Below are 57,671 nucleotides of genomic sequence, written 5' to 3'. Positions count from 1 at the left end.
TGCAGATATTGGGCGCTGCGCAGGCCGGATGACAGAATGAAATGCCCATCAAGCAGGGCGTCGCTAGCCCGGAATTCTGTCAATATTTCGTTCTCTTTCAAAGCTTTTCATCCGTCTTATGTGGCTATAACATCCAAAATGGGTTCAATGTCGATGCATTGAAAGTCCAAAAAGTTCAAAAATATGCGTAGAGTAGCTTGAGGCTTGCGACAACCCTGCTTATAAGCCGCGACCAACGGCCTGTTTCAGGGACGACAACCCAATGCCCTAAGGGGCATGTTTACCAGAAGTTCTGGAGACGGTAATGTCAGAAAAAGGCCGAAAAACGGGGCTTAAATTAAGGTTGAGCAAGTAATGATTCATAATGTGAAAGCATGGATTCTCGCATTGGGGCTGATTCTCACGCCCGCTGCGGTCAGTGCGCAAGACGCGTTGCCGGCAGCGCCAGGCGCGGAAGCGGCTCCTGTTGCGGCAACGGTTGATCCGGCAGCAACGACGGAAGCAGCGGCTGAAGCGGCGCCCGCGTCAGGCCTGGATCCAGCGCTGTACACACCGATGAAACCGACCGAAGGGGTCGGCATGCCGGTGCAGGGCGGAATCGATTTTCAGGACCAGGTCAGCGAAACCGGTATCCAGGCCAAATGGATCAATAACGCTATCCTGCTGCCAATCATGACCGTCATTTGCCTGTTCGTTCTGGCTTTGCTGTTCATCGTGATGGTCCGCTTTCGGCGCGGTGCCAATCCGGAACCGTCCAAGACCACCCACAACACCTTCATTGAAATTGTCTGGACGGTCATTCCCGTTCTGATCCTGCTGGTCATTGCGGTGCCGTCCATCAGCCTGCTGGCCAAGCAATTTGAGCCAGCGCCGGAAGACGCTTTGACCGTGAAAGTCACCGGATACCAATGGTATTGGGGTTATAGCTATCCCGACAATGGCGATTTTGAAGTCATTTCCAACATGCTGCCCGAAGATGAGGCGGATGCGCGCGGCGAGCCGTTTCAGCTCGCCGTCGACAACCGGATGGTTATTCCGGTCGGCAAGCCGGTCAAGATGCTGATCACCGGCGCGGACGTGATTCACAGCTTTGCTATCCCGGCCGCCTGGTTCAAGCTCGATGCGGTTCCGGGACGGATCAACGAGAAGGTGCTGCAGATCGACAAGGTTGGCGTCTATTACGGCCAATGTTCCGAGCTGTGCGGTGCCCGCCATGGCTTCATGCCAATCGCGGTCGAGGTCCTGCCGGAAGACAAGTTTAATGATTGGGTGCGCGCCAATGGCGGTACCGTCAAAGGCGACGAAGCAGAGGCGGAAGCCGAAGCGGAAACAGCCGACGCTGCGGGTGACGCAGAATCAACGGATACAACAGAAGCCGCTGCTGACGCAGCCGCCGCTGTGAATTAAGGGAAAGCAAGCGATGACAACTATTGCAGCAGATGGCCAGATTTTGGACGATCACGCGCATGATGCGGATCACAAGCCGGCCTTTTTCCAGCGCTGGTTCATGTCGACCAACCATAAGGATATCGGGACCCTCTATCTGATCTTTGCGATTGTCGCAGGGATTATCGGTGGTGCCATTTCCGGCCTGATGCGGCTCGAACTGGCGGCTCCCGGCATTCAATATCTGACCACCTGGGTTGGGGCAGGGGCTTCTGCAGACGAAGCGCTCCATCTGTGGAATGTCTTGATCACCGCCCACGGCCTGATCATGGTCTTCTTCATGGTCATGCCGGCCATGATTGGCGGCTTTGGTAACTGGTTCGTGCCGTTGATGATCGGCGCGCCGGATATGGCCTTCCCGCGGATGAACAATGTCAGCTTCTGGCTGCTTATTCCTGCCTTCCTGTTGCTGCTCGGATCAGCCTTTGTCCCTGGTGGTACAGGCGATGGTGCCGGTACCGGTTGGACGGTCTATGCGCCACTATCCACGACCGGCTCGGTTGGACCAGCAGTCGATATGGCGATCCTGTCGCTCCATCTGGCCGGTGCAAGCTCGATCCTCGGTGCGGTGAACTTTATCACTACGATCTTCAACATGCGCGCACCGGGCATGACGCTGCACAAAATGCCGCTGTTTGTCTGGTCCGTTCTGGTCACTGCATTCCTGCTGTTGCTTGCGCTTCCTGTGCTGGCGGCGGCGATCACGATGCTGCTGACCGACCGGAACTTCGGCACGACCTTCTTCGACGCCTCTGGCGGCGGTGATCCGGTGCTCTATCAGCATCTGTTCTGGTTCTTCGGTCACCCCGAGGTCTACATCATGATCCTGCCCGGTTTCGGCATGATCAGTCACATCATCTCGACCTTCTCGCGCAAGCCGATTTTCGGCTATCTCGGCATGGCTTATGCGATGGTAGCGATTGGCGTGGTCGGCTTCGTGGTCTGGGCCCACCATATGTTCACCACCGGCATGTCGGTTAACGTGAAAATGTACTTTACCGCAGCGACCATGGTGATTGCGGTCCCGACCGGGATCAAGATCTTCTCGTGGATTGCGACCATGTGGGGCGGGTCGATGACCTTCAAAACCCCGATGGTCTGGGCGCTGGGCTTCATCTTCATGTTCACCGTTGGTGGCGTGACCGGTGTTGTGCTGGCCAATGGCGGTATCGATGACAATCTCCACGACACCTATTATGTGGTGGCGCATTTCCACTATGTGCTGTCGCTCGGAGCGGTCTTCTCGATCTTTGCCGGCTTCTATTACTGGTTCCCGAAAATGTCGGGTCGCCATTATAATGAGCTGCTCGGCCAGTTGCATTTCTGGATTTTCTTCATCGGCGTGAACATCCTGTTCTTCCCGATGCATTTCCTGGGCAACCAGAGCATGCCGCGCCGCTATCCCGACTATCCGGAGCAATTTACCTATTGGAACGAGATTGCGTCGCTTGGCTATGTCGTGATGGGCGTTGGTGTCCTGATCTTCTTCGTCAATATCGGCTGGTCCCTGCTGGCCGGTCGCAAGGCGGAAGCCAATTATTGGGGCGAAGGCGCCACGACGCTGGAATGGACCTTGTCCAGCCCGCCGCCGTTCCACCAGTTCGAAACATTGCCACAGATCAAGTAAACCGGATCCATGGCTTGAGGGACAACAGGGTGTCGTTTGCCAGGCAGGCGACACCCGCCCGCAACCGAGACAGTTGAAACAGACATGACGACGGCATCGACATCTTCCCATAATCTGGCCAGCGCAGCGGATCTGTTCGCGCTGACCAAGCCGCGCGTGATGACCCTCGTCATCTTTACCGCGATATGTGGCCTGCTGGCTGCACCGGGGTCGATTCACCCGGTTATCGGTTTTACCGCCATATTGGCGATCAGCCTCGGCGCCGGCGCTTCGGCGGCGCTCAACCAGTGGTATGAGCATGATATTGACGCGGTCATGAAGCGGACCCGCAACCGGCCGTTGCCGGCGGGACGGATGGACCGCGAAACGGCTCTGCATTTCGGCATTGGCCTGTCGTTCTTCTCGGTGCTGCTGATGGGCGTCGCGGTGAACTGGATCAGCGCCGCCATTCTCGCCTTCGCAATCTTCTTTTACGGCGTGGTCTACACGATCTGGCTGAAGCGCAGCACGCCGCAGAACATCGTCATCGGCGGTGCGGCCGGTGCCTTCCCGCCCATGATCGGCTGGGCTGCGGTCACTGGTGATGTCAGCGTGATGGCGATCCTGTTGTTCGCGATCATCTTTTTCTGGACACCGCCGCATTTCTGGGCCCTCGCCTTGTTCGTCAACAGCGACTATTCCAAAGCCGGCGTGCCGATGATGCCGGTCGTGGCGGGTCGCCAATCGACGCGGCGGCAGATTTTCCTCTACAGCCTCGTCCTCGCAGCGACCGCCATTGCCCCTTATTATCTGGGCCTGACCGGCGCTATTTATGGCGTATCGTCTGTTCTGCTGAACCTGGTCTTCTGCGGACTGGCGCTGCGGGTCTCGACCAGCAAGACCAGCGAGCCGAGTTTGATGAAGGCTGAAAAAGACCTGTTCAAATTCTCGATCCTCTATCTCTTCGTTCTGTTTGCCGCGCTTGTTGCGGACCGGCTGATCCTCGGATGAGCGACATGAACCCATCGGACTCCGGCATGACACCAGAAGAGCAGAAAGCCTATCAGGCGCGGCAAAAGCAGCGCGCGACGATCATGGGCGGATTGCTGTTCCTGCTGGTGATCTTGTTCTACCTGATCACCTTTGTTAAAATTGACGCATCGATATCATGACAACGGCAGCCAACCAGAACCTGACGAGCAAAAACAAGCGCAGCGCGATGCTGGCTGGTGCGATGGGGCTGGCGATGCTCGGCATGGGCTATGCCGCCGTGCCGCTTTATGAAATTTTCTGCCGGGTGACCGGTTATGGCGGGACCACCCAGCGGGTGGGCGAAGCCCAGGCCGCGACGGTTCAGGCGACCACCCGGGTCATGTCGGTCCGGTTCGATTCCAACGTGAATTCGGCCCTGCCGTGGACGTTCAAGCCCGAGCAGGCGGTCGACCGGGTCAGTGTTGGCGCGCGGGACATGGCGATCTATCTGGCGACCAATGACAGCGATCAGCCGGTGGTTGGCACCGCGACTTTCAATGTGACGCCCGTTCAGGCCGGCAAATATTTCAACAAGGTTCAATGCTTCTGTTTTACCGAACAGTTGCTCAAGCCCGGTCAGACCATGCGGATGCCGGTGCTCTATTATGTCGATCCGGCGATCCTCGATGATCCGGAAACCCGCGACATCGAAGAAATCACACTAAGCTATACATTTTATCGGTCAAAAGATGGCGAGGCGCTAGACCCCGCCAAAACGGATAGCTAAGAGAATAAAAAAGAGGCTAAGGGAAAACATCATGGCTGGAGCCAAAAACCACGATTATCATATTCTACCACCAGATATCTGGCCCTTTTTTGGTTCGATGTCGGCGCTGGTCATGGCTTTTGGCGGCATCATGTGGATGCACCCGGATGTGTTCGGAACCTTTGGATCGCTGGTCTTTGCGATCGGCGTGTCGCTTGTCGCGCTGACCTTTTTCACCTGGTGGTCCAATGTGGTCAAGGAAGCCCATGCGGGTGACCATACGCCGGTTGTGCAATTGCATCTCCGCTATGGCATGATCCTGTTCATTGCCTCTGAGGTCATGTTCTTTGTCGGCTGGTTCTGGGCGTGGTTTGACTATTCTCTGTTCCCGCAGCCGATTGATTTTGCCGACGGTATCGCAACCAACATGATTGGACAGGAAGGCGCCGAAGCCCTGATGCAATGGCCGCCCAAGGGTATTGAGGTCCTCAATGCCTTTGAACTGCCACTGCTCAACACGCTTATTCTGCTGTGTTCCGGTACCACCGCAACCTGGGCCCACCATTCCCTGATCCATGGCGACCGCAAGGGGCTGATCCTGGGGCTGTGGCTGACCATCATTCTTGGTGCCGTGTTCAGCGCGATCCAGGCCTATGAATATAGCATTGCACCGTTCCCGTTTGCCGGGCTGAACTATAGCAGCGCCTTCTACATGGCGACCGGCTTCCACGGTTTCCACGTCCTGGTGGGCACGATCTTCCTGATCGTATGTCTCGCCCGCGCCTATAAGGGGCACTTCACACCCAAGCATCATTTCGGTTTCGAAGCGGCCGCCTGGTACTGGCATTTTGTCGATGTCGTGTGGTTGTTCCTGTTCCTGGCAGTCTATGTCTGGGGCGGCTGGGGCGCGCCGGTTCATTAGGGCGCTCACTTGACCAATAGCCAAGATAAAAAAGGGCAGCCGGAGGTTCTTCCTGCTGCCCTTTTTGGTCTCTGCCCGCAATGCGGCCAGAAAACCCTGTTCCGTTCCGTGACCGCCTTTGCCGATGACTGCCGCTCCTGCGGTCTGCGCTTTGCCCAGTATAATGTCGGCGATGGCCCGGCTGCGTTCCTGACGCTGATCGTTGGTGGTATCGTGCTGGCACTGGCGCTGATTGTCGAATTGCAATTCTACCCGCCAATGTGGGTGCATGTGCTGTTGTGGTTCCCGCTCACCATATTGGCAGTGATCGGATCCTTGCGGGTATCCAAGGCGGTTCTGCTGATCCTGGAGCATCGCAATCAGGCGCGCGAAGGCGTCATCGACCCGGACGGAGATCAGCCATGATCCGTTTGCCGGTCTTCGTCACTATCGTCGTGCTGGCCGCGGTCGCGACAATGATTGGTCTTGGCGTCTGGCAGATTCAGCGGGCCGATTGGAAACAGGGTCTGCTGGAGACCTATGCCGCCGCTGTTGATCAGCCCGCAGTCACTTTTCCGCTCGCGCCAACGGAGAGCGACCCGCCCTATTTCCGGCAATCATCGCTCAACTGCGTGGCCGTCCGCGACTGGCGTGCGGTCAGCGGGCGCAGCATGAGCGGCCAGGCGGGCTGGGCGCATATTGCCCATTGCGATACCGGCGATGGTTCGGAAGCCTATGTGGTTGCGGGCTGGTCTCGAGCACCGGACAATCCGGATTGGCAGGGCGGTGTTATGGACGGCATTATTGCACCGGATAGTCAGCATCTGGTGCGTCTGGTGGCAAGCAGTCCGGTTGCAGGCCTGGAGCAAAGTCAGCCGCCGTCAGTCGACGATATTCCAAACAATCATATGGCTTATGCCGTTCAGTGGTTTCTGTTTGCCGGGATCGCACTGATTATCTATTTTATTGCTCTGCGCCAGCGCAACGCCAAGGCTGATAAAGCTTAAACCTTGCCCTCGCGTCTCTCGGTCGTTAACCCGCTGGCCATCATGGAATATATCTCGACACGCGGCGCTGCGCCGAAACTGAATTTCGAACAGGTTACGCTGGCCGGACTGGCCGGAGACGGCGGGCTTTATGTGCCCACCGCATGGCCCAAATTCTCCGCTGATGAGATCGCCGATATGGCCGGCCGCCCTTATGCGGAGATTGCGACGCGGGTGATGCTGCCATTCATCGGCGACGTGCTGAGCGAGGAAGAAGTGCGGGCGCTCTGCGACGAGGCTTATGGCCGGTTCGCGCATGCCGCCGTGACGCCGCTGGCGCAACTGGACGGGCAGCACTGGTTGCTCGAATTGTTTCATGGCCCGACGCTGGCGTTCAAGGATGTCGCGCTGCAAATGCTCGGGCTGCTGTTCGAGACGTTTCTGGCGCGGCAGGACAAACATCTGACGGTGGTCGGCGCGACGTCGGGCGATACCGGTTCGGCGGCGATTGATGCGCTGGCTGGCCGTGACAAGGTTGATATTTTCATGCTCCATCCGGATGGCCGGATATCGGACGTTCAGCGACGGCAGATGACTACTGTGCTGGCCCCCAATGTTCACAATATCGCGATGGACGGCAGCTTTGATGACGCACAGGCGATGGTCAAACGGATGTTCGCCGACAAGACGCTGACCGACCGTTTCACTATTTCGGCGGTCAACTCGATCAACTGGGCCCGGTTAATGGCGCAGATTGTCTATTATTTCTTTGCCGCCTCGCAAATGGGAGCGCCGCATCGCAAGATTGCCTTCTCGGTTCCGACCGGCAATTTTGGTGATGTCTTTGCAGGTTATGTAGCGGCGCAAATGGGGCTGCCGATCGAGCGCCTGGTGGTCGCGACCAACGTCAACGACATTCTCCACCGCGCGTTAAGCGCTGGCGATTATTCGACCGGCACGGTGATGCCGACCGCCGCTCCGTCAATGGATATTCAGGTCAGCAGCAATTTTGAACGTCTGCTGTTCGACCTCGAAGGCCGGGATGGAGCCAAGACCGCAGCGCGGATGACGGCGTTTGAGAAATCCGGGGTGATGGCGCTGGACCCTGCGATGCGCGAGCAGGCTGCTGCGATCTTCACTAGCCAGCGGGTCGATCCGGACAATATGGCGCTGGCGATGCGCTTTGCGTACGAGGAAGCTGGTCAGGTCATCGATCCGCACACCGCGATCGGGCTATCGGCGGCGCAGGCTGCGGATATTGATCCGTCGGTGCCCATCGTCACGCTGGCCACCGCGCATCCGGCAAAGTTCCGCGACGCGGTCGAACGCGCGACCGGTGCGCGGCCCAGTTTGCCGCGCCGGATTGGCGACCTGTTTGATCGGGAAGAAGCCTGTGACAAGCTGCCCAATGATTATGACAGCGTGAAAGCGTTCATCACCGGCAAAGCGACGCCATCTCATGGCTGACTCCCGTTTTGACTATCATCTGATGGTGAGCGATCCGCGCGACGATTACGCGCTGGTCGACAGCGGCGCGGGCCGGAAGCTCGAACGCTATGGCCCCTATCACTTCATTCGTCCTGAGCCCCAGGCGATGTGGGAACCGCATAGCGACAATTGGGATGCCGATGGCGAATTTATCCCGGCCTCGGACGATGATGGCGGCGGGCGCTGGCATTTCAATCGACCGGTTCCGAAGGAAGGCTGGCCGCAATCCTGGGAAGAAGTGACCTTCACCGCGCAATGCACGCCGTTCCGTCACCTCGCCTATTTCCCGGATATGGACCCGGTGTGGCGCTGGATCCGCGGACAATTGCAACCGCTGGAGAGCAGTCAGGCGCTAAATCTATTCGGTTATACCGGTGTGGGCACCTTGGCATTGTCGGCGGCCGGCGCGCATATGGTGCATGTTGATGCATCGAAAAAATCGGTGACCGCTGCGCGCGATAATGCAGCCCTGTCCGGCATGGCCGAACGCCCGGTGCGCTGGATCATCGACGATGCGGCCAAATTTGCTGCCCGCGAAGTCCGCCGCGAACGTCGCTATGATGCCATCCTGCTCGACCCGCCAAAATATGGCCGGGGCCCGGATGGCGAAATCTGGCGGCTCGAGGAAGATCTGGCGCCGCTGGTGGACAATTGCGGACAGCTGCTCGACAGCAATAGCCGGTGCCTGTTTCTGACCGTCTACGCGGTGCGCATGTCGGCGCTCGCGCTCGGCTCGCTGTTGCAGGAAAAACTGGCGCATCTGGGTGGGCATATCGAGGTCGGTGAACTGGCCGTGAGAGAGGAACAGCGCGGGCTGCTGCTGCCCACGGCAATCTATGCGCGCTGGTCCAACCCGGAGACGGCATAGCTTGCTATTGGCAGGCCAAAAGGCGAAGATACTCTATGACAGATACACTATTGCTCGAAGTGAATGACCTGGAGGTCAATGTTCTGACCGGGATATACTCGGAAGAAACCCATTTGCCCCAGCCGCTGCGCATTTCGATCGCGGCGGAGCTCAAGGTGCAGGACCGCTATGAAGCGGACACCCCCCTGGAAAGCTCTAAAAACTATATGGACCTCAAACATGCCGCAACCGATGCGTTGCCGGAAGGCGTGCATTTCAAGCTGATTGAAGCGGTGGCCGATCATATTATCGAAACGCTGTTTCTACAGGACAAGAGTGTCTTGCGGGTGAAAGTTAAGATCGTCAAATTGCTGATATCCGAAAAGGGTGAAAAGATCGGCATCACGCTCACGCGATCACGTAAATGATTGGAAAAAAGACAAGCTGGCGCTGGTGACCGGCGGTTGTCGCCGTCTCGGTGCTTCTATTGCGGCAGACTTGGCCGCTGCAGGCTATGCACTGGCGCTGCACGGCCATAGTGATGCCGATCCGGACCCGATGCTGGACGAGGCGCTGAATCAGCATGAGAGTGCCTGGGCCGGCTTTGTCTCTGATTTCGGGCAAGAGGGTGCGGCTGAAACCCTGTTTGCCGATGTAAAGGCCGGCTTCGGCAAGGCGCCCGACCTGCTGGTGAACAACGCCTCGCTTTTTGCTTATGACGACCGATCCAGCCTCGACGCGGCATCACTGGAAAAGCATTTTCGGATCAACATGGCTGTGCCAACGATCCTGACGACCTTGCTGGCGCGCGAAAGCGCCGTCTCTCCGCGTGTTTCCGATCGCCGGGCCGTGGTCAATATCGTGGATCAGCGGGTGCGCAATCCCAATGGGGATCAACTCAGCTATACCCTGTCCAAACAGGCCCTCGCGGAATCGATCCGGACGCTGGCCAATGCCTGTGCCGATCGGCTGCGCGTCAATGGTGTGGCGCCTGGCCTGACTTTGCCGACGGCCGATTATGATGACGCGCAGATGCAGCAACTGGCCACCCAAATGCCGCTTGATCGCTTGTCGTCTCCCGAAGACATCACCGCGGCGGTCCGGTATCTGGCCGCGGCGGATAGCGTAACCGGCCAAACCCTGTTCGTTGACGGCGGCGCGCACCTGAAGAGCTTTGATCGCGATTTCGTCTTCATGAAATAGCGACAAGTCGCGATTTGCCGGTCAACTCGTCGACATTTGCCTTGTTTCATAGCGATTCCCCATGACCTTTCTGGTCAGGGGGAAGTCTACCCGAAGTCGGGGGCAGACCAGTTGTGAAAGGAATAGCATGCGTAATATTTCAAAATATATTCTCGTTTCTGCCGCCCCGATTGTGCTTGTCGCCTGTGCGGAGCAGGGCACCGATAGCTTCGCTGAGGCTGATAGAGGCGAAGATGTGACGGCCGAGCTGACCGCAGCAGAAGCGGTCGAGCCGGAAGATATTGTCGGGGTCGCCGAAGAACAGGATGATCTCTCGACCCTGGTGACGGCGATGACCCTCGCGGGTCTCGGAGAGACCTTGTCGGACGACGGACCCTATACCGTTTTTGCTCCGACCAATGATGCCTTTAACAAGGTGGATCCCGACCAGTTGCGTGAGATGATGACGCCGGAAAACAAGGATGATCTGAAAAATGTCCTGAGTTACCATGTGATTGTCGGCAAGATGACGGCGGCAGATGTGATGCAGGCAATTGAAGATGATGGCGGGTCGACCAGTCTGAAAACGGTACAAGGCAACGAATTGAAAGCGTCCCTTGAGGGCGAGAAACTGGTGCTGGAAGATGCTGCCGGCGGCAAGTCGACCATCACGCTGGCGGATGTGAGCGCAACCAATGGTGTGATTCACGCGATCGACCGGGTTGCCATGCCCGGATAGGCGAAGATCCCGCCGTCGCGGATTTTCGCCGGATTGAACCAGGTCGCCGCTCAATCCTATCCTGGGTCGATATGTCCGAAAGGACAGGTTTGAACGCTGTGGCCCGATCACCATACCGTGCGGGTCCGAGGGTCCTTTCGCACGATGCGCGAGGAAGAGAGGCACTGACACATTTGAAAGGCTTATCATGCGTATTTCCCCTAAAATTCTTTTGACCGCTGCCGCCGCTGTTGCGCTGTCGGCTTGTTCCTCCGAAGCGCCGGTAGAGGCGGCTGACGAAGGCGCAACCGACGCCATGGCTGATGCCAGCGCAACCGCAGAAGCACCGGCAACGATTGTTGGTGTTGCCGCCGGTAACCCAGACTTTTCGACCTTGGTGACTGCGGTTACCGCCGCTGAACTGGGAGAAACCCTGTCCGGCGAAGGTCCATTCACCGTATTCGCACCGACCAACGCTGCGTTTGAAAAAGTCGATGCGGCGACCCTCGAAGCGTTGCTGACGCCAGAAATGAAAGACGATCTGACCGGTCTGCTGACCTATCATGTTGTCGCCGGTGAACTGAACGCGGAAGCGGTTGTCAAAGCCATTACTGATGGCGGCGGCACCGCAACCCTGACCACGGTGCAGGGCGCTGAGCTGAAAGCAACGCTCGACGGCGAGTCCGTAATTCTTGAAGATGCCGCTGGTGGAAAATCCACGGTCGTCATCACCGATGTCGAGGCATCCAACGGTGTGATCCACGCGATCGACACGGTTATCATGCCAGGCTGATCTCATCCCCCGAACTAGGATGATACGGAAAGGCCTCGCCATTGGCGGGGCCTTTTTTGTTGCGCTGGAATCCGCTATTGCGGGCGTAAGCAAAAAGGAGCCTTGGCGTGCCCAATTACTGGTTGATGAAGTCGGAACCCGATGAATATGGCTGGGATGATCTCGTTGCCGAGAAAGAAGGCATCTGGGATGGCGTTAAAAACGCGCAGGCCAGCAACAATATGAAAGCGATGAAAAAGGGCGATCAGGTCTTTTTCTATCATTCGCGACAAGGCCTCGAAATTGTCGGAATCATGGAAGTTTCCGAAGAACAGAGTCCCGACGTCACCACCGATCCCGATCGCTGGGTGGTGGTCAAGGTGAAGCCCGTGCGGAAACTGGCCAATCCGGTATCGCTCAAAGCGATGAAGCAGGATCCCAGACTACAGGATCTCGCGATCATCCGCCAAACCCGTCTGTCCGTGGCTCCAGTCACCGAAAGCGAATGGGAGGCAATTCTGGAGATGAGCGCCTAGCGCGTCTGTTATATCGCTATTCGGGCAATGCGATCAGATGGGCTATCATGCGCGTGCCTTCGAAAACCGCGGTATCTTCAACATTGACGCCATCTTCAACAAAGACAAAATCGAAGATCTTGTCCTCATCAACATCGCCGTGCAGCATGACCAGAAATTTGTCACCGGCACCGGCAGGGTGATGGATCTGGATCGTGACATCCTCATTCTGGCCGGGATTGAGATAAGCAAATCCCGATACGATATCGCCGTCCGGACGGCCGTCGATCACCGGATGCAGGACCAGCCAGCCTGCTTTTTCGATCGTCACTTCCGGAAAGGTGACGGCCGTCGTATTTGCGCGAAAGCTTGATATGCTCGTACCGTCGACACGGACCGACGAAACAGCCGATTCCTTATCCTCGCGGGACAGGCCTTCAACTTGGATGGCGTTGGCAGTGCCATTGCCCATGGTGATCTGCGATCTTGCCGGCGTTTCCTGCGCGAATGCCGTTCCAGACAGAAGGGTCAATGATATTGCAAGCGACAGCGTGTATTTAATGGCCATGACCGGAAACTCTCCACATTTGTCTCTGCGCAGAACCATCTGGCCGAGAATCTTATATTTCAGCCAGTTATAATTGTTTCGGCACACAACACAATGGCCGCCAGCCAGGCTGCTGGCGTGCGGTTTTCGGATAACAAAACCAGGGAGTCCATTTCGTACAATGCAGAAGCCGGACGATCGGCTATCTCGGTTGTTGAAGCGGTATTCGCGACCCACCGTTTCGATGCCCCGTTCGACCCCTCAGGTCAGCGGGGCTTTTCTTTTGCTTCGCAGGCGGCAAAGCGGACATAGCAATTGCCAGCGCGTCACATGCCTATTACGGTTGTGGCCGACCAGGTCCGCTTTCGGTCCGAGATGACCGATCATCGGAGGCCGCAACAAGAACCGGTGACGCGGACCGCGACCTTGAGGAGTATCATCGCTATGTTTTTTACGCGCCGCCAGTTTGGATCTGCAATGCTCGGCACCGCTTTTGTCGGTCTGGCAACCCGAGCGAATGCCAAGCTCCCGTTCACCGGAAAGAACGAAGTTACGGGATATGGCGACCTTTTGCCTGATCCGGCTCGTCTGCTCGATTTGCCGGAGGGCTTTTCCTACAAGATTATCTCGCGCCTCGGCAATATGATGAGCGACGGCATGGTGGTGCCCAATTCTGCCGACGGCATGGGGTGCATCGATCTCGGCGATGGCAAGCTTGCCCTGATCCGCAATCATGAACTGGATCATCGGCAATTGCGCGAAGGCCCGTTTCGCAGCCAGGTTGACGCGGATTTCAAAGCCTATGACCGGCTGAGCGAAAAGTCGAAAATGCCGATTCCTGGCGGCACGACCACCTTGGTATACGACATGAACCAGGGTGTTGTCGTCGAGGAATATCTCAGTCTTGTTGGCACCGTGCGCAATTGCTCGGGCGGGATCACCCCCTGGGGTAGCTGGCTGACCTGCGAGGAAAGCGCGTTGGAAGCAGGCGAAGGCGTGGACAAGAATCACGGCTATATTTTCGAAGTGCCCGCCGATCACAAGGGACTGGTCGATCCGGTTCCGCTGAAGGCCATGGGCTGCTTCGTCCACGAAGCGGTCTGCATCGACCCGCGGACCGGCATTGCCTATATGACTGAAGATCGCGGAGACAGTCTGTTCTATCGTTTCATACCCGATGTCAGGGGCAAGCTCGCCGAAGGGGGTACGTTGCAAGCGCTGGCCCTGAAAGAGATTTCCGATACGCGCAACTGGGAGGGCAAGCAGATCGATCTCGAAGACCGGCATCGGGCGCGCTGGATCACGCTCGACAATCCCGAAAGAAGCGCTGGCGAACTGCGCGAACGCGGGGCAAAACTGGGGGCGACCCTGTTTGCCCGGGGAGAAGGGATTTTCTGGGACGACAAGGAAGAGCAGCTATTCTTTACCTCGACCAGCGGCGGTGCCAAGAAATTGGGACAGATTTTCCGTTACAAACCGAGCCGGTACGAAGGCCGTAGCGGCAAGCAGGGCGAGCTGGCGCTGTTCCTCGAAAGTCAGGACCCGGCGACCTATAATCTCGGCGACAATATCTGTGTCATGCCATCCGGACATCTCATGGTATCGGAAGATCAATATACCGACATTACCAATAATCATCTGCGCGGGGTTACGCCGGACGGTAAAACCTACCGGTTCGGCCGGACGCGGATCCAGACCGAATTTGCCGGGGCCTGTTTCTCGCCCGACGGATCGACCATGTTCGTGAATCTCTATGCGCCGACCACGACCTTCGCGATTACTGGTCCCTGGGACAAGGTCATCAGCGTTTAGCCCGCCAGCAGCATGCCTTGTCTAACGCTTGCGCAAGCCGCTTACCGTGCCGCCGGCGGCGGTCAGAAACTCGATATCCGTCTTCAGATGGAGCAGGCGCAAGCCTTTGCGGTTCATTGCTTCCGCAAGGGCAGGCGCGAAGGCCGCGGTTGTCTCGACCGTAGCGCTCCATCCGCCATAGGCCTTGCCCAGCGCAGCAAAGTCGGGATTGACCAGCGAGGTGGCTGACAGACGTTCGGGATATTCGCGTTCCTGGTGCAACCGGATGGTGCCAAAGCTGCCATTGTCGATGACCAGCATCAGCAGATCGGCATCATATTGGATTGCCGTTGCCAGTTCCTGACCATTCATCATGAAATCACCATCACCGGCCAGCGCGACCACGGTTCGACCACGGTAGCGCAAAGCGGCGGCGACCGCGGCGGGCACGCCATAGCCCATGGCGCCGGATGTCGGAGCCAATTGGCTCGGGAAGTCCCCGTAGCACCAGTGACGATGCCACCAGCCTGAGAAGTTGCCGGCGCCGTTGCAGATTATCGCATCGGCGGGGAGTTGTTCCTGCATGGTGGCCACGCACAGTCCGAGGTCCAGCACCGCTTTGGTTGGCGTGGGTTTGGCCCAGGCCTGATAGTCCGCATGCGCGGCCTTGCCGGCGTCGAAGCTCAGCAGGTCATCATCCCATAGCGCTGCCTGCTCGGCAAATTCATGCATTTCCGCGCAGATCGGCAGATCAATGCGATAGACATGATTGAGTTCATCCGGATCGGGATGAACATGGACCAATATCTGGTCGGGATGGTCTGGCGTGATCAGTGAATAGCCATCGGTCGTCGCCTCACCCAGTCGCGCGCCGACGGCGAGCACAAGATCGGCTGCCTTGATCCGCTCGACCAGTTTGGGATTGGGGCCATAGCCAAGATTGCCGGCATAGACCGGGCTGGTATTGGGAAAATTATCCTGCCGCCGAAAGGCACAGGCCACCGGTAGGCCGATGCGTTCGGCATATTGCGCGAAATTGTCGCGGGCGCTGGCGCACCAGCCGGCACCGCCGACAATCGCGATCGGATCCGTCGCATCGCGCAGCATGTCGGTCAGGGTTGTCATCGCGTCCGGGCAGAGCGGCTGAACCGGCGCGACGACCTTGGGCCGGTCAAGCGCCTCCACTTCATCGCGCAACATGTCTTCCGGCAAAGCGAGGACCACCGGTCCGGGACGCCCGGAGCAGGCCGTGTCAAAGGCGCGGGCGATATATTCGGGGATACGGGCGGCATTGTCGATGCGCGCCGCCCATTTCGCCAGCGGGGTGAACATGGCGGTCAGGTCGACTTCCTGAAAGCCTTCCCGGTCGCGGTCATCGCGCGCGACATCGCCGACAAACAGGATCATGGGGGTGCTGTCCTGGCGCGCGGTGTGGACCCCGATACTGGCATTGGTTGCGCCGGGACCGCGCGTCACGAAAGCGATTCCGGGCGACCCTTTCATCTTGCCATCAGCCTCCGCCATGAAGGCGGCGCTGCCGTCCTGGCGCGTGGCCACGGTCTCGATTGATCCGCAATCATGCAAGGCGTCGAGGACCGATAGAAAGCTCTCACCAGGGACGGTGAAGATGCGGTCGGTGCCCTGAATGACCAGTTGATCGACCAGAATCTGCGCGCCGGTGCGTGTGCTCATAATGCGTTCCTTTGTTCGGGGGACTTCAACAGGGGGCCTCAGCTTTGATGGATAGCCTTGGTTACCATATAGGCTTTCAGTCCGTCGGGCCCGTCTTCGGACCCGTGACCGGATTCCTTGACGCCGCCAAACGGGGCATCGCCCGGGCTCACGGTGAGATTGTTGATCGCCACCATACCGGCCTCGATTTTGTCGCCGACAATATTGGCGGTGCGCAGGCTCTCGGTGAAGGCATAGGCCGCAAGTCCGAGGGGCAGACGGTTGGCCTGTTCAATCGCTTCGTCCAGGGTTTCGAACGACCGCATCACCGCGACCGGACCAAAGGGTTCGCTGTTCATGATGCTGGCGTCCAGCGGAACGTCGGTGAGCAATGTGGGTTGAAAGAAAAAGCCCTTGTCGTCCAGGGTTTCACCACCGAGGCGCACGTCGGCGCCCTTCGCTTTGGCGTCGGAAACCATGGCGCTGATCGCTTCCGGGCGCCGCGGATTGGCGAGCGGGCCCATATCGACATTGTCGGCAAAGCCGTCGCCGACGCGGACCTTTTCAGCGCGCGCGGCAAAGGCGGCGGCGAATTTGTCATAAATGCCGGACTGCACATAGAAGCGGGTCGGGGAGACGCAGACCTGACCGGCGTTGCGATATTTCTGCGTGACCACCAGGTCGAGCGCCTTGTCCATGTCGCAATCGTCAAAGACCAGCACCGGCGCGTGGCCGCCCAGTTCCATGGTCGTCCGTTTCATGCCGTCGGCGGCGAGCTTCATCAGATGTTTGCCAACCGGCACCGAGCCGGTGAAGCTGATCTTGCGAATGACATCCGACGCGATCAAATGGCTCGAGACCTGTCCCGGATCGCCATAGACCAGCTGTACCACGCCGCTGGGCATGCCGGCGTCCAACAGGCAGCGGACCATCTCGATCGGGCTTGCCGGGGTTTCCTCGGCCGGCTTGAGAATGATCGAGCAACCAGCCGCTAGCGCCGGCGCGAGCTTGCGGGCGGCGGTGAAAACCGGGAAGTTCCAGGGGCTGAAGGCGGCGACCGGACCGACGGGCTGATATTTGACGAAGCTGTTCTGGCCGGTCGGACGCACCAGCACGCGGCCGTAACAGCGTTTGGCTTCTTCGGCCATGGTCTCGAACATGGTCGCCGAGCCGCTGACTTCACCCACCGCCTGGGCCAGGGGCTTGCCCTGTTCTGCGGTCATCATCCGGCCGATTTCAGGCGCCCGTTCCCGCATCAGCGTGGCAGCCTTGCGCAGGATTGTGGCGCGCTCTGCTACCGGCGTGTCGCGCCAGACCGGAAAGGCACGATCCGCCGCATCCAGCGCCTGGTCGAGATCGGCGACGCTGGCTTTCGGCAGCTCGGATATGGTCTCGCCGGTCGATGGATTGACGACATGATGCACATCACGATCGCCGCGATCAATCCATTGACCATCGATATGCAATTGCAGCTGGGCGGGATAAGATTCGGACATGGTTGCTCCTGTAACCGGTTGAGTCTGCACTAGACACTCTGCTGTTTTCCCGCAATGACTGTCAGCCGGTCGAGGAGGAAATTTTGATGGAATTGGTAGCCGATGGTTTGCGTTTCCCTGAAGGGCCAGTGGCGATGCCGGATGGCAGCGTCATATTGGTGGAGATAGAAGCCGGGCAACTGACCCGGATCGCGCCTGATGGCACCAAGGATGTCATAGCGAGACCGGGCGGCGGACCCAATGGAGCCGCGCTCGGCCCGGATGGTAAAATCTATGTCTGCAATAATGGCGGCTTTGAATATGAGGAAAAAGGCGGTTTTCTGACCCCGGCGGGGATTGCCAAAAACTATTCCGGCGGGCGGATTGAACGGATTGACCCGGAAACTGGTGCGGTCGAGACGCTCTACAAGTCGGGCGATTTTGACTGTATCCTGCGTGGTCCCAATGACATTGTCTTTGATCAGCATGGCGGCTTCTGGTTCACCGACCATGGCAAAACGGATTATGAAAACCGCTGTCATGATATTGTTGGTATCTTCTATGCCAAGGCGGATGGCAGTCACATGGAAGAGGTGATTTTCCCGTCGCAAAACCCCAATGGCGTGGGCCTTTCGCCCGATGGCAAGACTCTCTATGCGGCAGAGACCTTCACCTGCCGGCTGATGAAATTCAACATTACCGAACCCGGTAAAGTGGCTGCTGATGCGGGGCCAGGCGGACCGGGTATCCCGGTCTATCGCCCGGCAGGTTACAAGTTTTTCGACAGTCTTGCGGTGGAAGAAAGTGGCAATATCTGTGTCGCGACGATTGGCGAATGCGGGATCAGCGTGATCTCTCCTGCCGGGGAACTGGTCGAGTTTGTCCAGACCGATGATATATTCACCACCAATATCTGCTTTGGCGGCGCGGACATGCAGGATGCCTGGCTGTGTCTGTCGGCCTCGGGGCGTCTCGTGAAAACCCGCTGGAAACGGCCCGGACTCAAACTGGAATATCTGAACCTATGACCGCACAATCTTCTGTCACCACCGTCATCTGGGATTTTGGCGGGGTGATCACCTCGTCGCCCTTTGATGCGTTTAACCGGCTCGAAGCCGACAATGGCGTTCCGCATAACAGCGTCCGCAAGATCAATTCGGCCAACCCGCACAGCAATGCCTGGGCGCAGTTCGAACGGTCGGAGATTGACGCAGCAGGCTTTGACAAGCTGTTCGCGGAGGAAGCGCAGGCGATCGGCGTCAATCTGCGCGGCGCCGATGTGCTGGCCTGTCTCGCCGGTGATATTCGGCCGGAAATGGTGGCGATGCTGGATGCGCTCAAAGTGGATGGCTACAAGATTGGCTGTATTACCAATAATGTACCATCCGGAAAGGGCGCGGGCATGGCCATGGATGACGAGAAGGCCGCAGCCGTCGCAGCAATCATGGCGCGGTTTGATCATGTCATTGAAAGCAGCAAGATCGGTATCCGCAAGCCAGATCCGCGAATTTACGAGATGATGTGCACGGCGCTCGACGTTCGTCCGCAGGAATGCATCTATCTGGATGACTTGGGAATCAACTGCAAACCGGCAGCGGTGCTGGGCATGCACGCGATCAAGGTTACCGGCGCGGATCAAGCCCTGAAAGACTTGCGCGCTGCCTTGTCAGCCTAGCGGACCAACTGGCTGGCCGATAATTATATGGCTTGAAAAAAGGCCATAACATTCTGAAATATTTGGAAAAGCAGCCTTCTCCGGCGATGCTTGCTTGCGCTCGATGGATTCATATGACTATGAAATGACACTATTGTTACAGTTTTGTTGCAGAAAGCGTCACAAAAGTGTAATAAAGAGCCAGGTTGAGGAGATGAAATGTGAGAAAAGCAACAAAAATCATGGTTGCGGCTGGCCTGGCTTTGCTCGCATCACCCGCACTGGCGCAGGCCCAGGATGGCGAAATCGGCTATGAGCGTGGCGCGCTGGCCTATGATGCTCTGATGTTGGGCGAAAACCAGCTGGCGATCGAACGCCTGGAAGCCAAAATGCAAAAAACGGCGCATGATCCGGCGGTCATGATCAATCTTGGCCAGGCTTATGCCCGGACCGGGCGCGCCGGCGATGCCGCAAAGATGTTTTCGGCAGCGATGAACAGCAATCGCAGTTTTGACCTGGTGCTCGCGGATGGCCAAGTGATCAATTCCCGCCGTGCCGCCGCGATCGCACTGACCAATCTCAATGGGCGTTTGGCTTCACGTTAACCGGTTCCCATCACAAATTTGTAAAAGGGCAGTCGTTAACCGGCTGCCCTTTTGCGTTGGGTTGCGGGAATAGTTTTTCGAATTTCTATTGCGGAATTTGTGCGCCGCATCGTGAAAAACCCTGCGTTCCAGCGGCCTTTCTGAACATTGCAACATTGGTGAAATAATTCTGTCTCCGAACCGTCACTGAAACGGCATCGGCGGGTCATGTGTCGCGCCTAGTCCGGCCCCCGAAGGCGATGGGGGGAAAGTGATTCGTTTCCACATCATCTGATCCGAAGTTTCAAATCAGTTTTCGCGGAGACCAATCCATGTTGAAGAAGCAAACCCGTTCCGTACTTTTTGCCGGCGTCGCCGCCGTCGCCGTTTCCGCTTGCGGTGCGGATGATGTCGCATCACCGGGCGAGGGCAACATCATTGTCCTGCCGACGCCAACCCCGAGCCCTACGCCGACACCCACTCCTACTCCGACACCCACTCCTACACCTACCGGACCGGCCGCTGACTGCCCCACGGGCACATCCAATGTCGGCACGATCACGACCGGCAACAGCGAGGAAGTGCGCAACTGCCAGATTTCCGGCGTTATTCAGGGCAATCTGGTCGTGCCTCAGCGGTCCGGCACGATTTACTCGCTGTCCGGTGCGGTTGAAGTCGGAACCGATGGTGGCACAACCGGTATCCTGACGATCGAACCCGGTGTCGTCCTGTTCGGTTCTTCCGGCGGTGATTTCCTGCTGGTCAATCGCGGTTCCCAGATTTTTGCAGAAGGCACCGCCTCAGCCCCGATCATCATGACATCGCGCCAGAATATCCTCGGAACGACCGGACCTGACAGCATCGGACAGTGGGGCGGCGTGGTCATTCTGGGTCGCGCGCCGATTTCCGATTGCGCCACCGGCGGTGCATCCAATCCGGGGGGAACCCGTACGGATTGCGAGGCGATTGTCGAAGGGCCGTCCAACGCCGTTTACGGTGGTACATCACCGGCGGATTCCAGCGGCCGGATGTCCTATGTCCAGGTGCGCTATCCCGGCTTTGAAGTCTCCCCGGGCAACGAGCTGAACGGCATCACCATGGCGGGTGTTGGCAGCGGCACATTCTTCCAGAATATTCAGGTGCACAACAGCTCTGACGATGGTGTCGAGTGGTTTGGTGGCCGGGTCAACGGCAAGAATCTGGTGATGACCGGTATCGACGATGACTCGGTCGATTCCGATTCCGGCTTCCAGGGCAGTAACCAGTTCGTGCTGGCCATCCAGCGCGCCAATGGCGGCGACCATGTGATGGAAGCGGATTCCAATGGCGATGAGGATGCCGAACCGCGTCAGCGCCACCGTCTGGCCAATGTGACATTTGTTTCCAACGGTGCCGATCACGTCATCTTGCTGCGCGGCGGCGGCGATTATGAGTTCTACAATAGCGTGTTCAACAGTCCGGCCGCCTGTATCGATATCGATAGCGCCACCACGATCCAGGCTGCGGGCGCGGCGGCGGATGAGAACGGGCCTCCGGTCTTTGAGTCCCTGTTCATGAGCTGCGGCACGGCCTTTGTCGATGATGGCAACGTGACGGCGGCGCAGATCCAGACGATCTTCAATGCCGGGATCAACAACACCGAAGCGGGAACCTCATCGCTCGCCAACAGCGCGGCGGTTTTCCCGTTCATCAATGGCGCCAACGAAGCTGCGGTTGCTGCCTTCACCGTCAGTGCGGTCGACAGCTTCTTTGAGGATGTCAGCTATATCGGGGCCGTTCAGGATGCCAATGACACGCGCTTCCAGGGCTGGACTTGCGGTCTTTACGCCGATGATTGCGCCACCGCTCCGACCATTGGCTGAATAGCGAACACACAATGTGGGATGGCGGCCGGTACTGGCCGTCATCCCATTTTTTCAGACTGTATAAGGAAAATTTCCGATGACGAAGCGGGTATCACTGGCCACTAGTCTCTTACTCAGCACCGCGCTGTTTTCACCAGCCGTCCTGGCGCAAACGACGACCACCCAACCAGTGCCGCCCGCTGATCAGAGCGAAGAGGCCGAACCGGAAGAGGATGTCGATATTTCGGCGCCGGGCGGCGATTTCAGCGGCGAGATCATCGTCCGCGGCAAATTTATTCCCAACCCGATCCGGGCCACGTCGGAAGTGGTTTCGGTGCTTGGCGAGGAAGAAATCGCGCGCGCAGCGGACGGGGATATTGCCGGTTCCCTGCAGCGCGTCACCGGTTTGAGTGTCGTTGGTGGGCGCTTCGTGTTCGTTCGGGGTCTGGGTGAGCGCTACTCCCTCGCGCTGCTCAACGGCCTCCCCCTGCCATCACCCGAGCCGTTGCGCCGGGTCGTTCCGCTCGACTTGTTCCCGACCAGTGTGATTGCATCAACGGTTGTTCAGAAAAGCTATTCGGTCAACTATCCCGGCGAATTTGGCGGTGGCGTGATCAATCTGACGACCAAGGCGACACCTGAAGAGCCGTTTCTCAAGTTCAGCTTTGGCATTAGCGGTGATAGCGAAACCACCGGTGAGCTGGGCTATACCTATGACGGGTCGGACACCGATATTATTGGCTATGACGATGGGACGCGCAATATCCCGAACGGTCTGGCCAACGCGATCGATCAGAATGTCCCCATTTCGGTGGGCACCAATTTTTCCAGTCTGGACTTGCAGAATTTTGCCGCGAGCCTGAACAACGCGCAAACATCGCTGATCCAGCGCAACAATGATATCCCGGCCAATTTCTCGGCCGAAGTCACCGGTGGCACAACGCTGGATATCGGCGATGCCTTTGTCGGGGTGATCGCCACTGCCGGTTTCGAAAATAGCTGGCGGACCCGCGGCGGTGTGCAGCAAACGTCGCAGGGCATTGTCAATATTGACGGTGAGGCGGGCTTGCGTCCGGACCAGGATTTCAACTTTCTGACAACCGAAAACCGGATCATCGTCAATGGTCTGCTGGCGCTGTCGGCGGAAATTGACGAGCACAAGCTGCGCTTCACCAATCTCTATATCCATGACACGGTGAAAGATGCGTCGATCAAGCAAGGCATTGACGCGATCAACGTCGATGAGGAAACTCTGCTTAATCAAGGCCGGACCAGCTGGTTCGAACGGCAACTTTTCACCACCCAGTTTGTCGGAGAGTTCAAATTTGACGCGCTGTCGCTTGATGTACGCGGCAGCTATGCCAATTCCAGACGCGATGCGCCCTATCAGCGGACGTCGAGCTATGCCTTTGACCGGTTGATTGCCAATGATTTTGTCAATGATCTGACATCACCGGGTGAGTCGGCCCGCATCCGGTTCAGCGACCTGAACGATCATGTCTACGGTGCCGGGATTGACCTGGGCTATGAAACCAATATCGGCGTGCCGATCAATTTCACCGCCGGTTACAGCTATTATCTCAACAATCGCGATGCCCAGCGCCGCGATTTCCGTTTCATCCCGGCCAATGGATTGCCCAATCCGTTCGATCAGCAACGGATTGATTTTCTGCTGTCCGATTTCAACATATTCACCCAGGAGATCCAGCTCCGCGAGGTTGCCGCCCAGACATCGGTTCCGGCTTATACCGCGGAACTGGAGATCCATGGTGGATATGGGCAGTTTGATGCCAAGCTGACCGATGGCTTGCGGCTGAATGTTGGTGTCCGCTACGAAGACGCCCAGCAGGAAGTCCTGCCAATCACCCTGACCGGTGGTCAAACATCGGTCGCCACCGGCCTCGACAATGATTACTGGTTGCCGGCCGGCACGCTGACCTGGAATTTTGCCGACGACATGCAATTCCGTCTGGCGGCGTCCAAAACGGTCGCCCGTCCGCAATTCCGGGAATTGGCGCCCCAACAATTTCTCGATCTCGAAACCGACCGGACCTTCATTGGCAATCCGCTGCTGCAGGACAGCGAGCTGATAAACGTCGAAGGCCGGTTCGAATATTATATTGGCCGGGGGGAACGGATTACGCTGGCCGGCTTTTACAAGGACATCGACAATCCGATCGAGAATGTCGCGTTTGTCCAGGGCGGTGGGACCTTGTTTACCGGTTTCTCCAACGCACCCCGGGCGCAGCTATATGGCGCGGAAGTCGAGCTGGTGAAATATTTCCCGTTCCACAATTTTGGCGGGCGCTTTTTTGAAGACCGGCGGCTTATGCTGGCTGCGAACTACACATATACCAAGTCGGAAATCAAAGTGGCTGCGGGAGATCAAGCCATCAATCCGGTTACCTTGCAGCCCACAACGGCATCCAACCTGTTTGACGATGGTGATCGGCTCACCGGCCAATCCACCCATGTCGCCAATTTGCAGTTCGGCATGGAAAAAGAGGAAGGGCTTTCGCAGCAAACCTTGCTGGTCACTTATAATAGTCCGCGAGTCACCGCGCGCGGACCGCAGGACCAGCCCGATCTGATCGAACGGACCGGTTGGCAGCTCGATTTCGTCATGCGCGAAGCCCTGGTGATCGCGGGACAGGAATTTGAACTGAAGTTCGAGGCCCGCAACCTTCTGGGTACCGATTATCGCGAGTCTCAGACGTTGAATAGCACGCAGATTATCAACAATGGCTATGATGTCGGCACGCGTTTGTCGTTGAGCGTTGGCATCAATTTCTAGGAGACACAGGCTGCTCTTGGAAAACAACCCGGCAGGCCTGTAATTTTTATGTCATCTATGAGTCGCAGATTGGTCACCAAAGCGTTATAGCCTCGACCATAAGCAGTTTGCGGGGAATAGTGACCAGTTTATCTTCAAACCGATTATTGGCGAAAACGCGTCATTTGCCAGCGCCGGGGCTGTATATGCTATGCGCCGCTCTGTTGGCTGTTTTGCTGCTGGTTCAGGTGATCCGGCTGGTCTGGCTGGCGGTGACGCCGCTCGGTCCGGTTGGGGACTGGCAAGCCCGGAATGTCGACAGTTTGTCTGCGGAATCCCGGCTTTCGCTGTTCAGCAGCTTTGATCCCTTTTATCGCGCCGGTCCGGCAAACACGGCCAATGTCGTCACATCCTTGCAACTGACCCTCTATGGCATCCGGATGAACGAAGGATCGGGTCTGGGGTCTGCTATCCTGGCCGGGCCTGACGGGGTGCAGGACAGTTTTGCCGTGGGCGAAGAGATTCAGCCTGGCGTGACACTGGATACTGTCAATTTTGATCATGTCATCATCGATCGTGGCGGGACTCGCGAAAGCTTGTACCTCGATCAATCCATACCCGCAGAAACCGTTGGCAGTGATCTCGCGCCATCGGCACCGGATGCCATTTCATCGGTTCAACAGAATCCCGGGCTTGCCAATCCGCCGTCGATGGCAGATGCAGTGGGTTTTGCACCACGGGAGGTGAATGGCAAGGTGACGGGGATTGTTCTATCGCCACGAGGCGAGAGCGGCATGCTGGAAGCGGCCGGATTCAGAGATGGAGATATTATTGTGTCGGTTGATGGCAGCGACGTGACTTCCACAACCGATATAAACCGCCTGAGAGGGAAGATCGTGCCCGGTGCCCAGGTCTCGGTCGAGGTTGAACGCGGTGCCAATCGGGTTCCCATAGTGATTAACACGGGAGCGCAATGATGAAGGCGATGATTGCTAAATTCGCCGTGAGTCTGGCGGCCATTGGGTCGGCTTCGGTTGCTCCGCTCCATGCGCAGCACAGCTTGAACGTGCGCGATGCCGATATCCGCGCCTTTGTCCAGGACGCTGCACGGGTGACCGGACGGACGTTCATTGTCGATAGCCGGGTGCAGGGCAAAGTATCGGTCGTGACTGACCGGCCGCTGTCCCGATCGGAATATTTCGAGATTTTTCTGTCGACGCTGCGCGCCAATAATCTGGTCGCGATTCCGACAACCGGGGGTGCTTACCGGATTCAGCCTGCGGATGGAGCCGCAACGCAACCAACCCGTATCGGCACGCGCCAGTCACCCGCCAATCAATTTGTCACCGAGGTGGTGCGGCTCAAATCCATCGAAGCATCAGCAGCGCTTGAAACCTTGCGTCCGCTGATCAGCAAACAGGGCGCCATCACCGCCAACCGCAATGCCAACAGCCTGGTGATCGTGGACTATGCCGACAATATCCGTCGGGTCCGGCAACTGGTCGGCCAGATTGACAAAGACAGCGCCGCCTCGACGATCGTGAACCTGAAAAATGCGGGCGCGCGGGAAATTGCGGTCTCATTGCAGACCCTGGCCCAGCAGGGTGGCGATGGGGTTCTGGCTCCGGTGACGGTGGTGCCGATCGACAGCAGCAACAGCATCGCCTTGCGCGGCGACCCCGGCGCGGTGGCGAAATTTGCGCAAATGGCAAAGGATTTGGATCAGAGTGCAGCCTCCGGTACGGAAATCCGTGTGCATCAGCTGGACTATGCCAATTCCGAACAATTGCTCCCGGTGATCGAGCGGTTGGTTGGTCAAGCGGGCAGTGGCGCCACATCTGTCGCGCCGGCCAGCAACGGCAATGGTGATGACAATGGCAGCGCTCCTGCGCCGATTCCGGCAGTAGCCACGGTTGGAGAAAGCACTGGCACCGGCATCGCCCGGCGTGGACCAGCCGTGGTGACCCGCTATGAAGGCACCAATGCCATTATCGTGGCGGCTAATCCCGATGTGCAGCGGATGATCGGCGAACTGATCCGTCAGCTCGACACCCGTCAGGAACAAGTGTCGGTCGAAGCGATTATCGTTGAGATTTCGGATTCCCTGGCACGCGAATTGGGCGTGCAATTCCTGATCGGCGGTGAGAACACGCCGTTTGCGGTTACCAATTTTTCCAACGCTTCTCCGAATATTGTCGACATTGCCGGCGGTTTGCTGGCCGATGAGTTTGATACCACGACGACGACGACCACCGACACCGCGACGACGACCACCACCAATAGTGTGGTCGGGGACCAGCTGCTGGAAAATGCGGCGGATGCCGTGCTGGGCGCGCGCGGTTCGTTTACCGGCTTCGCGACGACCCTCGGCGGCAATACTATTCTTGGAGCGATTGTGAACGCGGTGCAGCGGGATTCGGATTCGAATCTGCTATCGACGCCGTCGCTGACCGTGAACAACAACCTCAAGGGCAGCATATTATTCGGTCAGGAAATCCCGGTCTCTACCGGCGAGGCATTGTCGAACAATTTCGACAATGCCTTCCGGACGATCCAGCGGCAGAATGTTGGTATCGAGCTGGAAGTCACGCCGCAGATCAATGCCAATGACGAAGTTCGGCTCGAACTGCGCCAGGAAGTCAGTTCGATCGCCGGACCGGTGTCCGATGATTTCAATGAGTTGATCATCAACAAGCGCGAGATCAAAACGACGGTTACCGTGGGCGATGGCGAAATCGTCGCGCTGGGCGGTCTGCTCGATGACAACGAACGCCGCACGATAGAGAAAATCCCCTTTCTCGGTGATATTCCCCTGATCGGCGAATTGTTCAAATCGCGCGGAAAGTCCCGGGTAAAAACCAATTTGATGGTCTTTATCCGGCCGAAAATTCTCCGTGACCGCAACGACGCCCGGGCCTTCTCGGCGCGCCGCTACGGCTATATTCGGGCCCGTCAACAGCGGCGTGATCCGGATCTGGAACCCTCGCTCGACGCATTGGTGCGCGATTATCTCGGTACGACCCCGCCAGCTTTAGAAGCGCGGCCGGGCGACCAGATTATCTATGCGCCGGGAGCGACCGCACCCACGCAAGAGAGTGGCCCGGTCGAGCCCGTGCCGGTTCCGGCCAGCGATCCGCAGACGGAGCAGAACGACTGATGAAAATCGCGAAGGAGACAGATAAAGCAGTTTCCGGCGATATCGAACAGTCGGCGGAACCGGATGGGATGACGCGGGAGCCGTTGCTGGACATTCCCTACGCTTTTGCCCGCGATCATGGGGTCTTGTTGATGCGAACCGACGGCGAACGGCTGGCTGTTGCTGTACGGGAGGGCGCAGATCCGCAGGCGTTGCTCGAAATTCGCCGCTATCTCGCAATGCCGTTTGACGTTGATCTGGTGACGCCGGACGATTTCGATCGGATGGTTTCAGAACATTATGCGATGGACGGCAGCGCCGCCGCGATGGCTGGCGACATGAGCCTGAGCAACGACGCGCTCGATGATATTGCCGGCGATATCCCAAGCGCCGAAGATCTGCTCGACAGTGCTGATGACGCGCCGACAATCCGGTTGATTAACGGTATCATTGCCGAAGCCGCGCGGCAGGGTGCCTCCGATATTCATATCGAACCCTATGAAACCGGGCTCGTGGTTCGCATGCGCGTGGATGGCGTGCTGCAGGAAAAACTGCGCATGCCGCCCCATGTCGCCTCGGTCATCGTCAACCGGATCAAGGTCATGGCGCGGCTCGATATTGCCGAACGCCGGATTCCGCAGGATGGCCGGATCAGCCTGACATTGGGTGGAAAACTGCTCGATGTGCGCGTTTCCACCTTGCCCAATCGGGCGAACGAACGCGTTGTGATGCGGATATTGGACAAGGAAAGCGCTGCGATTTCACTCGATTTGCTCGGCATGTCGAAATCCACGCACGCGATCTTGTCCGATGCACTTGCTGAACCCAATGGCATCATATTGGTAACCGGCCCCACCGGCTCGGGTAAAACAACGACCCTTTATGCTGGCCTCAAACAGCTTAATGATGGCAGCCGCAATATCCTGACGGTCGAAGATCCGGTCGAATATGCCATAGACGGTATTGGTCAGACTCAGGTGAACGCCAAGGTCGGACTGACCTTCGCCGCCGGTTTGCGCGCGATTTTGCGCCAGGATCCTGACGTCGTGATGGTCGGCGAGATTCGCGATCGCGAAACCGCGGAAATCGCGGTGCAGGCGTCGCTGACCGGGCATCTTGTCTTGTCGACGGTCCATACCAATGACGCGGTCGGCGCGATCACACGGATGCGGGATATGAAGGTGGAGCCGTTTCTGCTGGCCTCAACCCTGCGCGCCGTCGTCGCCCAGCGGCTGGTTCGCAAGCTCTGTCCCCATTGCCGCGTGCCGATCCAGGCTGACGGCAGTCTGGCGTCGCTGCTGGGCTTTGACAATGGCACGGTCGTGTATCGCGAAACCGGTTGTGACGAATGCAATCATACCGGCTTTCAGGGACGAATTGGCGTGTTTGAAGCGATCCGGGTGGACGATACGATCCGCAAGCTGATCAATGACGGCGGCGACGAGGCGCGGATCGCGGCGCATGCGTTCCTGAAGAAGCCCAATCTGGGGGCTGCCGCGCGGGCGATGGTTCAGGAAGGTTTGACGACGGCCGAGGAAGGCATTCGCATTTCCCGCCGGGACAGTCTGGATGAGCCGGTCGATGCCTGACTATTCCTATACGGCGATTGATCCAAAAGGACGGGAAAAGACCGGCCGGTTAAACGCTGCGAGCGATGATGCTGCCCGCGCCAAACTGGCTGAGCGCCAGTTTTACGTGGTCAAAGTCGAGACGAGCACAGGCGGTGGATCTGTTGGCAAGCGATCGCTGCTCGGACCGCGAAAGCTGAATGCGAAGGAATTGACTCTTTTTACGCGACAATTGTCGTCCCTGATTCAGGTCACTCCTTTGGAAGAAGCGTTGCGAACAATCGGCAGTCAGAACGAAAAGGCGCATGTTCGCGAGCGTATTGGCTCGGTCCATGGCGGTGTGATCGAGGGGCAGCGCCTGTCCGAAGCGATGCGCCGCGAGCCGAAAAGCTTTCCGCCGCTCTATCGCGCCATGGTCGCGGCTGGCGAAAGTTCCGGAACCCTGCCAGATATTACCGAGCGCCTGGCGGGATTGCTCGAGCGACAGGCCGAAATGCGCGGCAAGTTGATCAGTGCGCTGGCTTATCCGATCGTGCTGGCACTGGTTGCGATTCTGGTGGTCGCGTTGCTGATGATCGCCGTGGTGCCCAAGGTGGTGGAGCAATTTGATGACGTGAACCAGCAATTGCCATTTGTGACGCGGCTGGTGATTGGTATCTCCGACTTCATGGCCAGTTGGTGGGGCGCGATTCTCGGTGTGCTGGCGGTTCTGATATTCGCTGGCTGGCGGGCTTTGCAGGAACCCCGGATTAAATATAGGTTTGACGGCTTCTTGCTCCGCTTGCCTTTTTTCGGACGCTTGCTCCGGGATTTGCACGCCGCCCGACTGGCGCGGACCTTGTCGACGATGGTATCCAGCCGCTTGCCGATACTCGAAGGGTTGCGGCTGACCACCAACACGATCAGCAATGCCGTTTTGCGCAAGGCGTCTGATGACATGGTCGAGGCGATCCGGGGCGGTGGCAGCCTGTCCAAGGCGCTCAAGAATGCCGGCGTCTTTCCGCCGATGCTGATCTACCTGGCCGCCAGCGGTGAAGCGTCCGGACAGTTGGACGAAATGCTGGCGCGCGCAGCAGACTATCTGGAACGCGAGTTTGACAATTTCAGCTCGACCGCCCTGTCATTGCTCGAGCCCTTGATCATTGTCTTGCTCGGCGGGGTTGTAGCGGTGGTCATTTTGGCTATCTTGCTTCCGATATTGCAGCTTCAGAATCTGGCGGGCCTGTAAGGCCGGATTGATAGGAACACCCATGTTGAAATTACGGACCAATCGTATCGCGAAACGGAACCATCAGTGCCATCGCGACGAGGCCAATGATACGCCGGTCGCAGCCGAGAAGAACGGATTCACGCTGGTCGAGCTAATGGTGGTGATATTCATCCTCGGCCTGTTGACCACGATTGTCGTGATCAATGTGCTGCCAAGTCAGGACCGGGCGATGGTGGAAAAGGCTCGGGCGGATTTGTCGACCATGGGCCAGGCGCTCGAAATGTATCGGCTCGACAATCTGTCTTACCCCAGTTCGTCCGACGGTCTGGCCGCACTGATCGCACCGCCGGCATCGCTGCCGCCCTCTGCGCGCTTTCGCAAAGGCGGATATATCAAGAAATTGCCCAACGACCCCTGGGGTCGCCCTTATCAATATGACAATCCGGGGCGCCGCGGCCCGGGTTATGATCTCTTTTCACTGGGCGCTGACGGCGCGCCGGGTGGGGAAGACGACAATGCCGATATCTATGCCGAATGAGAAATAGGACGGCCAGAGGGCAGCCATAGGTGACATCGGCGAAAAAATTGACTAGCTGAATCACGAGATTGAAGATTTTGCAATCGAGTCGGGGAAGCTATGTCTGGACAATATCCATTTGCACCGCTTTCCCGGCCTGTTGAAAAGGCGATGGCATCCCGCCAATGAACAATTCCAATCTCCTTATCGTCAATCTTCCGACAACCGAAGACAGCCTGATCCACTGGTGGCATGTCGTCGAGGGCGTCAAGCAGACAGGCGGTTGCGATGCTGACCCGCTTTTGGCGGCCGGCCTGAAACTTCCGGCTGTCGACGCGGAACCGCTGATGATTGTTGCACTGGTGCCGTCCGGATCAACCGTGATCGCCTGGCATGACCGGGCTGAGTCGCTGAGCGATCCGCAAGCCTTGGCCGCCGCCCGAATGGCGGTTCGCGACCAGAGCCTGAGCCCGGAACGCTTGCACATTGCGGCTGCCATCACAGCCTCTGCAGATGTCGTTACGGCGGGCATTGGCAGCGATATTTTGGCCGGCGGTCTCCTCCGGCTGCAGGATATCGACATCGATCCCGATCTGATCTTGCCGTGCGGCATGCTGATGGATGCTCCCGAGGAGGGTTTTGTGTCGGCCGATTTCGGCTTTGACCGGGTGTTGCGGGGTGATCGTCTGATCATGCCTGATGAACCGGGATTGCGCCAAACACTGGTGGCGGATGCACCGGTCACATCAATGCCGGATAGCGAAATCGAGCAGGCCCTGTGCGATATCAATGGGTCAAGCGCACCCAATTTGCGGTCCGGTGATTTTGCCAAGAAGGTTGATCGCAGTTTTTCTGCGCCGCAGAAACGGCTGCTGGTCGGATTGCTGGGTGCATTGCTGCTGGTTTCGTTGCTGATTCCGCTGGTGAGCCTGGCCAAATATTACTGGGCGACAAACACCATTGCATCCGATGCGCTGACCAAGGCCAATGCGGTTGTCGGACCAGCCACGACGGTCGCGGATGCCGAGACATTGCTCGATCAGCGGCTGATCAGCGAAAACCGCGGGAATATCAGGTTTTCAGTGCCGGCTTCGGCATTGTTTTCCGCTGTGCAGCAAGCACCGGGCGTCGCCATCGAACGGATCGGTTATCGGCCGGACGGGACGGTTTCGGCGGGTTTGTCGGCGGTGCGCAACGAAGATATTAATCCCGCTCTGCTGGCGCTGCAAAAAGCCGGTTTTGTGATCACCGCCACCCCCCGCACGGACGCGACAGGATCAGCCAAAGCTGACATCACGGTGCGCGCGCCATGATGTCTTCCTTTTCCAACTGGTTTCTCGGGCTCAGCGCACGAGAGAAGAACATGATCGGAATCCTGGGCATTCTGGTCGTCGGTATCGTCGGGTATTACGCCGTTTTTTCGCCTTTGCGCTCGGCTTTAAGTGCAGCGGAACAGCGCTATGGAGAGGCAGTGGAGCAACGCGCCCGTATTGAAAGCAAGATACGCGCGCTGAAGGTGCCTGGCCAAGCGGCTGTCCAACGGATCAGTGGGCCGCTCGATGTCTTCATCAGCCAGCGGGCGGGAGAAGCCGGCTTCGCGGTTGGCCGATTGGACCCGCAAGCCGATAGCCGGATCAATCTGGTGATCGATTCGGCGCGTCCGACGGCCCTATTTGGTTGGCTGGCGAGGCTCGAGGCGCAGGGTGTTGCGACGGAACAACTGGTCGTGAGCCCCGCTTCCGGGGGAACGGTAACAGCAACCATGACGTTGCGCGCGACTATCCCCGCGCCATAGCAGCCATCGCCTGGTTTGGCGGAATCCGCAAAATGAGAATGACAGGAACAGGAATCGCCCGGTGATCAGCCGGAATCCGTTTAGCGCCCTTCGGTGGTGAGCTGTGCTTCGGATTCGACTTTGCCGGCAGTGGCAGGAAACATCAAACCTTGATCAGCCTGCGACAGAGCTTCCGGACTCGGCGCTGCAGGTGTGGCTTTGGCAGGCTTGACCTGTACCCAGTCGCCGTCTGCGTCGCGGGTATATTTGGGCGCCTTCTGCACATTCCACACCAGACCCATTTTTGCCCAGAGATTGATGATCATCCCGTTGACGTCAATTTCCCACCAAGCAATTTGCGACGATGCAGCGCGCGGATGCTGGTGGTGGTTGTTGTGCCAGCCGTCACCAAAGGTCATCCAGGCCATGAACCAGTTGTTCCGCGATCCGTCCTTGGTCTTGAACCGCTGTGATCCAAACACGTGACCAATGCTGTTTACGCCCATGACGAAGTTCAGGAAGAAGAAATTGCGGAACAGGCCGCCGATCAGAATCGTTCCGATAATATGCTCTGGTCCGCCAAATGCCAGCGCCCACAGCGCCGGGAAGATAATACTGGAAAAAACCGCGATCGACCAGCGATGGCGGTGACACCACATGACCTGCGGATCATCGATCAATCCTTTGCCATAGACCGTCATATCTGACGTGGTATTGTCGAACAGCCAGCCAAAATGGGCGATGCCGAGGCCCTTCCATTTCGACATTTTCTTGCCGTGGCCGTCAATATAGGGGCTGTGTATGTCGCCAACCCGATCCGAAAAAGCGTGATGCCGGCGATGATCAGCAGCCCATTTGAGCACCGAGGCCTGGCAGGCCATTTGGGCCATGATGCCAATGGCGAGGCGCATTTTCGGCCCCGCTTCAAAGGCGCGATGGGTGAAGAATCGGTGATAGCCGATTCCGACTCCCATATTGATCAAGACATAGCCAAACAGAAAAGCCGACCATTCCACCCATCCGGTCGTCTGGGTCAAAGTCCAATAGAGCGCACCGAGCGACCCGAGAGTCATGGATGACAGCAAAATACCATATTCCAGACGCTTAGCCCGGGCTGCGGGCCCGCCGATGATCACGCCATGCTGTGGGTGTTTTTCAGTCGGTTGATAATCGTCCGGTTGAATATCGCGAAATGCGGTCGCCATCGGCTTGCCCCTATACTTACTACCGAGTGTATTTAGCGGTTTCCCGCCACCATTACAATTATCTTAACCATTGCGGCAACGGAAAGACTCATCGCTCCACAATGGAGCAATCGACTCCCCAATTAGGGCAACAGCACTCACTTATCTGGGATTCTATCGCTGCTCTCGAGCCGCTGACCGGAAGAACCGCACCGTTCATGAAAGCGAAAGCGGTCGTCAGGCGTTCTGCACCCATCGTAAACCCGATAAGGAGAAAGACGATGCCTATTCGAACGATTATCACCACCGCTGTTGGTGCCACGCTTATGGCGCTTCCTGTGACGAGTGCGGTTGCCCATGAATCCGGCCGGGGTTCTCACGAACCAATTCTCACCCAACCTATTGCCAATGTTGAGAATAATTACTGGTTTGATTATCTGTCCGACATCAGCGAGGCGGAGCATGAGCTGAAAAAAGACCTGGCGCGCGCGACCGATGAAGAAGACCGGCGCGATGCGATGGAAGAATATCGCAATGAAATCGCGGACGCGAACAAGGACTATAAAAAGGAAATGCGCGAAAGAGGCTATCGCGTGGGACGCGTGACCGTTGGTCAATAAGCCCTGTTGCGGTTGCTGACGGCTATCGGAAAGCCGAAGGCGGGAGCGGTCTGGTTTGGTCGCTCCCGCTGATATATTCTGGCCATTTTGCGACCGTCCGAGCGGTCACATAGACAAGGCTATTGATCATCGACATTGCGCCGACTCACGCGAGGACTTCGCGGGGCCGTTCTGACGGTCGAGCGCTCGCGGCGTACTGGAGCGGCGCGGGTTGCCGGCCGTGCACTGGCTGCGGTGTTGCGATTACGGTTGCTGGCCCCGGCTGCGTTGTTCCGCCCTGACCGGACCGGTGCGGCGCGATTAGGTCTCGCTGCCCGGCCATCACGAACGGCGGGACGGCCTTGGCGATCGGCACGCCGATCGCTGCGCCGCGTGGCTTGGCCATCCGCCTGACGGTTCGCCCGTCTGGCGGCGCGGCGGTCCTGGCGCTCGGCGCGCATTTCCGGAGTGAGATCGCGGCGGCGCTCGGCGCGGCGGTCATCATATCGCCGGCGGACATGGCGCGCGCCATAATCGGCTCTTTGTCTGGCCCAGTGCCGCCGGTGATGCCGTTTCATGCCATAGCGGCTCCCGCGCCGATCAAAAACATAGACGCCATAACCGGGATAGTAAAAATCGTCGTACCAGCCGCCACCAAAGCCGATATTGGCGTAACCAAATCCGTCATCACAGGCATAATAGTCATCAAAGGGCGCATAGGGATCGCACTGATAGCCTGCACCGTTGACATAACCGTCACCATAGGCCCCGCCATAAGCGCAGGCGCTCAATCCCAACAGGGCACCCAGTAGCATGGCGGGCTTGCCCCAGCGTTCAAGTTTCAAATGGTTCACGGCCTGTCCCCTATGTCTTCCATCGCTGTTTTCAGGAAACAGCCAATGGGCTTTCGAAATAGTTTAGGCTCGTTTTGCCCCCGAGTCTGCGCTATTTTGTTGATGCCCTATTATGTAACAATGCACCATTGAACCGGTCATGAATGCAGATGCTTGCTGACATTAATGAAAGTAGCTATTAGGGTTGCCGAACCCCTTTTTATCAGGAGCCTTCACCTTGGCCAGCGCAGCACAAACATCCCATGGATATCCGTTTGAGGAAACCGCCAACCCGCATTGGGTCAAGCCCCCGAGCAAGGACGCTTTGGCCCATATCCCCGGCGAAGATGGAATACCGGTTCTGGGAACCACACTGAAAGTGATCAAGGATCCCATCGGTTTCGGGCGCCAGATGTTCGAGAAATACGGATCGGTCTATCGCACCTTCAGCTTTGGCAAACAGAATGTGATGCTGCTCGGTGCGGATGCGACCGAGCTGGTCATGTTCAACCGTGACAAGATTTTCTCCAGCGAGCAGGGCTGGGGTCCGGTGCTCAACAATCTGTTCCCCCGCGGCTTGATGCTGATGGATTTCGAACGCCACCGTGCCGATCGCAAGGCGCTTTCGGTCGCGTTCAAACCGGCGCCGATGAAACATCATTGCAAGGTCCTCAACGAGGGCATTGCCGAACGGGTTGACGAATGGAGCGGGACCAGTTTCGAATTTTATCCGGCGATCAAGTCGCTGTCACTCGACACCGCCGCCAGCGCCATTCTCGGCATTCCCTGGGGGCCGGAAGCCGACAAGATCAACACCGCCTTTGTCGACGAAGTGCAGGCCTCGGTGGGGATTGCCCGCAAGCCGATCCCGTTCACCAAAATGTGGAAAGGCGTCAAAGCCCGCGAATATTTGCTGAGCTATTTCACGCCACAGGTCAAAGAGCGCCGGGCCAAGGGCGGGGAAGATATTTTTACCCAGATTTGCCTGGCGACTCACGAAAATGGCGAGCTGCTGACCGAAGACGAAGTTGTCGATCACATGAATTTCCTGATGATGGCAGCGCATGACACGATTACGTCGTCGGCGACCAGCATGACCTATCTGCTCGCCAAACATCCGGAGTGGCAAGAGAAGATACGCGAAGAATGTCTGTCTGTCGCGCCGGCCGGTCAGCCCTTGTCCTACGAGGATCTGGGCAAACTCGAACTGACCGAAATGGCGTTCAAGGAGTCGCTGCGCCTGATCCCGCCGGTGCCCAGTATTCCGCGCCGCGCGATCAAGGAATTCACCTTCCGCAATTTCACGATTCCAGCGGGGACAAATATCGGCATCAGCCCGCAATTTGTTCACAAGATGGAGAAACACTGGCCCAATCCGGACAAGTTTGATCCGATGCGCTTCACGCCGGAAAATTCGGTTGGCCGCCACAAATATGCCTGGGTGCCGTTTGGCGGCGGCGCGCATATGTGCCTCGGCCTGCACTTTGCCTATATGCAGATCAAGATCCTGGTGCACGCCATACTCACCCAGAATCGCGTCCTGCTGTCCGGCGGTGCGGACTATGAGCCTCAGTGGCAGGTCTTTCCGATTCCGCAACCCAGAGATGGATTGCCGGTCCGGCTCGAGGCGCTCTAGCTTTTGCGGCGACAAAAACCGCGCGGCTATATGTTTATCGCGCCCGGTGGGATATAGAATGAAGAAATGACGAGGAGAATCAGCGATGGCGACGGCAGCAAAAGACACAGCATCGGCAATGGGTGCAGATGCTGGATTCAATATTCCGGACCCGACCACCATTGATCGGCTGGAAGGCAAGGTATCTGACGCAGAGTGGAAATTGCGCTGTGACCTCGCTGCAACCTACCGGCTTTGTGCGATGCACGCCTGGACGGATCTCGTGTTCACCCATATTTCCGCGCGGCTGCCCGACGAGGATGGCGAGGAACGGTTTCTGATCAATCCCTATGGTGTGATGTTCGATGAAATGACCGCCTCATCACTGGTCAAGATCGATCTGGAAGGCAATATCAAGCAGGATACGCCTTATTTTATCAACCCCGCCGGCTTTACCATCCACAGCGCGGTACACAGCGCGCGCGAAGATGCCGGCTGTGTGATCCATGTCCACACACCTTATGGCATTGCGGTCTCGGTTCAGAAAGAAGGCCTGCGCCGCTACACCCAGTTTTCGATGCAGGTGCATGATGACTTGGCCTATCATGACTATGAAGGCATTGCGCTGGACCTCGATGAACGCGAGCGGCTGATTGCGGATGTCGGGACAAAGAGTCTGCTGATCTTGCGCAACCATGGCACGCTGACCATGGGCAAGAATTGCGCGATTGCATTTCTGCGCATGTATCTGCTGGAAAATGCCTGCAAGACCCAGATTCTCGCCCAATCCGTGGGTAGTGCCGATCAACTGCATGAGGAAAGCGAAGAAATGGGCCACCGGGTCTATCAGCAGGGCGCACCAGCCTTCATGCCGGGACTGGGAGACAATCTCGTCTGGCCCGGCCTGATGCGCAAGCTGAACCGCACCAATCCCGGCTTTGACTATTGATCTGAGCGCAGCAGCTTAACCGCTGTTGCGCAACGCGGTTGCAATGGCGTTCAGCGACAGCTGGATGCCTTCGCCAATGCGCGGATCGTCCTCGCCCGCGCGCAGGCGTTTCATCAACTCGATCTGCAGATGGTTCAGCGGCTCGATATAGGGCAGGCGCAGCTCGATGCTGTTGAACAGTGATGGGTTTTTGGCGAGCAAATGGGGCTGGTCAGTAATTTCCAGCAGGATGTCGCGAGTCTGTTCCCAACCGGAGCGAGATCCGCCCGAACATCGCCGTGCCCATGGCTTTGTCTTCGACCAGTTCGGCATAGCGCTCGGCAATTCCCATATCGGACTTTGCCAGCACCATTTCCATGTTCGACAGACTGGCCTGGAAGAACGGCCAGCTTTGCGCCATGTCCTTCAATTTGGCGGTGTCATCAAAACCCGCAAGCGCCTGTCCGACGCCATACCAGCCAGGCAACATCACGCGGGCCTGAGCCCAGCTGAAGACCCAGGGAATGGCGCGCAAATCCTCGATCCGATCGCTTTTGGTCCGGCTCGCTGGCCGGGATCCGATCTTGAGCTTTGCGATCTCCGTCAATGGTGTCATTTGCCGGAAAAAGGTCCGGAAATCGTCATTGCCATAAACCAGGTCACGATATTCCGTGAATGCCACTTGCGAGATGCTATCCATGGCTTCGGCAAAATCCTGCTGGATCTGTTCGTCCGCCTGGTCAGGTTCGAGCGAGCGGAGCAGGACCGCGGACGTCATCGCCTCGAGATTGGTTTCCGCGACGCCGATCGTGCCATATTTGGCGGCAATGACTTCGCCCTGCTCGGTGATCCGGATGCGCCCGTCGACGGTGCCCTTGGGCTGCGCCTTGATCGCGCCAAAGGCAGAGCCACCGCCACGACCGACCGCACCACCGCGGCCATGGAACAGCTGCATCTTCACGCCGGCATCAGCAAAGACCGGGGTAAGGGCGTTGCTTGCCTTGAACAGGCTCCAGGTGGAGGTCAGATAACCGCCATCCTTGTTGCTGTCGGAATAGCCGATCATGACTTCCTGATAGCCACGCGCCTGGGTTAGTCCATGCATTTCCGGCAGGGCAAAAAACTCTGTCATCACCGCCGGTGCGTTTTCCAGATCGGCGACGGTCTCGAACAGCGGAACCGCCATGATCGGACAGGTCGGCGGCGCATCGACGGTCTCGGGTGCGCGATAGAGGCCGGATTCCATCAGCAGGACATAGACTTCCAATATGTCGGACACCGTCTCGCCATTGCTGATATTATAATTGACGATCACATCCGGGCCATATTGCTGATGCGCTTCGGTTGCGGCGCGCAGGATCGACAGCTCTTTCGCGGTTTCTTCGCTATAATCCGCCCAGGGACTCACCAGTGGACGATTATTGGCCAGTTCCTGCCGGAGAATGGCGACGCGCGCGGCCTCGTCCAGCGACAGATAGTCGGCTTCAACACCCGCTTCAGCGAGCAATTCGGCGATAACCCGTTCGTGGATGCGGCTGTTCTGCCGCATGTCGAGAGCCGCCAGGTGAAAACCGAACAGTTCAACCGTTCGGATCAGCCGGCCCAGTGCGCCCGATGTGGCAAACACGCCCTTGCCGCCTTCCCGGAGACCATGGGCCAGCACCACCAGCTCTTCGCGCAGCTGCTGGGGATTATCATAAGGCTCGGCGATGATCGGGGAAGGGCGCCCGGGCACATGACCGCACAACCGGAGGTGGGTGGCGGACAGGCGTGCATAAATGCCCGACAAGGCACGGCGATAGGGTTCGTCCTTTCGGCTCGGCGCATCATCACCACTGGCGTCGGCCAGCGCCAGCACGGCGGCCGGTACATCCGCGAGCTCGGTCGAAATCGACAGTTCGGCGCCCATGTCGTGGATCGCACCGAGATAATAGCCGATCACCGTCTCCGCGGCACGCGACAAGGCTTCTTGCATGGCGTCGGCATCGACGAACGGATTGCCATCGCGATCACCGCCAATCCAGCTACCGAGTTTCAGGAAATTAGGCAGCCGGGCCCCAAGCAATTTTTCCCATTTGCCATAGAGGCGCGGGAGAACCGGCAGGAACACATCGCGCATATAGCTTTGCGAAATCTGGACCTCGTCGGTGACAAACAGCCGTTCCCGCCGCAGCGGCCGGGTCTGCCAGAGCAGGGCGATTTGGCGCATGATCGCCTCGTCCAGAACATCGCCTTGCGGTGTGCTGTCTGCGCCGGCATCCTTCATGAGCAGCAATTCGGCAATCCGGGCCTTGTGATCGATCATGCTCTTGCGCCGCACCTCGGTGGGATGCGCAGTCAGCACAGGCGCGATCAGCGCTTCATCGAGCAGTTGCAATATCGCGGCCTTGTCAACGCCTTCGTCTGCCAGTTTCGTGATCGCCTCAGCCACGGTTGCGCCTTCTTCTGCGGACACCCCCTGGCGGTCTTCCGCTAGATTGGCGAGCAGCGAAAAGAGCATGAAACCCCGGACAAAGGCGGTTGTTTCATCGAGCGACAGGGCATCAAGACCGGGATCAATCGCGCTGGCATCAGCCACACCGCGGTGGCGATCAACGCTGGTCGAGCGGATATATTCTGTCCGCCGGTAGAGCTCTTCCCCGCCATAGGATCGAATGACGTCCCCGAGCAGTTTTCCAAGATATTTGATGTCCGGATTCTGACGGACGGCAAGCGGTGGAGTGGATGTGTTCTTGGTCATGGCGTTATGCTGCACTGCAATATGAAAGGGGTCAAGATTTTCCTGACAGTTTCCTTTTGACAGTCGATTGGCTTACTGTACTATAACAGCGATACACATTTGGAGATTGAAAGATGAGATATCTTGCTTTTGGGCTAGCCCTGTTTCTGTCTTCGCCGATTGCCGCTGCTGAAGACAGCGCGCCGGTAGACGTGATGATCCTCGGGACCTATCATTTTGCCAATCCCGGCCGCGATGCGGTCAATGCAAAGGTTGATGATGTCACGCAGCCCGCTCGACAGGAGGAAATCGCTGCGCTGGTCGCCGCCATTGCAGAATTCAAACCGGACCGGGTGTTGATTGAGCGCCAGATTGATGATCCTGGGATGGTCGACCCCGATTTTGCCACCTATCGCCCGCAGGATCTGCAGACCAAGCATAATGAAAATGTCCAGATTGGCTATCGGCTGGCGCACCTTCTCGGCCATGAAAATGTCTACGGATTTGATGAACGGCCTGGCGAAGGCGAACCGGACTATTTTCCCCTGGGCAAAGTACAGAAATTTGCGCAAACCAATAGCCGGGAAGCCGATTTCGGCGCCTTGTTTGGGGCGGTTCAGGATCGCGCCAACCGGTTTGAAGAAAAGCAGAAATGCGCCTCGATACCAACGCTGCTGCTCGAGGAAAATGATCGCGAAGCAATCGCCTTCTGGCACAGCAAACTCTATTACGGCCTGCTGTCCTATGGCGACCACGACAATCAGGCCGGCGCCGATCTCAACGCCTATTGGTATATGCGCAACGCCAAGATGTTTGCCAAAATCGGCCTGATCGCCAAGCCCGGTGAGCGGGTGTTCGTGCTGGTTGGGGCCGGGCACAAATATTGGCTCGAGCATTTTGCGGCGACCGTGCCCGGTTATCGGCCGGTTGATCCGCAGCCCTATCTGGAAAAGGCGTTGACCCAGTTGCCTCCGCCTCCGTCATGTATTGGCGACACAGGAAAATGAAGCCTGTCAGGCTTCAGCAGCTGCAGGGGACCTAGCCCTCGAGCTCGATATCCCAGTAGAGCCAGTCATGCCAGGTATCGTGCAGGAAATTGGGCGGGAAGGCGCGGCCATGTTCCTGCAACTGCCAGTTGGTTGGTTTGATCGGTTTTTTTGACAGCTGCATATGAGCCTCCTTCGGCGTCCGGCCGCCCTTTTTCAGATTGCAGGGCAAGCAGGCGGTCGCGACATTTTCCCAGGTGGTACGCCCGCGCTGCCGCCGCGGGATGACATGGTCAAAGGTCAGGTTTTCCAGGCTACCGCAATATTGGCACGAAAATTTGTCCCGCAGGAACAGGTTAAACCGGGTGAATGCCGGATATTCCGATGGTTTCACGTAATTTTTCAGCGCGATGACCGACGGAATTTTCATGTCCAGATTGGGGCTGTGGACTTCGCGTTCGTAGCTCGAGACGATATTGACTCGATCGAGAAAAACCGCCTTGATCGCCGTTTGCCAGGGCCACAGGCTCAAAGGATAATAGGATAAAGGTGTATAGTCTGCATTCAGCACCAGTGACGGGCAACTTTCCGGATGCCGCAACAGGTCGGGGTGGTACATATTCTCACTACTCCCTTAGCCTTTGACTGCCTGCTCTTTATCCGCAAGAACATGACATGGTCATTACAAAGCCGTCTTTCCAATCCTTATGCATGACAGCATTAACTACCCTATGACGTCAAGAGGGGATGTCAGCCAAGATGTTGTGGTGCGCTTTGCGCCCAGCCCCAACGGGTTGTTGCACCTCGGGCACGCTTATGCCGCGATCCAGGTCTTTGACTATGCCAGGGCCCATGGCGGACAGATGCTTTTGCGGATCGAAGATATTGACGCGCAGCGTACCAAAGAGACTTTCGTCACAGCCATAATGGAAGATTTGCAGTGGCTGGGATTGCCATGGTCCGGGGTGCCGGTCTTCCAGTCCCGGCGTTTGGACAGCTATGCCGCCGCGGCACAAGTCCTGAAGGATCGCGATTTGCTCTACCCATGTTTCTGTTCGCGGTCGGATTTGCGCTCTGCTCAGGCGCAGTCCGGCCTCGCCAAAGGACCGGACGGGCCAATTTACGCGGGGACGTGCCGCGCCATGCCGCGCGCCAAGGCGGCGCGGAAAATGGCTGAAGAGGAACATAGCTGGCGGCTGGACGTCGCCAGAGCAATGGCTGCGATCGCGCGTCCGATGCAATGGCATGACGCCCGGCGGGGCCGCCAAAGTGCTGCGCCGGAATTGCTGGGTGACGTTGTGATCATTCCCAAGCAAGGAGCCACCAGCTACCATCTTGCGGTGACCGTGGATGATGCACGCGATCAGATCAGCCATGTCATCCGAGGGGAAGATCTGTTTGCATCCACTCACGTCCACCGGTTGCTTCAGGCGCTGCTGGATTTGCCGACACCGCGCTATATCCACCATCCGCTGCTGCTGGACGAAACCGGTGTAAAGCTCTCAAAAAGCCGGGATTCTGCATCTTTAGCCGTATTGCGAAAAGCAGGTCGAAGTGGCATCTCGCTCGCAGACGATATGCGAAAAGAAATATTCCCGGTTGGCATAACCCTAGCGAAGGACTAGATAGACCCCATGAATTATGTTCTGATAATCTTGATCATTTTGGCGGCAGGCGCGGTCGTTGTGGCTTTGGTGCGCGGATTGATCGCCTTTGCCAATATGGAGCCCGAAGACGTGGATGCCGAAGGCGTCACGACATCGCACAAGAAGCAGAATGAAATGATGTTCGCGCGAGTGAAATATCAGGCCATAGCCGTGGTTCTGGTGGCGCTGCTTCTGCTGCTGGCTGGCGGTCAAAGCTGACGCCCTTGGTCTGATGGTCAAGCTCAACAAAATCTATACCAAAACCGGGGATGACGGAACGACGGGTCTCGTCGATGGGTCCCGCATTGCAAAAAATGATCCTCGCATGGCCGCGATCGGCGATGTCGATGAACTGAACAGCGCCTTGGGTGTTGCGATCACGGCCCTGGACGATGAGCGCCTGATCAAGATTTTGCGGATCATTCAGAACGATCTGTTTGATCTTGGTGCGGATTTAGCGACGCCGGCTGCAGACGGCGATGATTTTGCACCTTCTGAAATGGTGCTGCGTGTGACGCCGTCCCAAGTGGAACGGCTGGAGCAGGAAATCGATGCCGTGAATGCGGATCTCGACCCGTTGACCAGCTTCATCCTGCCGGGCGGCACTGCGGCGGCGGCGGCCATACATCTGGCGAGAGCGGTGGCGCGGCGGACTGAACGCACTGCCGTAGCCGCAGCACAGGTGATGGCATTGAACCCTGCAGCACTTGCCTACGTCAATCGGCTCTCAGACTATCTGTTTGTCTTGGGGCGGTTGCTCAACAATGGCGGCAAAGCCGACATATTGTGGGTTCCGGGGGCGTCGCGCTAAGCGCCAAAATGCGCCACTATCGGCAGTTTCGCACCGCCGTGGCGCAAATATAAGCGGTTGACCCTCTGGTCGTTCGCTCTATGTTCCTTGGATTGCCCATGCCCAGCCGGAGTAGGACTGATCAGCAGCCCCCGAAATACAGCCGTTACTGCATCCATCCCCCCGTCAAATGCCGCCGAAGACGCCCGTCATGTTCGACTCGCCACCGCCTTTGATGCGGTTCGGGCCTATAGTCTGGATCTGGTGAGCGGGCTAAGCGATGCCGATGCCACCGCTCAGTCGATGACTGACGCATCGCCCGCCAAATGGCATCTGGCCCATACCAGCTGGTTTTTTGAAACCTTCCTGCTGCGCGACCATGTCGCTGGCTATCAGGCCTTTGATGATGATTATGCGTTTTTGTTCAACAGCTATTACGAGGCTGAAGGCGCGCGGCATGCCCGCGCCGATCGGGGATTGCTAACGCGGCCTTCGATGGATGCGGTGCGGGCCTATCGCGTGCATGTCGACGAAGCCATGGCCGATGCCATTGGACAGTTTTCCGAGGCATTGCTCGATCTTGTCGAATTGGGTCTGCATCACGAGCAACAGCATCAGGAGTTGATGCTGACCGATATCCTCCATTTGTTTTCGCGCAACCCCATAGGTCCGGCCCTGCGTGAACGGCGGCCGCATTCGGCTTTTACAGAAACAGCGATGCAGTGGATTGTCGGCGCGACCGGACTACAGGAAATCGGATGCGATGATCAGGGCTTTGCTTTTGATTGCGAAGGACCGCGCCACAAGATTCTGTTGCACCCCCATGCCATTGCCAACCGTCCGGTCACCAATGGCGAATGGCAGCAATTTATCGCAGATGGCGGCTATGCCAATCCCGACTATTGGCTATCGGATGGCTGGGCCTGGGTCCAGGACCAGCAGATTGCCGCGCCGCTCTACTGGCGTGAGAATGACGGCAGGACGCAGCAATTCTCGCTCTATGGCTGGCAGGATATCATATTATGCGCGCCGGTCCGGCATATCAGTCTGTACGAAGCCGATGCCTATGCCAGTTGGGCCGGCGCGCGCCTGCCAACCGAAGCCGAGTGGGAAGTGGCTGCCCAAAATGGCTTGCCGGAAACCGGATCGGTCTGGGAATGGACCGGAAGTGCTTATCGACCATATCCGGGTTTCCAGACCGCTGCAGGCGCGGTCGGCGAATATAATGGCAAGTTCATGTCCGGTCAGTCGGTGTTGAAGGGCGGCAGTGTCGCAACACCGCCCGGACATATGCGCGATTCTTACCGCAATTTTTTCTACCCCCAGCAACGGTGGCAATATACCGGCCTCCGTCTGGCCAAAGATCTCTAAATCCACTGCATTTTACGCGCCGAGGACGCCGCTCACCTTATGGATATGACGACCAGCCGTATTGATTCGGCGTTTCGAACGGATGTGCAGCGCTGTTTTGAGGAACGGCTTTACGCCATCCCTGCGCGCTGGCTTTATGATCGCGCCGGTTCTGAATTGTTCGAGCAAATTACCGGGCTTCCGGAATATTATCCGACGCGAACCGAGACGGCGCTGCTCGAAGAATATAGTCCGGCAATTGCCGCTTTGGGTGGGCCGGGCCGTGCGATTGTGGAATTCGGATCGGGCAGTTCAACCAAAACACCGCATCTTTTGCGCGCAGCCGAACCCGGTGCCTATGTGCCGATCGACATTTCCGGAGAATTTCTGGAATATAGCGCGGCCCTGTTGCAGGACCAGTTTCCGGACTTGCCTATCTATCCGCTGGAAGCGGATTTCATGACCCGGATCAGTTTGCCGGACGCGGTGGCGGGATTGCCCAAGCTGGGGTTTTTCCCGGGATCGACGATCGGCAACATGATCGCCCGCACGTCGGTTGATCTGTTGCGGTTCATGCGTGAAACTCTGGGTACCGGGTCGCAATTGCTGATCGGCTTTGATCGTATCAAGGACCCTGATGTGCTGGTCGCGGCCTATGATGACAGCGCCGGCGTGACCGCGCAATTCTCGCTCAACCTGCTACACCGCATCAATCGCGAGTTGGACGGGACCATCGCCGTGAATGATTTTCGGCATGTTGCGCTCTGGAATGACCTTTATGCCCGGATCGAGATTTATGTGCAGGCGCAAAAGGACACCGATTTTCAACTGCTCGGGCAAGACCACAGCATGGCGGCCGGACAGCGCATTCATATCGAGAACAGCCATAAATATGGTCTGCGCGACGCGCGGCTGATGCTGCGCGCGGGCGGATGGTCGCCGATCGAGGAATGGAGCGATGATCAGGACTATTTCTCGTTGATATTGGCCGAAGCCAATCCGTTCAAACAGGCTCCTTAGACACGACCATGTTCCGGTGGAAATCCCGGCCTAAGGGGTGTCCTCGAGAGCAGCCGACTGCTCTGCCTTTTGAAAATTGGCGCGCCATGTGGTGATCCATTCATAGGCGCCGCGGCATTCGTCCATTTTGCTCGCTTCAATCAGGCGGAACCGTTCGCCATCCCAGACGAAGCTCTCGGCGCTGCCGCAATCCCCGATACCCCGTCCTTTGGCGTAGCTGCCCAGGATCTGGCGGTCTTCATCCCAATGCGCATTGACCAGCAACGGATAGGGACCGTTTCCACCCCAACCGGGCTGAAAGTCAAAAGCGGCGGGACGGAATGTCCAGCGCGCGCCATCGCTCTCTTTGCCGGTAATCTCGCCAATATAGGGCGTGCTCGAAAAATTATACGCGCCCGACCCGCAGGACACGAGCACCAGTGCACGGTACATGTCGCCTTTTTGCCCCATCGGGAAAATCTGATCTTCCACCACCCCGAACCGTTCGTCCTTGCACGCGGAATTTTCGATCAGACCGACAATTTCAGTGGTGTCGGGAATACGCTTCGCCGGAGCCCATTGCCGGACCGGGATCAACGGGATTTCGGTGGCCACCGGCCGAAATGTTCGGCGGCCTTTTGCAACCAGCGCGGTCCGCGTTCTGGTTCGCTTTTGCTGGCCGTCCATGTATCGCAATGCCGCGGCCGAGCCGGCGAGGGAAACCTTGGTCAGCGTGTCACCATCAGAATTGGCGATCGTCAATTGGCGGCCCCAGACAATGGCATCGGCGACTTTCTTCGCATCCTGACCCACAATCTCGATCGGATAGTCGCCTTCGGTAATCGGTCCCGTATCGATCAATTTTCCGTCGACCGTCATCTGATAGCGATCCATGTCGGTGGCTTGCACCAGAACGCGTATCTTGAGAATATCATTTTCACCGGCTGTGCGCACGAGGCTGATCGGACCGCCCCATTCGCGAAAACCGGTATCGCCCTCGGCCACCAGAGAAATTGCCTGACAATTGCCACCATTGTCGCAGCCTACCGACCAGTCCTTGAACACTTTTACCGGACCCGGTTGCGGTATTGGCAAATCGGTGCTGACTGGCGCTCCAGTCGCAAGCAAAACAGACCCAATGATAGAAATAATAGGGGACATGATTGCAATCTAGCCAGTTTGCACAACAATCGCTAGTGCCTTGTGCAAACAGCCTATTATTACAATATTTCAAAACAAATCCTGCAATCAGACGGAGACCTAAAATGAAAGCAATCGGCATCATCGGATCGGGACAAATGGGCGCCGGTATTGCGCAGGTTTCTGCGCAGGCAGGCTATCATGTATTCTTGTCGGATATGAACCAGGAGATTGCTGAAAAAGGCAAGGCCGGTATCGCCAAACAACTGGGCCGGCTGGTTGAAAAGGAAAAAATCGAACAACAGGTCGCACAAACCGCACTGGACCGTATTCAACCCATTGGCGCTCTGGATCCGATGGCCAAGGCCGACATGATTATTGAAGCCGCGACGGAACGCGAAGATATCAAGCGGCAGATTTTCGCAGCAGCTTCGGAAATTTTGGGGCATCAGGCCATTCTGGCTTCAAACACGTCATCGATCTCGATCACGCGACTTGCCCAATCGGTCAAGGACCCTTCGCGGTTTATTGGCGTCCATTTTTTCAATCCTGTCCCGCTGATGGGACTGGTCGAGATCATCCGCGGTCTGGCGACGAGCGATCACAGTGTCGCGGTGGCGAATGACTATGTCAAAGCCTTGGGCAAGCAAGCGGTCCTGGCCAAGGATTCCCCCTGTTTTGTGGTCAACCGGATACTTCTGCCGATGCTCAATGAAGCCTTTTTTGCGCTTGGCGAAGGCACAGCTTCGATGGAAGATATTGATCACGGCATTCAGCTTGGCCTCGGCCATCCGATGGGACCGATCACATTGGCGGACATGATCGGGTTGGATACGTTGCTCGAGATATTGCGGGTGCTCCAGAATGATTTCGGCGATCCCAAATACCGTCCGGCTCCGATTCTCTGCAAATATGTCGAAGCCGGTTGGCTGGGGCGCAAGACGGGCAAGGGCTTTTACGACTATTCCGGTGACGCACCGGTGCCGACCATGTAAATGTAACCGGGAACTGGAACCATAAGGCAGAGGAGCAGGGCATGGGTGACGCGATACGGGACCTTATCATTGATATTCCGGAGTCGGCTCTCGCGGACCTGAAAACGCGTTTGAGTCATGCACGGTATCCTGACAAGGAACCGGTTGAGGACTGGAGCCAGGGCATTCCGCTCGGCTATGTCGAGGATGTCGCGCGCTACTGGCAGGACGATTATGACTGGCGGCGTTGTGAAACGGCGTTGAACCAATATCCCCATCATATCACCGAAATTGACGGTGTGGATATCCACTTCATGCACATTCGCTCCGCAGAAGCGGGGCGCGGCCGCTGATCATGACCCATGGCTGGCCGGGATCGATCGTCGAGTTTCTCGATGTTATCGGACCGTTGACCGACCCGGTGGCCCATGGCGGCAGCGCCGAGGAGGCCTATCATTTGGTAATCCCGTCCTTGCCCGGTTACGGATTTTCGGGGAAGCCGGCTGAAACCGGCTGGAATGCAGAGCGCATTGCACAGGCCTGGGATGTGCTGATGACGCGGCTCGGCTATGATCGCTATTTCGCGCAAGGCGGCGATTGGGGCGCCTTGGTCACATCGGCCATTGGCGTGCAGGATTTGGGGCATTGCGCCGGGATTCATATCAATCTGGTTGTTGTCGGGCCTCCGCCCGAAGCGGTTATGCAGAACCCGACGCCCGAAGAACAGGCGTCGCTTGCCCATTTTGCTGCCTATCAGGAACAGGGTTCGGGCTATGCCGAGATTCAGCGCACCAAGCCGCAAACTCTGGGCTATGGCCTCGCAGACTCCGCTGTTGGTCAAATGGCCTGGATTATCGAGAAATTTCAGGGCTGGTCCGACGGCGCCAACACGCCGGATGACAGTTTTGACCGGGATCGCCTGCTCGATAATGTGATGATTTACTGGCTGAACAATGCCGGTGCGTCCTCGGCGCGCCTCTATCGCGAGAGCTTTGCCAGTCCGAATATTGATCCGATCACGATGCCAGCCGGATGCAGTATCTTTCCGAATGAAATCATGGCGCCTTCGCGGCGTTGGGCAGAGCAGCGCTTCAAGAGCCTTACTTACTGGGGCGAGCCGGCTCGCGGCGGTCATTTTGCGGCAATGGAAGTGCCCGAGTTGTTTCTGGCGGAAGTAAGAGCCTGTTTCGCTAATATGACTCTGTAGGACAGGGTCCGGCGGAGCTGCCGACAATCCGCGTGACCTTTGCCCGTTTCTGGTCCAGAAAAGATCCATGACAGGTTTGATTATCAGGCGCCTGATGACGGCCATTCCGACATTGCTCGGTATCATATTGGTGTCCTTTTTCCTGATGCGGCTGGCGCCTGGTGGACCGTTTGACAGCGACCGGCCGCTGCCGCCGGAAACCCAGGCTGCGCTGCAAAACGCCTATGGTCTCGACAAGCCGCTGTGGGAGCAGGCCTGGATGTATATATCCGGCTTGGCGCAAGGCGACTTCGGCCCGTCGCTGGTCTATCGCGACTTCACCGTTTCGGAGCTGGTCGCGCAAGGCTTACCGATTTCCCTGTTGCTCGGCGGGCTGGCCATTGTCGTGGCATTGGTCATTGGCATAACAGGTGGTCTGTTTGCGGCGGTGCGGGCGGGGCGACCTGCAGACAAGGCGATTATGATGACCGCCACGATTGCTACCGCTCTGCCAACCTTTGTTACCGGCCCGGCATTGGCGCTGTTTCTTGGGCTTTGGATGGGATTGTTGCCGGTGTCCGGCACAGGCGAGGGTGTCAGCTGGCTCATCATGCCGGTGCTCGCTCTCGCCTTGCCGACTTCGGGAGCGATTGCGAAGCTGACTCGCGCAGGCCTCGCAACGGTGCTCAAACAGGACCATATTCGGACGGCGCGCGCGCGCGGGCTATCCGAAACCCGGATATTGGTCCGCCATGGCTTGCGTCCCGCCCTGGTCCCGGTGGCCAGCTATCTGGGGCCGGCCGCTGCTGGGCTGCTGACCGGCGCGGTGGTGGTCGAGACGGTGTTCGGGTTGCCTGGTCTCGGGCGGTACTTCGTCCAGGGTGCGCTCAATCGGGACTATCCGCTCGTCCTCGGAGTGGTGACCCTTTATGCGGCGCTGATCATCCTTTTCAACCTGTTCGCTGACTTGATTTATGGCTGGCTCGATCCGCGGATGCGCGACGCATGAAAATGGTACTGAACCGACACCACTGGCCGCTTTGGGTCGTCCTGACGATTGTTGGCCTGGCGCTGGTCCTGCCACCGCTATTGGCCTGGGACTATGACCAGATCGACTGGGATGCCGTCCGCGCACCCGCTTTCAGCCCCGGTCACTTGTTTGGCACGGACGATATCGGCCGGGATCGGCTGGCGCGGCTGGCGGCCGGGACGCAAGTGACCTTGATGGTTGCCATCGCCGCCGCGCTGGTGTCGCTGATCGTCGGCATCGCCTGGGGCGCAACCGCCGGCTGGATCGGTGGCCGTGTTGACGAGGCGATGATGCGTTTTGTCGATGCGCTCTATGCCCTGCCGTTCATGTTCATCGTGATCTTGCTGATGGTCGTGTTTGGCCGCTCGATATTGCTGGTATTTGTCGGCATTGGGCTGGTCGAATGGCTGACCATGGCACGGGTGGTCCGTGGCCAGGTGATGGCCCTGAAAGAGCGGCCATTCATTCTCGCGGCGGAGGCCGCGGGCAGCAGTTCCCTGGCGATTGTCGTGCGTCACATATTGCCGAATATTGCCGGTGTTGCGCTGGCCTATCTGTTGCTAACCGTGCCGCAGGTGGTGATGGTGGAGAGCTTTCTCTCCTTTCTTGGGTTGGGCGTTCAGGAACCGCTGACGTCGCTCGGCATATTGGTTAAGGAAGGCGCAGATGACATGGACATGACCCCGCTTGGTCTGTTCTTGCCCGGCGGCATATTGGTGATTTTGCTGGTATGCCTCACCATCGAAGGCGAACGGCTGCGGGATATCTATTCATGAGCCTTTATTCTGTCCGTGACATGGCGATCGTGATTGACGGCCAACGGCTGGTGGAAGGTGTGAACTTTGACGTTGAAGAGGGGCAATGCACCGCGATTATCGGAGCGTCGGGATCGGGTAAAAGCCTGTCCTGCCTTTCGCCCTTCGGGCTGTCGGCGGGCGAGGCGCTGGGATCGATTACATTGGACGGGATCGCGCTCCATCGCGCCGATGCCCATCAGATGCGCAAGGCGCGCAGCGAGCTGACCGGATTTGTCTTTCAACAACCGCTGACCGCGCTGACCCCACATTTGACCATTGGCGCGCAATTGCAGGAGGCCGCCGGACAGGCCGGCCCGCCGCCGCTGCAGCGCCATGAATTGGCCCAAAGGCTAGAGCGTGTCGGCTTGTCGCGGGCGGAAGAGCGGTTGGATCAATTCCCGCATCGCCTGTCGGGCGGAGAGCGTCAGCGGGTGATGATCGCCGCGGCCATTGCCCACCGTCCGAAACTGCTGATTGCCGACGAACCCACCAGCGCACTCGACGCCTCTTTGCGCGCCGAAATCATGGCCTTGCTGGACGATCTGCGGAAAGAAGAAGGGCTGGGTCTTTTGCTCGTCAGTCATGATCTGGCGTCGGTAGAGGATCATGCCGATCAACTGATTGTGATGGACGGTGGTCGGGTGGTTGAAAGCGGTCCCACCGCAGCGGTCATGACCGCTCCAGCGCAAGACTATACACGGCGGTTAATGGCTGCAACGCCGCGCCTTGATGATCCACTGCCAGACCTGCCGTCTGTGGGACCGACCCTGCTCGAGACCAGAGCGGCGACGGTGACCTTTCTGCGGCCGGGATGGCGGCGCGGAAAGATTGTCGCCATTGGCGACGCGACCATCACCGTCGCGCAAGGGGAGGCGGTTGCGCTGGTTGGCGGCTCTGGCTCTGGCAAGTCAACGCTTGGCCGGGCCATTGCCGGTATCGGACCGCTGAGCGACGGAACCGTTTTGTGGCAAGGCAAAGCCATGCCGAAACGGCGCGCGCGGACGCGGGCGATGCGTACGCTTATCCAGCCGGTATTCCAGGACCCGATCGCCAGCCTCGATCCGCAATGGACCGTGCAGGATATCGTCGCCGAGCCCTTGCGTAATTTGCAGCCCGGACTGACCAAAGCCGAGCGTAAGGATCAGGTGTTGGCAGCCCTCGACAATGTCGGGCTGGACAGCGATTTTCTTGAACGCAAATCGGCAAGCCTGTCCGGCGGCCAGGCGCAACGCGTGGCGATTGCGCGGGCGATGGTTTCCGAGCCGGAACTGCTGGTACTGGATGAAGCGACATCCGCGCTGGATCCGCTGGTCGGTGCCTCGATCCTCGAGTTGCTCGCCCGCTTGCAACGCGAGCGCGGGCTCGCGATCCTGTTTATCACGCATGATATCGCTGCGGCCCGGAGGTTATGCCATCATATTGTCGTGCTTCATGACGGCGCGGTGGCAGAGTCCGGCCCGATGCAGGAGGTTATCGGGAAACCGCAAACCGCGGTGACAAAGAAACTCATCGCCGCCTGCTGAAGACCAAAGAAAGGGCTGTCCTGATGCCAAGACAGCCCTTTCATGTGACGAACTCCAATATGATTCAGAACCAGGAGTTCAGCCTAGAATGAAACACCCAGGGTGAATACGACGGCGCTATCGGTGAAATTGTTGATCGATGGCGCATCGGTGTCGGTATAAGCCAGGCTAGCCGTCAGATTTTCGGTAATCGCCCAGTCGGCACCGATCGTCCAGTCGACATAGTCATCGACGCCGACGATACCCGCCGGATTGCCCAGCGAACCTTCGTTGATACCAATATTCGCGTTCAGCGTGATTGGCGTGTTCGGGATTCCCGCCGATGCGCCGGTATAGATATAGACATTGTCGGAATTGCCGAGACTGTCTTGCGATGGCGCATAGGCGATACCCGTGGTCAGTTCGACCGGACCGAGGGTGGTGGAAACCGAAGCATAGGGTTCCAGATAATCGCTGGGGCCAGCCGCTCCGCCTTCGCCGTTGGGGTAGATGTAATAGAGCACACCAACGTCCAGCGTCAGGCCGTCGATGACATCGCCGCTCCAGCCCGCATAGACATCCAGTTCGGTGTGACCGAAGGTTGGGCTGTCTTCGATCGAAGAGGCCCAGGTGCCGATATAGAACCCGCTGTCATGGGCAACGTCGATCCCGCCTTGCACGGCGATATCGCCATCCGAGAAGGACAGGCCGCGAAAACGATAATCTGATGTGATGGCGGCGTTACCGGATACGGTCAGACCACTGCCTTCAATTTCTTGAGCAAAGGCAGGTGTTGCCGTGGTCGCGAGAAGTGCGGCCGAAAGAGCGAGGAAGCCAGTTTTGGCTTTTTTGGTGAAACCGGCTGTGGTGCCAGCGGTGTTGGACGTGCGCATAGAAATCCCTTTCTGGTTGATGCGTATCGCCCCTCCTGGAATTTGTTCCGGTTGTCTTTTTATTGCGCCAACGTCGCTGACGATAAACAATCTCAAAACATGCATGAGAAAGCTGCATCATATTGCTGCGCTGCACAACTAGTAAATGTCAGCAAGGATGACATATCGGATTTCTGTGGCATTTCGGCAACAACTGATCATTCGGGTGATTTTCAAGCCTGTTTAGAGCTTGTTAACCATAGCGGCGTAGGGGAAATCCATGACTTCGCCTGATCCTTTGGCTTCCTCTGCAACGCGGCAATCGCCGTTCGGCGCAAGCTTTGAACGGCTTCAGGCCGTCGATTCGGTCATCGCTCTGGTGTCCGATATGGCAGGACTATCAAAGCCATCCGCGCTGGTGCTGGATCAGCCAACAGCGCTCGAGTCGGCCTATCAAAACAGTCTGGTCGTGATTCGGCACCGGTTTGATCGCGGTTGTGATGATCTCGCGGCAATCGCGCAATCCGGCACCCGGGCCTTGCTGCAACTGCATGCTCAGGGCCGCAAAGATACCAGCGTTGCAGCGGCCCGGCTGATGCGGGAAATCGACCGGTCGGCACGCGAGACATTGGCGTTGCTCGACTCCTAGGGCTGGTGCCCGGAAGCGCTATTTTTCGGCGATTGGTGCGCCGATGGCCGGGGGCGCTGACTTGATGTGAACGTCGCGCTGCGGGAATGGGATTTCAATGTCATTTTCCTTGAACAGATCCCACACCCGCTTAAGCACCGCCGCCTTGAAATTACCCACACCAGATTGCGGATCATTGATCCAGCAGCGAATTTCAAAGTTCACGCTATTGTCCCCGAATTCCAGCATCCAAACCACGGGCTTGGGGTGGTTGAGCACGCGCGGGACGTCAACACAGGCCTGCTGCATCAAGCCGATCACCTGATCCATGTCGCTATTATAGGAGACACCGACCGGGATGCTGATCCGGACATTCTTGTTGGAATAGGACCAGTTCTCAACCTCCCGCGTCATCAGGTCCTCGTTCGGAATCAGATGTTCCTTGCCCTCGCGGGTGAGAACCGACACTGCGCGGACGCCGATCTTGTTGACCCAGCCAAAGCTGTCCCCCACCGCGATCACGTCACCGGGTTTGATCGAGCGATCCATCAGCAGGATGATTCCGGCAATCAGATTACCGATGGTTTTCTGCATCCCGAAACCGACCGCCAGGCCAAAGGCACCGGAAAATACCGCCAGGGCGGTTAAATCGATGCCGAGCACGTCCAGGCCAAGCATGAACGCGGCGGCAAGAATGGCAACCGTCGCGAGCTTCTGTCCGAGGACCTTTTGCGCTCCATCGAGCTGGCTATTGCTGATCACATGGCTGACCAGCTTCATCAGCACCCTGGCGATCGCCAGCAGGATAACCGCAGTCATGATTGTGGTCACCACTGCCAGCAACGATATCCGGTTGGTTCCAACATCGACGCCAACGCGCTCAAGCGCGATCGTGATCCGGTCAATATTGCCGACCAAGCCAAGCGCGGCCGAGATAAATACGGTCAGTCCCATGGTCGTGCCGAGCCAGTCCGGCATGCGGACTCCGCGGATCAGATCATTGGTGAACAGCCCCATCGTCACGGCGATAGTCAGCGCATAGATGACCTGTGCGATCAGGCTCCATTCCCAGATGGCGAGGAAGAACCCGCAAAGGATGAACGTCGTCGCCCGCCGCGTCATGTCACGGATGCGGCGTCCCGCCAATTCGCTCTCGTATCCGGCCCGGGTTTCCCAGACATTGCGCAGTTTGGGGCCGATATATTTGCTCAGCAACCAGCCGGCGATCAGGGCGAACACCACCAATCCCGCCGCGACGCCACCTTCAATATACTGGACCGTCCGCGGCGTGTCGGGCGCAAGGGATTCGAGATAATCGAGTACGGTCTGTATCATGATCGCGAATGGTTATACTTTTCAAAGGCTTTGGCAAGATCGCTGATCAAGTCGTCTGAATCTTCCAACCCGATATTGAGCCGCACCAGGGCATCTTTCATCGTCCATTGCGTCGCCGTGCGATATTTGCCCGGATCGACCGGCAAGGCCAGACTTTCAAACCCCCCAGCTATAGCCGATACCAAACAGGTCGAGCGCATCGATAAATACTGCGCGGCTGGCTTCGTCACCATCTTTCAGGGCGAAAGAAAACAGGCCGCTAGAACCCTTGAAGTCGCGTTTCCACATCTCATGGCCGGGACAACCAGGCAGCGCCGGATGCAGCACCGCGCTAACCTCCGGGCGGCCCTGCAGCCATTGTGCAATTTTGAGCGCGGCTTGTTCATGTTGCCGGAGACGCACGTCCAGCGTCCGCAATCCGCGGGCGGCAAGATAGGCGTCGTCGGGAGACACAACCTGACCGAGCTGTTGCGCCGTCCGGCGCAATCGGGTCCAATATTTGGCATGGGTCGTCGCCGCGCCGATCATCACGTCGCTATGGCCGACAATATATTTCGTCGCCGCGACAAGGGCGATATCCACCCCATGATCGAGGGCAGGGAAAAAATAGGATGTCGCCCAGGTGTTGTCGAGCAGGCTGACGACGCCCGCTTCTCTTGCCGCTCCGCAAATGGCGGGCACATCCTGGACTTCAAACGTCAGGCTGCCCGGGCTTTCCAGCAGGATCGCTTTGGTTTGCGGTGTGAACATGTCTCGGATGTCAGCGCCGATCAATGGGTCATAATAGCGGGCGGATATGCCCATCCGCTTGAGAAACGCATCGGCATAGCTGCGGCTGGGATCGTAGCTGCTGTCGGTCAGCAGGACTTCATCACCCGGTTTGAGCACCGCCAGCATTGCACAGGAAATGGCCGCAACACCGGATGGATAAAGCATCGTCCCGGCGGCCCCCGGTTCCATTTCTGTCAGCGCGTTCGCCAGCGACCATTGGGTTGGGGACCCGCGACGGCCATAGAAAAATTTGCCATCTTCGTTGGTATTCGTTCCAGCGCGAAGATCTGCCACTGTGTCATAAAGATGGGTGCTTGCGCGCCAGACCGGGGGGTTGACGACCGCTCCAGTCAGCGACTTGTGTCGCCCACTGGTGACTACCCGGGTCGCCGGTTTCTTGTCAGACGGATCGTCGGGTTGAGCCAATTGCGGTTCCATGAGCCCAAAGCCTGTCCAAGGGCGCTTCTTTGAGAGGAACGGGCTTCGACAGGCTCAGCCCTGAAAGCATTTCTGCGAAAACGCCGTTAGGCAGTCGCCTTCGGTGTATCGGCATCTGCACCCCATTCGGACCAGCTGCCATCATAAAGCGCAACTTTGTCAGCTCCTGCGAGCGACGCCGCGAAAGAAACAACCGCGGCGGTCATACCGGAACCACAAGTGGTGACTATCGGCTTGCTCAGATCGACGCCGGCATCGTCAAATATCGCTTTCACCGCATCGGGACTTTTCCAGGTGCCGTCGCCATTGAAAAACTGGCCGTGGGGCACGCAGACCGATCCCGGGATGTGACCCGATGCAATGCCCTCGCGCGGATCGGGGTCGCTGCCGTCAAAGCGAGCTTGCGGGCGCGCATCGACAACCTGCTCATCCTTGCTGTGCAGATTGGCCAGCATCGCGGCCTTGTTGCGAATGTCCTTGTCATCTTTCCAGACAGTGAAATGGCGATGGCGCAGCGCTTCCTTGCCGGTTTCCAGCGGGCGGCCTTCGGCTTTCCACTTGGCGATGCCGCCGTCCAGAATGGCGACTTCATGCGCGCCGAAAATG

At 57.9% G+C, this 57,671-nt stretch carries 55 protein-coding genes and 2 pseudogenes (2 of these 57 cut by a window edge); 44 read left to right on the top strand and 13 right to left on the bottom strand.

Annotation, left to right across the window (positions count from 1 at the left end; translation table 11 throughout):
• Positions 1-101, bottom strand: the 5' portion of a protein-coding gene (gene pyrE, locus ACZ1GS_RS14605; RefSeq protein WP_472695897.1) for an orotate phosphoribosyltransferase. It extends 481 nt beyond the left edge of the window; 101 of the gene's 582 nt are visible here — the first part of the coding sequence; it begins with the start codon at positions 99-101; its stop codon lies off the left edge, out of view.
• Between the two features lie 256 nt (positions 102-357).
• Between pyrE and coxB the strand changes: the two genes are divergently transcribed.
• The 15 genes from coxB to ACZ1GS_RS14530 all read left to right on the top strand — a co-directional run bounded on the left by coxB (position 358) and on the right by ACZ1GS_RS14530 (position 12,220).
• Positions 358-1,407 (top strand): cytochrome c oxidase subunit II, encoded by a 1,050-nt coding sequence (coxB, locus tag ACZ1GS_RS14600; RefSeq protein ID WP_472698156.1) that lies wholly within the window; start codon positions 358-360, stop codon positions 1,405-1,407.
• Positions 1,408-1,420: 13 nt separating this feature from the next.
• Positions 1,421-3,073, top strand: coding sequence for a cytochrome c oxidase subunit I (gene ctaD, locus ACZ1GS_RS14595; protein ID WP_472695896.1), 1,653 nt, complete (start codon positions 1,421-1,423; stop codon positions 3,071-3,073).
• Positions 3,074-3,157: 84 nt separating this feature from the next.
• Positions 3,158-4,063 carry a heme o synthase gene (locus ACZ1GS_RS14590; RefSeq protein ID WP_472695895.1) on the top strand — a complete coding sequence of 302 codons (906 nt, stop codon included), beginning with the start codon at positions 3,158-3,160 and terminating at the stop codon, positions 4,061-4,063.
• Entirely contained in the window at positions 4,060-4,224 is a 165-nt protein-coding gene (locus ACZ1GS_RS14585) for a hypothetical protein (RefSeq protein WP_472695894.1), read from the top strand. Before ACZ1GS_RS14590 ends, ACZ1GS_RS14585 begins: the two co-directional genes overlap by 4 nt.
• Positions 4,221-4,811, top strand: a complete 591-nt coding sequence (locus ACZ1GS_RS14580) for a cytochrome c oxidase assembly protein (protein WP_472695892.1) — start codon at positions 4,221-4,223, stop codon at positions 4,809-4,811. Before ACZ1GS_RS14585 ends, ACZ1GS_RS14580 begins: the two co-directional genes overlap by 4 nt.
• Positions 4,812-4,842: 31 nt before the next feature.
• Complete coding sequence (locus ACZ1GS_RS14575; protein WP_472695891.1) at positions 4,843-5,712, top strand: cytochrome c oxidase subunit 3; 870 nt, start codon at positions 4,843-4,845, stop codon at positions 5,710-5,712.
• A 9-nt stretch (positions 5,713-5,721) separates the two neighbouring features.
• The gene (locus ACZ1GS_RS14570) at positions 5,722-6,117 is read left to right on the top strand and encodes a DUF983 domain-containing protein (protein ID WP_472695890.1); all 396 of its coding nucleotides are present in this window, start codon (positions 5,722-5,724) and stop codon (positions 6,115-6,117) included.
• On the top strand, positions 6,114-6,698 hold the full coding sequence (locus ACZ1GS_RS14565; protein WP_472695889.1) for an SURF1 family protein: 585 nt from the start codon (positions 6,114-6,116) through the stop codon (positions 6,696-6,698). The genes ACZ1GS_RS14570 and ACZ1GS_RS14565 overlap by 4 nt, the downstream gene beginning before the upstream one ends.
• Before the next feature lie 42 nt (positions 6,699-6,740).
• Entirely contained in the window at positions 6,741-8,144 is a 1,404-nt protein-coding gene (thrC, locus tag ACZ1GS_RS14560) for a threonine synthase (protein WP_472698155.1), read from the top strand.
• Complete coding sequence (locus ACZ1GS_RS14555) at positions 8,137-9,033, top strand: RsmD family RNA methyltransferase (RefSeq protein WP_472695888.1); 897 nt, start codon at positions 8,137-8,139, stop codon at positions 9,031-9,033. The genes thrC and ACZ1GS_RS14555 overlap by 8 nt, the downstream gene beginning before the upstream one ends.
• 35 nt (positions 9,034-9,068) lie before the next feature.
• The gene (locus ACZ1GS_RS14550) at positions 9,069-9,440 is read left to right on the top strand and encodes a dihydroneopterin aldolase (RefSeq protein ID WP_472695887.1); all 372 of its coding nucleotides are present in this window, start codon (positions 9,069-9,071) and stop codon (positions 9,438-9,440) included.
• Positions 9,400-10,215, top strand: coding sequence for an SDR family oxidoreductase (locus ACZ1GS_RS14545; RefSeq protein ID WP_472695886.1), 816 nt, complete (start codon positions 9,400-9,402; stop codon positions 10,213-10,215). Before ACZ1GS_RS14550 ends, ACZ1GS_RS14545 begins: the two co-directional genes overlap by 41 nt.
• A gap of 127 nt (positions 10,216-10,342) precedes the next feature.
• The gene (locus tag ACZ1GS_RS14540; protein WP_472695885.1) at positions 10,343-10,933 is read left to right on the top strand and encodes a fasciclin domain-containing protein; all 591 of its coding nucleotides are present in this window, start codon (positions 10,343-10,345) and stop codon (positions 10,931-10,933) included.
• A gap of 187 nt (positions 10,934-11,120) precedes the next feature.
• Positions 11,121-11,705 carry a fasciclin domain-containing protein gene (locus ACZ1GS_RS14535; RefSeq protein WP_472695884.1) on the top strand — a complete coding sequence of 195 codons (585 nt, stop codon included), beginning with the start codon at positions 11,121-11,123 and terminating at the stop codon, positions 11,703-11,705.
• Positions 11,706-11,812: 107 nt separating this feature from the next.
• Positions 11,813-12,220, top strand: a complete 408-nt coding sequence (locus tag ACZ1GS_RS14530; RefSeq protein ID WP_472695883.1) for an EVE domain-containing protein — start codon at positions 11,813-11,815, stop codon at positions 12,218-12,220.
• 16 nt (positions 12,221-12,236) lie between these two features.
• Here ACZ1GS_RS14530 and ACZ1GS_RS14525 read toward each other — a convergent pair whose 3' ends face one another.
• A complete protein-coding gene (locus tag ACZ1GS_RS14525; protein WP_472695882.1) occupies positions 12,237-12,767 on the bottom strand; it encodes a DUF7282 domain-containing protein in 531 nt (176 codons plus the stop codon).
• A gap of 423 nt (positions 12,768-13,190) precedes the next feature.
• Between ACZ1GS_RS14525 and ACZ1GS_RS14520 the strand changes: the two genes are divergently transcribed.
• Entirely contained in the window at positions 13,191-14,558 is a 1,368-nt protein-coding gene (locus tag ACZ1GS_RS14520; protein ID WP_472695881.1) for an alkaline phosphatase PhoX, read from the top strand.
• Between the two features lie 21 nt (positions 14,559-14,579).
• Here the strand turns inward: ACZ1GS_RS14520 and ACZ1GS_RS14515 are convergent, their stop codons facing one another.
• Complete coding sequence (locus ACZ1GS_RS14515) at positions 14,580-16,229, bottom strand: thiamine pyrophosphate-binding protein (protein ID WP_472695880.1); 1,650 nt, start codon at positions 16,227-16,229, stop codon at positions 14,580-14,582.
• Positions 16,230-16,267: 38 nt separating this feature from the next.
• On the bottom strand, positions 16,268-17,704 hold the full coding sequence (locus ACZ1GS_RS14510) for an NAD-dependent succinate-semialdehyde dehydrogenase (RefSeq protein WP_472695879.1): 1,437 nt from the start codon (positions 17,702-17,704) through the stop codon (positions 16,268-16,270).
• Positions 17,705-17,790: 86 nt separating this feature from the next.
• Between ACZ1GS_RS14510 and ACZ1GS_RS14505 the strand changes: the two genes are divergently transcribed.
• The 12 genes from ACZ1GS_RS14505 (at position 17,791) to gspM (ending at position 32,764) form a co-directional block, all read left to right on the top strand.
• Positions 17,791-18,711, top strand: a complete 921-nt coding sequence (locus tag ACZ1GS_RS14505) for an SMP-30/gluconolactonase/LRE family protein (protein ID WP_472695878.1) — start codon at positions 17,791-17,793, stop codon at positions 18,709-18,711.
• Positions 18,708-19,358, top strand: coding sequence for an HAD-IA family hydrolase (locus ACZ1GS_RS14500; protein ID WP_472695877.1), 651 nt, complete (start codon positions 18,708-18,710; stop codon positions 19,356-19,358). Before ACZ1GS_RS14505 ends, ACZ1GS_RS14500 begins: the two co-directional genes overlap by 4 nt.
• A gap of 200 nt (positions 19,359-19,558) precedes the next feature.
• A complete protein-coding gene (locus ACZ1GS_RS14495; protein WP_472695876.1) occupies positions 19,559-19,942 on the top strand; it encodes a tetratricopeptide repeat protein in 384 nt (127 codons plus the stop codon).
• A gap of 311 nt (positions 19,943-20,253) precedes the next feature.
• Positions 20,254-21,783, top strand: coding sequence for a hypothetical protein (locus ACZ1GS_RS14490; RefSeq protein WP_472695875.1), 1,530 nt, complete (start codon positions 20,254-20,256; stop codon positions 21,781-21,783).
• Positions 21,784-21,862: 79 nt separating this feature from the next.
• The gene (locus ACZ1GS_RS14485) at positions 21,863-24,559 is read left to right on the top strand and encodes a TonB-dependent receptor domain-containing protein (RefSeq protein WP_472695874.1); all 2,697 of its coding nucleotides are present in this window, start codon (positions 21,863-21,865) and stop codon (positions 24,557-24,559) included.
• 203 nt (positions 24,560-24,762) lie between these two features.
• On the top strand, positions 24,763-25,515 hold the full coding sequence (locus tag ACZ1GS_RS14480) for a type II secretion system protein N (RefSeq protein ID WP_472695873.1): 753 nt from the start codon (positions 24,763-24,765) through the stop codon (positions 25,513-25,515).
• On the top strand, positions 25,515-27,695 hold the full coding sequence (gene gspD / locus ACZ1GS_RS14475) for a type II secretion system secretin GspD (protein ID WP_472698154.1): 2,181 nt from the start codon (positions 25,515-25,517) through the stop codon (positions 27,693-27,695). The genes ACZ1GS_RS14480 and gspD overlap by 1 nt, the downstream gene beginning before the upstream one ends.
• 68 nt (positions 27,696-27,763) lie before the next feature.
• On the top strand, positions 27,764-29,263 hold the full coding sequence (gspE, locus tag ACZ1GS_RS14470) for a type II secretion system ATPase GspE (RefSeq protein ID WP_472698153.1): 1,500 nt from the start codon (positions 27,764-27,766) through the stop codon (positions 29,261-29,263).
• Positions 29,256-30,470, top strand: a complete 1,215-nt coding sequence (gene gspF / locus ACZ1GS_RS14465) for a type II secretion system inner membrane protein GspF (protein ID WP_472695872.1) — start codon at positions 29,256-29,258, stop codon at positions 30,468-30,470. Before gspE ends, gspF begins: the two co-directional genes overlap by 8 nt.
• Before the next feature lie 22 nt (positions 30,471-30,492).
• Positions 30,493-30,990, top strand: a complete 498-nt coding sequence (gene gspG / locus ACZ1GS_RS14460; protein WP_472695871.1) for a type II secretion system major pseudopilin GspG — start codon at positions 30,493-30,495, stop codon at positions 30,988-30,990.
• 164 nt (positions 30,991-31,154) lie between these two features.
• On the top strand, positions 31,155-32,282 hold the full coding sequence (locus ACZ1GS_RS14455) for a type II secretion system protein L (RefSeq protein ID WP_472695870.1): 1,128 nt from the start codon (positions 31,155-31,157) through the stop codon (positions 32,280-32,282).
• Complete coding sequence (gene gspM / locus ACZ1GS_RS14450; protein WP_472695869.1) at positions 32,279-32,764, top strand: type II secretion system protein GspM; 486 nt, start codon at positions 32,279-32,281, stop codon at positions 32,762-32,764. Before ACZ1GS_RS14455 ends, gspM begins: the two co-directional genes overlap by 4 nt.
• A gap of 80 nt (positions 32,765-32,844) precedes the next feature.
• Here the strand turns inward: gspM and ACZ1GS_RS14445 are convergent, their stop codons facing one another.
• Positions 32,845-33,948, bottom strand: a complete 1,104-nt coding sequence (locus ACZ1GS_RS14445) for an acyl-CoA desaturase (RefSeq protein WP_472695868.1) — start codon at positions 33,946-33,948, stop codon at positions 32,845-32,847.
• 260 nt (positions 33,949-34,208) lie between these two features.
• Between ACZ1GS_RS14445 and ACZ1GS_RS14440 the strand changes: the two genes are divergently transcribed.
• Positions 34,209-34,547: a hypothetical protein gene (locus tag ACZ1GS_RS14440; protein ID WP_472695867.1), complete on the top strand. Its 339-nt coding sequence runs from the start codon at positions 34,209-34,211 to the stop codon at positions 34,545-34,547.
• Positions 34,548-34,666: 119 nt separating this feature from the next.
• Here ACZ1GS_RS14440 and ACZ1GS_RS14435 read toward each other — a convergent pair whose 3' ends face one another.
• The gene (locus ACZ1GS_RS14435; RefSeq protein ID WP_472695866.1) at positions 34,667-35,380 is read right to left on the bottom strand and encodes a hypothetical protein; all 714 of its coding nucleotides are present in this window, start codon (positions 35,378-35,380) and stop codon (positions 34,667-34,669) included.
• A gap of 217 nt (positions 35,381-35,597) precedes the next feature.
• Here ACZ1GS_RS14435 and ACZ1GS_RS14430 point away from each other — a divergent pair, with 217 nt between their 5' ends.
• Both ACZ1GS_RS14430 and ACZ1GS_RS14425 read left to right on the top strand, forming a co-directional pair.
• Positions 35,598-36,995: a cytochrome P450 gene (locus ACZ1GS_RS14430; protein WP_472695865.1), complete on the top strand. Its 1,398-nt coding sequence runs from the start codon at positions 35,598-35,600 to the stop codon at positions 36,993-36,995.
• Between the two features lie 85 nt (positions 36,996-37,080).
• The gene (locus ACZ1GS_RS14425) at positions 37,081-37,923 is read left to right on the top strand and encodes a class II aldolase/adducin family protein (RefSeq protein ID WP_472695864.1); all 843 of its coding nucleotides are present in this window, start codon (positions 37,081-37,083) and stop codon (positions 37,921-37,923) included.
• A 15-nt stretch (positions 37,924-37,938) separates the two neighbouring features.
• On the opposite strand, the pseudogene ppc reads toward ACZ1GS_RS14425, so the two are convergent.
• A pseudogene (gene ppc / locus ACZ1GS_RS14420) lies at positions 37,939-40,642 on the bottom strand (phosphoenolpyruvate carboxylase).
• A 113-nt stretch (positions 40,643-40,755) separates the two neighbouring features.
• Here ppc and ACZ1GS_RS14415 point away from each other — a divergent pair.
• On the top strand, positions 40,756-41,628 hold the full coding sequence (locus ACZ1GS_RS14415) for a DUF5694 domain-containing protein (protein ID WP_472695863.1): 873 nt from the start codon (positions 40,756-40,758) through the stop codon (positions 41,626-41,628).
• A 31-nt stretch (positions 41,629-41,659) separates the two neighbouring features.
• Here ACZ1GS_RS14415 and ACZ1GS_RS14410 read toward each other — a convergent pair whose 3' ends face one another.
• Positions 41,660-42,226, bottom strand: coding sequence for an HNH endonuclease (locus ACZ1GS_RS14410; protein ID WP_472695862.1), 567 nt, complete (start codon positions 42,224-42,226; stop codon positions 41,660-41,662).
• Positions 42,227-42,338: 112 nt separating this feature from the next.
• Here ACZ1GS_RS14410 and gluQRS point away from each other — a divergent pair, with 112 nt between their 5' ends.
• From gluQRS to egtD, 5 genes are all read left to right on the top strand, one after another.
• A complete protein-coding gene (gene gluQRS / locus ACZ1GS_RS14405) occupies positions 42,339-43,232 on the top strand; it encodes a tRNA glutamyl-Q(34) synthetase GluQRS (protein WP_472695861.1) in 894 nt (297 codons plus the stop codon).
• A 9-nt stretch (positions 43,233-43,241) separates the two neighbouring features.
• Complete coding sequence (locus ACZ1GS_RS14400; protein WP_472695860.1) at positions 43,242-43,472, top strand: HIG1 domain-containing protein; 231 nt, start codon at positions 43,242-43,244, stop codon at positions 43,470-43,472.
• A 13-nt stretch (positions 43,473-43,485) separates the two neighbouring features.
• Complete coding sequence (locus ACZ1GS_RS14395) at positions 43,486-44,064, top strand: cob(I)yrinic acid a,c-diamide adenosyltransferase (protein ID WP_472695859.1); 579 nt, start codon at positions 43,486-43,488, stop codon at positions 44,062-44,064.
• 156 nt (positions 44,065-44,220) lie between these two features.
• A complete protein-coding gene (egtB, locus tag ACZ1GS_RS14390) occupies positions 44,221-45,414 on the top strand; it encodes an ergothioneine biosynthesis protein EgtB (protein ID WP_472698152.1) in 1,194 nt (397 codons plus the stop codon).
• A gap of 39 nt (positions 45,415-45,453) precedes the next feature.
• A complete protein-coding gene (egtD, locus tag ACZ1GS_RS14385) occupies positions 45,454-46,413 on the top strand; it encodes an L-histidine N(alpha)-methyltransferase (protein ID WP_472695858.1) in 960 nt (319 codons plus the stop codon).
• Between the two features lie 30 nt (positions 46,414-46,443).
• On the opposite strand, the gene ACZ1GS_RS14380 is transcribed toward egtD, so the two are convergent.
• Positions 46,444-47,520: a DUF1176 domain-containing protein gene (locus ACZ1GS_RS14380; RefSeq protein WP_472695857.1), complete on the bottom strand. Its 1,077-nt coding sequence runs from the start codon at positions 47,518-47,520 to the stop codon at positions 46,444-46,446.
• 137 nt (positions 47,521-47,657) lie between these two features.
• Between ACZ1GS_RS14380 and ACZ1GS_RS14375 the strand changes: the two genes are divergently transcribed.
• The 6 genes from ACZ1GS_RS14375 (at position 47,658) to ACZ1GS_RS14350 (ending at position 53,042) form a co-directional block, all read left to right on the top strand.
• Complete coding sequence (locus tag ACZ1GS_RS14375; RefSeq protein ID WP_472695856.1) at positions 47,658-48,527, top strand: 3-hydroxyacyl-CoA dehydrogenase NAD-binding domain-containing protein; 870 nt, start codon at positions 47,658-47,660, stop codon at positions 48,525-48,527.
• A 41-nt stretch (positions 48,528-48,568) separates the two neighbouring features.
• Positions 48,569-48,859 (top strand): epoxide hydrolase N-terminal domain-containing protein, encoded by a 291-nt coding sequence (locus tag ACZ1GS_RS14370; RefSeq protein WP_472695855.1) that lies wholly within the window; start codon positions 48,569-48,571, stop codon positions 48,857-48,859.
• Between the two features lie 2 nt (positions 48,860-48,861).
• On the top strand, positions 48,862-49,713 hold the full coding sequence (locus ACZ1GS_RS14365; protein ID WP_472695854.1) for an alpha/beta fold hydrolase: 852 nt from the start codon (positions 48,862-48,864) through the stop codon (positions 49,711-49,713).
• A gap of 67 nt (positions 49,714-49,780) precedes the next feature.
• Positions 49,781-50,701, top strand: a complete 921-nt coding sequence (locus ACZ1GS_RS14360; RefSeq protein ID WP_472695853.1) for an ABC transporter permease — start codon at positions 49,781-49,783, stop codon at positions 50,699-50,701.
• Positions 50,698-51,498, top strand: a complete 801-nt coding sequence (locus ACZ1GS_RS14355; RefSeq protein WP_472695852.1) for an ABC transporter permease — start codon at positions 50,698-50,700, stop codon at positions 51,496-51,498. Before ACZ1GS_RS14360 ends, ACZ1GS_RS14355 begins: the two co-directional genes overlap by 4 nt.
• On the top strand, positions 51,495-53,042 hold the full coding sequence (locus ACZ1GS_RS14350) for an ATP-binding cassette domain-containing protein (RefSeq protein ID WP_472695851.1): 1,548 nt from the start codon (positions 51,495-51,497) through the stop codon (positions 53,040-53,042). The genes ACZ1GS_RS14355 and ACZ1GS_RS14350 overlap by 4 nt, the downstream gene beginning before the upstream one ends.
• A gap of 83 nt (positions 53,043-53,125) precedes the next feature.
• Here the strand turns inward: ACZ1GS_RS14350 and ACZ1GS_RS14345 are convergent, their stop codons facing one another.
• The gene (locus ACZ1GS_RS14345; protein WP_472695850.1) at positions 53,126-53,914 is read right to left on the bottom strand and encodes a TorF family putative porin; all 789 of its coding nucleotides are present in this window, start codon (positions 53,912-53,914) and stop codon (positions 53,126-53,128) included.
• Positions 53,915-54,173: 259 nt separating this feature from the next.
• On the opposite strand from ACZ1GS_RS14345, the gene ACZ1GS_RS14340 reads away from it, so the two are divergent.
• Positions 54,174-54,542, top strand: a complete 369-nt coding sequence (locus ACZ1GS_RS14340; protein WP_472695849.1) for a hypothetical protein — start codon at positions 54,174-54,176, stop codon at positions 54,540-54,542.
• A gap of 18 nt (positions 54,543-54,560) precedes the next feature.
• Here the strand turns inward: ACZ1GS_RS14340 and ACZ1GS_RS14335 are convergent, their stop codons facing one another.
• From ACZ1GS_RS14335 to sseA, 3 genes and pseudogenes are all read right to left on the bottom strand, one after another.
• Positions 54,561-55,856, bottom strand: coding sequence for a mechanosensitive ion channel family protein (locus ACZ1GS_RS14335; protein ID WP_472695848.1), 1,296 nt, complete (start codon positions 55,854-55,856; stop codon positions 54,561-54,563).
• Positions 55,853-57,065: pseudogene (metC, locus tag ACZ1GS_RS14330) on the bottom strand (cystathionine beta-lyase). The gene ACZ1GS_RS14335 and the pseudogene metC overlap by 4 nt, the downstream one beginning before the upstream one ends.
• Before the next feature lie 86 nt (positions 57,066-57,151).
• Positions 57,152-57,671, bottom strand: partial view of a 3-mercaptopyruvate sulfurtransferase gene (sseA, locus tag ACZ1GS_RS14325; protein ID WP_472695847.1) — the 3' portion only. The gene runs 317 nt beyond the window's last position; the window shows 520 of its 837 coding nt (coding positions 318-837); its start codon lies off the right edge, out of view; it ends in the stop codon at positions 57,152-57,154.

The sequence above is a fragment of the Parasphingorhabdus sp. W113 genome (genome assembly GCF_055693205.1).
Note: the sequence above shows the minus strand (reverse complement) of the source record. Positions and strands in the feature narration are given on the sequence as shown.

Coding starts and splice junctions, on each gene's coding strand:
- ACZ1GS_RS14365 (WP_472695854.1), top strand. CDS start 48,862: ATGACCCATGGCTGGCCGGGATCGATCGTCGAGTTTCTCGATGTTATC.
- ACZ1GS_RS14565 (WP_472695889.1), top strand. CDS start 6,114: ATGATCCGTTTGCCGGTCTTCGTCACTATCGTCGTGCTGGCCGCGGTC.
- ACZ1GS_RS14455 (WP_472695870.1), top strand. CDS start 31,155: ATGAACAATTCCAATCTCCTTATCGTCAATCTTCCGACAACCGAAGAC.
- ACZ1GS_RS14445 (WP_472695868.1), bottom strand. CDS start 33,948: ATGGCGACCGCATTTCGCGATATTCAACCGGACGATTATCAACCGACT.
- ACZ1GS_RS14590 (WP_472695895.1), top strand. CDS start 3,158: ATGACGACGGCATCGACATCTTCCCATAATCTGGCCAGCGCAGCGGAT.
- ACZ1GS_RS14335 (WP_472695848.1), bottom strand. CDS start 55,856: ATGATACAGACCGTACTCGATTATCTCGAATCCCTTGCGCCCGACACG.
- ACZ1GS_RS14355 (WP_472695852.1), top strand. CDS start 50,698: ATGAAAATGGTACTGAACCGACACCACTGGCCGCTTTGGGTCGTCCTG.
- gspD (WP_472698154.1), top strand. CDS start 25,515: ATGAAGGCGATGATTGCTAAATTCGCCGTGAGTCTGGCGGCCATTGGG.
- egtD (WP_472695858.1), top strand. CDS start 45,454: ATGGATATGACGACCAGCCGTATTGATTCGGCGTTTCGAACGGATGTG.
- ACZ1GS_RS14370 (WP_472695855.1), top strand. CDS start 48,569: ATGGGTGACGCGATACGGGACCTTATCATTGATATTCCGGAGTCGGCT.
- ACZ1GS_RS14500 (WP_472695877.1), top strand. CDS start 18,708: ATGACCGCACAATCTTCTGTCACCACCGTCATCTGGGATTTTGGCGGG.
- ACZ1GS_RS14400 (WP_472695860.1), top strand. CDS start 43,242: ATGAATTATGTTCTGATAATCTTGATCATTTTGGCGGCAGGCGCGGTC.
- thrC (WP_472698155.1), top strand. CDS start 6,741: ATGGAATATATCTCGACACGCGGCGCTGCGCCGAAACTGAATTTCGAA.
- ACZ1GS_RS14575 (WP_472695891.1), top strand. CDS start 4,843: ATGGCTGGAGCCAAAAACCACGATTATCATATTCTACCACCAGATATC.
- ACZ1GS_RS14580 (WP_472695892.1), top strand. CDS start 4,221: ATGACAACGGCAGCCAACCAGAACCTGACGAGCAAAAACAAGCGCAGC.
- ACZ1GS_RS14440 (WP_472695867.1), top strand. CDS start 34,209: ATGCCTATTCGAACGATTATCACCACCGCTGTTGGTGCCACGCTTATG.
- gspG (WP_472695871.1), top strand. CDS start 30,493: ATGTTGAAATTACGGACCAATCGTATCGCGAAACGGAACCATCAGTGC.
- gspF (WP_472695872.1), top strand. CDS start 29,256: ATGCCTGACTATTCCTATACGGCGATTGATCCAAAAGGACGGGAAAAG.
- ACZ1GS_RS14540 (WP_472695885.1), top strand. CDS start 10,343: ATGCGTAATATTTCAAAATATATTCTCGTTTCTGCCGCCCCGATTGTG.
- ACZ1GS_RS14395 (WP_472695859.1), top strand. CDS start 43,486: ATGGTCAAGCTCAACAAAATCTATACCAAAACCGGGGATGACGGAACG.
- ACZ1GS_RS14350 (WP_472695851.1), top strand. CDS start 51,495: ATGAGCCTTTATTCTGTCCGTGACATGGCGATCGTGATTGACGGCCAA.
- ctaD (WP_472695896.1), top strand. CDS start 1,421: ATGACAACTATTGCAGCAGATGGCCAGATTTTGGACGATCACGCGCAT.
- ACZ1GS_RS14555 (WP_472695888.1), top strand. CDS start 8,137: ATGGCTGACTCCCGTTTTGACTATCATCTGATGGTGAGCGATCCGCGC.
- ACZ1GS_RS14490 (WP_472695875.1), top strand. CDS start 20,254: ATGTTGAAGAAGCAAACCCGTTCCGTACTTTTTGCCGGCGTCGCCGCC.
- ACZ1GS_RS14550 (WP_472695887.1), top strand. CDS start 9,069: ATGACAGATACACTATTGCTCGAAGTGAATGACCTGGAGGTCAATGTT.
- ACZ1GS_RS14525 (WP_472695882.1), bottom strand. CDS start 12,767: ATGGCCATTAAATACACGCTGTCGCTTGCAATATCATTGACCCTTCTG.
- ACZ1GS_RS14360 (WP_472695853.1), top strand. CDS start 49,781: ATGACAGGTTTGATTATCAGGCGCCTGATGACGGCCATTCCGACATTG.
- ACZ1GS_RS14520 (WP_472695881.1), top strand. CDS start 13,191: ATGTTTTTTACGCGCCGCCAGTTTGGATCTGCAATGCTCGGCACCGCT.
- ACZ1GS_RS14415 (WP_472695863.1), top strand. CDS start 40,756: ATGAGATATCTTGCTTTTGGGCTAGCCCTGTTTCTGTCTTCGCCGATT.
- ACZ1GS_RS14425 (WP_472695864.1), top strand. CDS start 37,081: ATGGCGACGGCAGCAAAAGACACAGCATCGGCAATGGGTGCAGATGCT.
- gluQRS (WP_472695861.1), top strand. CDS start 42,339: ATGACGTCAAGAGGGGATGTCAGCCAAGATGTTGTGGTGCGCTTTGCG.
- ACZ1GS_RS14340 (WP_472695849.1), top strand. CDS start 54,174: ATGACTTCGCCTGATCCTTTGGCTTCCTCTGCAACGCGGCAATCGCCG.
- ACZ1GS_RS14535 (WP_472695884.1), top strand. CDS start 11,121: ATGCGTATTTCCCCTAAAATTCTTTTGACCGCTGCCGCCGCTGTTGCG.
- ACZ1GS_RS14410 (WP_472695862.1), bottom strand. CDS start 42,226: ATGTACCACCCCGACCTGTTGCGGCATCCGGAAAGTTGCCCGTCACTG.
- ACZ1GS_RS14510 (WP_472695879.1), bottom strand. CDS start 17,704: ATGTCCGAATCTTATCCCGCCCAGCTGCAATTGCATATCGATGGTCAA.
- ACZ1GS_RS14585 (WP_472695894.1), top strand. CDS start 4,060: ATGAGCGACATGAACCCATCGGACTCCGGCATGACACCAGAAGAGCAG.
- ACZ1GS_RS14515 (WP_472695880.1), bottom strand. CDS start 16,229: ATGAGCACACGCACCGGCGCGCAGATTCTGGTCGATCAACTGGTCATT.
- ACZ1GS_RS14505 (WP_472695878.1), top strand. CDS start 17,791: ATGGAATTGGTAGCCGATGGTTTGCGTTTCCCTGAAGGGCCAGTGGCG.
- ACZ1GS_RS14345 (WP_472695850.1), bottom strand. CDS start 53,914: ATGCGCACGTCCAACACCGCTGGCACCACAGCCGGTTTCACCAAAAAA.
- gspE (WP_472698153.1), top strand. CDS start 27,764: ATGACGCGGGAGCCGTTGCTGGACATTCCCTACGCTTTTGCCCGCGAT.
- gspM (WP_472695869.1), top strand. CDS start 32,279: ATGATGTCTTCCTTTTCCAACTGGTTTCTCGGGCTCAGCGCACGAGAG.
- ACZ1GS_RS14485 (WP_472695874.1), top strand. CDS start 21,863: ATGACGAAGCGGGTATCACTGGCCACTAGTCTCTTACTCAGCACCGCG.
- ACZ1GS_RS14375 (WP_472695856.1), top strand. CDS start 47,658: ATGAAAGCAATCGGCATCATCGGATCGGGACAAATGGGCGCCGGTATT.